Source organism: Celeribacter baekdonensis (assembly GCF_900102315.1).
In the GTDB taxonomy this organism is placed as follows: Bacteria; Pseudomonadota; Alphaproteobacteria; order Rhodobacterales; family Rhodobacteraceae; genus Celeribacter; species Celeribacter baekdonensis.
The window spans coordinates 113,996-169,695 of record NZ_FNBL01000003.1; the positions used below are offsets into that span (position 1 = coordinate 113,996).

At 58.1% G+C, this 55,700-nt stretch carries 60 protein-coding genes and 1 riboswitch (1 of these 61 cut by a window edge); of the genes, 29 read left to right on the forward strand and 31 right to left on the reverse strand.

Annotated features, from left to right (window positions below):
- The 3 genes from BLT54_RS07025 to BLT54_RS07035 all read left to right on the forward strand — a co-directional run.
- On the forward strand, window positions 1-418 hold the final stretch of the coding sequence (locus tag BLT54_RS07025; protein ID WP_074642798.1) for a TRAP transporter large permease. 857 nt of this gene lie to the left of the window's left edge; the window shows 418 of its 1,275 coding nt (coding positions 858-1,275); the start codon falls outside the window, past its left edge; it ends in the stop codon at window positions 416-418.
- A gap of 148 nt (window positions 419-566) precedes the next feature.
- Entirely contained in the window at window positions 567-1,490 is a 924-nt protein-coding gene (locus tag BLT54_RS07030) for a TRAP transporter substrate-binding protein (RefSeq protein ID WP_245707972.1), read from the forward strand.
- 57 nt (window positions 1,491-1,547) lie between these two features.
- Entirely contained in the window at window positions 1,548-2,177 is a 630-nt protein-coding gene (locus tag BLT54_RS07035) for a flavin reductase family protein (RefSeq protein ID WP_074642805.1), read from the forward strand.
- Between the two features lie 261 nt (window positions 2,178-2,438).
- Here BLT54_RS07035 and BLT54_RS07040 read toward each other — a convergent pair whose 3' ends face one another.
- Window positions 2,439-3,386 carry an alpha/beta fold hydrolase gene (locus BLT54_RS07040; protein WP_245707973.1) on the reverse strand — a complete coding sequence of 316 codons (948 nt, stop codon included), beginning with the start codon at window positions 3,384-3,386 and terminating at the stop codon, window positions 2,439-2,441.
- Between the two features lie 86 nt (window positions 3,387-3,472).
- Between BLT54_RS07040 and BLT54_RS07045 the strand changes: the two genes are divergently transcribed.
- Entirely contained in the window at window positions 3,473-4,435 is a 963-nt protein-coding gene (locus BLT54_RS07045; RefSeq protein WP_218129374.1) for a GlxA family transcriptional regulator, read from the forward strand.
- A 93-nt stretch (window positions 4,436-4,528) separates the two neighbouring features.
- Here BLT54_RS07045 and BLT54_RS07050 read toward each other — a convergent pair whose 3' ends face one another.
- Complete coding sequence (locus tag BLT54_RS07050) at window positions 4,529-5,155, reverse strand: FMN-dependent NADH-azoreductase (RefSeq protein WP_074642812.1); 627 nt, start codon at window positions 5,153-5,155, stop codon at window positions 4,529-4,531.
- Window positions 5,156-5,285: 130 nt separating this feature from the next.
- Between BLT54_RS07050 and BLT54_RS07055 the strand changes: the two genes are divergently transcribed.
- A complete protein-coding gene (locus BLT54_RS07055; RefSeq protein ID WP_074642814.1) occupies window positions 5,286-6,188 on the forward strand; it encodes a LysR family transcriptional regulator in 903 nt (300 codons plus the stop codon).
- Between the two features lie 113 nt (window positions 6,189-6,301).
- Here BLT54_RS07055 and BLT54_RS07060 read toward each other — a convergent pair whose 3' ends face one another.
- Window positions 6,302-7,210: a LysR family transcriptional regulator gene (locus tag BLT54_RS07060; RefSeq protein ID WP_074642817.1), complete on the reverse strand. Its 909-nt coding sequence runs from the start codon at window positions 7,208-7,210 to the stop codon at window positions 6,302-6,304.
- Window positions 7,211-7,305: 95 nt separating this feature from the next.
- On the opposite strand from BLT54_RS07060, the gene BLT54_RS07065 reads away from it, so the two are divergent.
- Entirely contained in the window at window positions 7,306-7,776 is a 471-nt protein-coding gene (locus BLT54_RS07065; RefSeq protein ID WP_074642820.1) for a hypothetical protein, read from the forward strand.
- Window positions 7,777-7,802: 26 nt separating this feature from the next.
- The gene (locus BLT54_RS07070; RefSeq protein WP_074642824.1) at window positions 7,803-8,132 is read left to right on the forward strand and encodes a nuclear transport factor 2 family protein; all 330 of its coding nucleotides are present in this window, start codon (window positions 7,803-7,805) and stop codon (window positions 8,130-8,132) included.
- A gap of 115 nt (window positions 8,133-8,247) precedes the next feature.
- On the opposite strand, the gene BLT54_RS07075 is transcribed toward BLT54_RS07070, so the two are convergent.
- The 9 genes from BLT54_RS07075 to BLT54_RS07115 form a co-directional block, all read right to left on the reverse strand.
- Window positions 8,248-9,618: an aspartate aminotransferase family protein gene (locus BLT54_RS07075; protein ID WP_074642826.1), complete on the reverse strand. Its 1,371-nt coding sequence runs from the start codon at window positions 9,616-9,618 to the stop codon at window positions 8,248-8,250.
- 45 nt (window positions 9,619-9,663) lie between these two features.
- The gene (locus tag BLT54_RS07080; RefSeq protein ID WP_074642829.1) at window positions 9,664-11,139 is read right to left on the reverse strand and encodes an NAD-dependent succinate-semialdehyde dehydrogenase; all 1,476 of its coding nucleotides are present in this window, start codon (window positions 11,137-11,139) and stop codon (window positions 9,664-9,666) included.
- Window positions 11,140-11,238: 99 nt separating this feature from the next.
- Window positions 11,239-11,721, reverse strand: a complete 483-nt coding sequence (locus BLT54_RS07085) for an Lrp/AsnC family transcriptional regulator (protein WP_074643513.1) — start codon at window positions 11,719-11,721, stop codon at window positions 11,239-11,241.
- A 12-nt stretch (window positions 11,722-11,733) separates the two neighbouring features.
- Window positions 11,734-12,753: a cyclodeaminase gene (locus BLT54_RS07090; RefSeq protein ID WP_074642832.1), complete on the reverse strand. Its 1,020-nt coding sequence runs from the start codon at window positions 12,751-12,753 to the stop codon at window positions 11,734-11,736.
- Window positions 12,743-13,741 (reverse strand): hydroxyectoine utilization dehydratase EutB, encoded by a 999-nt coding sequence (gene eutB / locus BLT54_RS07095; protein ID WP_074642834.1) that lies wholly within the window; start codon window positions 13,739-13,741, stop codon window positions 12,743-12,745. The genes BLT54_RS07090 and eutB overlap by 11 nt, the downstream gene beginning before the upstream one ends.
- Window positions 13,741-14,556, reverse strand: a complete 816-nt coding sequence (gene ehuA, locus BLT54_RS07100; RefSeq protein WP_074642837.1) for an ectoine/hydroxyectoine ABC transporter ATP-binding protein EhuA — start codon at window positions 14,554-14,556, stop codon at window positions 13,741-13,743. Before ehuA ends, eutB begins: the two co-directional genes overlap by 1 nt.
- A complete protein-coding gene (ehuD, locus tag BLT54_RS07105; RefSeq protein ID WP_074642839.1) occupies window positions 14,556-15,227 on the reverse strand; it encodes an ectoine/hydroxyectoine ABC transporter permease subunit EhuD in 672 nt (223 codons plus the stop codon). The genes ehuA and ehuD overlap by 1 nt, the downstream gene beginning before the upstream one ends.
- A 3-nt stretch (window positions 15,228-15,230) precedes the next feature.
- Entirely contained in the window at window positions 15,231-15,902 is a 672-nt protein-coding gene (ehuC, locus tag BLT54_RS07110) for an ectoine/hydroxyectoine ABC transporter permease subunit EhuC (RefSeq protein WP_083351732.1), read from the reverse strand.
- An 84-nt stretch (window positions 15,903-15,986) separates the two neighbouring features.
- Complete coding sequence (locus BLT54_RS07115; protein ID WP_074642842.1) at window positions 15,987-16,829, reverse strand: transporter substrate-binding domain-containing protein; 843 nt, start codon at window positions 16,827-16,829, stop codon at window positions 15,987-15,989.
- Between the two features lie 181 nt (window positions 16,830-17,010).
- Between BLT54_RS07115 and BLT54_RS07120 the strand changes: the two genes are divergently transcribed.
- From BLT54_RS07120 to BLT54_RS07130, 3 genes are read left to right on the forward strand one after another with little or no spacing between them, the layout of a single operon-like run.
- Window positions 17,011-18,195 (forward strand): M24 family metallopeptidase, encoded by a 1,185-nt coding sequence (locus tag BLT54_RS07120; protein ID WP_074642845.1) that lies wholly within the window; start codon window positions 17,011-17,013, stop codon window positions 18,193-18,195.
- 2 nt (window positions 18,196-18,197) lie between these two features.
- A complete protein-coding gene (gene argE, locus BLT54_RS07125) occupies window positions 18,198-19,370 on the forward strand; it encodes an acetylornithine deacetylase (protein ID WP_074642847.1) in 1,173 nt (390 codons plus the stop codon).
- Window positions 19,348-20,040 carry a GntR family transcriptional regulator gene (locus BLT54_RS07130; RefSeq protein WP_074642850.1) on the forward strand — a complete coding sequence of 231 codons (693 nt, stop codon included), beginning with the start codon at window positions 19,348-19,350 and terminating at the stop codon, window positions 20,038-20,040. Before argE ends, BLT54_RS07130 begins: the two co-directional genes overlap by 23 nt.
- Before the next feature lie 52 nt (window positions 20,041-20,092).
- On the opposite strand, the gene BLT54_RS07135 is transcribed toward BLT54_RS07130, so the two are convergent.
- The 9 genes from BLT54_RS07135 to BLT54_RS07175 all read right to left on the reverse strand — a co-directional run bounded on the left by BLT54_RS07135 (window position 20,093) and on the right by BLT54_RS07175 (window position 28,425).
- Window positions 20,093-21,067 (reverse strand): peptidoglycan DD-metalloendopeptidase family protein, encoded by a 975-nt coding sequence (locus BLT54_RS07135; RefSeq protein ID WP_083351734.1) that lies wholly within the window; start codon window positions 21,065-21,067, stop codon window positions 20,093-20,095.
- A gap of 42 nt (window positions 21,068-21,109) precedes the next feature.
- A complete protein-coding gene (gene scpC, locus BLT54_RS07140) occupies window positions 21,110-22,624 on the reverse strand; it encodes a succinyl-CoA:acetate CoA-transferase ScpC (protein ID WP_218129375.1) in 1,515 nt (504 codons plus the stop codon).
- Between the two features lie 267 nt (window positions 22,625-22,891).
- On the reverse strand, window positions 22,892-23,104 hold the full coding sequence (locus BLT54_RS07145; protein ID WP_074642852.1) for a hypothetical protein: 213 nt from the start codon (window positions 23,102-23,104) through the stop codon (window positions 22,892-22,894).
- A gap of 76 nt (window positions 23,105-23,180) precedes the next feature.
- Complete coding sequence (locus BLT54_RS07150; protein ID WP_074642855.1) at window positions 23,181-24,407, reverse strand: TCR/Tet family MFS transporter; 1,227 nt, start codon at window positions 24,405-24,407, stop codon at window positions 23,181-23,183.
- A gap of 52 nt (window positions 24,408-24,459) precedes the next feature.
- Complete coding sequence (locus BLT54_RS07155) at window positions 24,460-25,221, reverse strand: alpha/beta fold hydrolase (protein WP_074642857.1); 762 nt, start codon at window positions 25,219-25,221, stop codon at window positions 24,460-24,462.
- Complete coding sequence (pcaD, locus tag BLT54_RS07160) at window positions 25,214-25,999, reverse strand: 3-oxoadipate enol-lactonase (protein WP_074642860.1); 786 nt, start codon at window positions 25,997-25,999, stop codon at window positions 25,214-25,216. Before pcaD ends, BLT54_RS07155 begins: the two co-directional genes overlap by 8 nt.
- A gap of 53 nt (window positions 26,000-26,052) precedes the next feature.
- The gene (locus BLT54_RS07165) at window positions 26,053-26,892 is read right to left on the reverse strand and encodes an alpha/beta fold hydrolase (RefSeq protein WP_074642863.1); all 840 of its coding nucleotides are present in this window, start codon (window positions 26,890-26,892) and stop codon (window positions 26,053-26,055) included.
- Complete coding sequence (locus BLT54_RS07170; protein ID WP_074642865.1) at window positions 26,885-27,574, reverse strand: haloacid dehalogenase type II; 690 nt, start codon at window positions 27,572-27,574, stop codon at window positions 26,885-26,887. The genes BLT54_RS07165 and BLT54_RS07170 overlap by 8 nt, the downstream gene beginning before the upstream one ends.
- 71 nt (window positions 27,575-27,645) lie before the next feature.
- A complete protein-coding gene (locus tag BLT54_RS07175; protein ID WP_074642868.1) occupies window positions 27,646-28,425 on the reverse strand; it encodes a zinc metalloprotease in 780 nt (259 codons plus the stop codon).
- Window positions 28,426-28,679: 254 nt separating this feature from the next.
- On the opposite strand from BLT54_RS07175, the gene BLT54_RS07180 reads away from it, so the two are divergent.
- The gene (locus BLT54_RS07180; RefSeq protein ID WP_074642870.1) at window positions 28,680-29,288 is read left to right on the forward strand and encodes a hypothetical protein; all 609 of its coding nucleotides are present in this window, start codon (window positions 28,680-28,682) and stop codon (window positions 29,286-29,288) included.
- A 4-nt stretch (window positions 29,289-29,292) separates the two neighbouring features.
- On the opposite strand, the gene BLT54_RS07185 is transcribed toward BLT54_RS07180, so the two are convergent.
- Both BLT54_RS07185 and BLT54_RS07190 read right to left on the reverse strand, forming a co-directional pair.
- Window positions 29,293-30,870, reverse strand: coding sequence for a GMC family oxidoreductase (locus tag BLT54_RS07185; protein WP_074642873.1), 1,578 nt, complete (start codon window positions 30,868-30,870; stop codon window positions 29,293-29,295).
- 152 nt (window positions 30,871-31,022) lie between these two features.
- Window positions 31,023-31,811, reverse strand: a complete 789-nt coding sequence (locus BLT54_RS07190) for an enoyl-ACP reductase FabI (protein ID WP_074642876.1) — start codon at window positions 31,809-31,811, stop codon at window positions 31,023-31,025.
- 205 nt (window positions 31,812-32,016) lie between these two features.
- Between BLT54_RS07190 and BLT54_RS07195 the strand changes: the two genes are divergently transcribed.
- On the forward strand, window positions 32,017-32,349 hold the full coding sequence (locus tag BLT54_RS07195) for a hypothetical protein (RefSeq protein ID WP_074642878.1): 333 nt from the start codon (window positions 32,017-32,019) through the stop codon (window positions 32,347-32,349).
- Window positions 32,350-32,468: 119 nt separating this feature from the next.
- Here BLT54_RS07195 and fabB read toward each other — a convergent pair whose 3' ends face one another.
- Window positions 32,469-33,698, reverse strand: a complete 1,230-nt coding sequence (gene fabB / locus BLT54_RS07200) for a beta-ketoacyl-ACP synthase I (RefSeq protein WP_074642881.1) — start codon at window positions 33,696-33,698, stop codon at window positions 32,469-32,471.
- A gap of 44 nt (window positions 33,699-33,742) precedes the next feature.
- A complete protein-coding gene (fabA, locus tag BLT54_RS07205) occupies window positions 33,743-34,252 on the reverse strand; it encodes a bifunctional 3-hydroxydecanoyl-ACP dehydratase/trans-2-decenoyl-ACP isomerase (protein ID WP_074642883.1) in 510 nt (169 codons plus the stop codon).
- 240 nt (window positions 34,253-34,492) lie between these two features.
- On the opposite strand from fabA, the gene irrA reads away from it, so the two are divergent.
- The 3 genes from irrA (at window position 34,493) to BLT54_RS07220 (ending at window position 36,118) form a co-directional block, all read left to right on the forward strand.
- Window positions 34,493-34,987, forward strand: a complete 495-nt coding sequence (irrA, locus tag BLT54_RS07210) for an iron response transcriptional regulator IrrA (protein WP_245707974.1) — start codon at window positions 34,493-34,495, stop codon at window positions 34,985-34,987.
- Window positions 34,988-35,034: 47 nt separating this feature from the next.
- On the forward strand, window positions 35,035-35,385 hold the full coding sequence (locus BLT54_RS07215; RefSeq protein ID WP_074642886.1) for a hypothetical protein: 351 nt from the start codon (window positions 35,035-35,037) through the stop codon (window positions 35,383-35,385).
- A gap of 118 nt (window positions 35,386-35,503) precedes the next feature.
- Entirely contained in the window at window positions 35,504-36,118 is a 615-nt protein-coding gene (locus BLT54_RS07220; protein WP_074642888.1) for a DNA-3-methyladenine glycosylase I, read from the forward strand.
- On the opposite strand, the gene BLT54_RS07225 is transcribed toward BLT54_RS07220, so the two are convergent.
- The 3 genes from BLT54_RS07225 to BLT54_RS07235 form a co-directional block, all read right to left on the reverse strand.
- Window positions 36,096-36,599, reverse strand: a complete 504-nt coding sequence (locus tag BLT54_RS07225) for a hypothetical protein (RefSeq protein WP_074642891.1) — start codon at window positions 36,597-36,599, stop codon at window positions 36,096-36,098. The two genes, BLT54_RS07220 and BLT54_RS07225, sit on opposite strands and share 23 nt — an antisense overlap.
- Window positions 36,600-36,706: 107 nt before the next feature.
- Window positions 36,707-37,135 carry an FKBP-type peptidyl-prolyl cis-trans isomerase gene (locus BLT54_RS07230; protein WP_074642894.1) on the reverse strand — a complete coding sequence of 143 codons (429 nt, stop codon included), beginning with the start codon at window positions 37,133-37,135 and terminating at the stop codon, window positions 36,707-36,709.
- 164 nt (window positions 37,136-37,299) lie between these two features.
- Complete coding sequence (locus BLT54_RS07235; RefSeq protein WP_074642896.1) at window positions 37,300-38,163, reverse strand: hypothetical protein; 864 nt, start codon at window positions 38,161-38,163, stop codon at window positions 37,300-37,302.
- Between the two features lie 245 nt (window positions 38,164-38,408).
- On the opposite strand from BLT54_RS07235, the gene miaB reads away from it, so the two are divergent.
- The 13 genes from miaB to BLT54_RS07300 all read left to right on the forward strand — a co-directional run bounded on the left by miaB (window position 38,409) and on the right by BLT54_RS07300 (window position 50,828).
- On the forward strand, window positions 38,409-39,749 hold the full coding sequence (gene miaB, locus BLT54_RS07240; RefSeq protein ID WP_074642899.1) for a tRNA (N6-isopentenyl adenosine(37)-C2)-methylthiotransferase MiaB: 1,341 nt from the start codon (window positions 38,409-38,411) through the stop codon (window positions 39,747-39,749).
- A gap of 238 nt (window positions 39,750-39,987) precedes the next feature.
- Window positions 39,988-40,557 (forward strand): OmpA family protein, encoded by a 570-nt coding sequence (locus tag BLT54_RS07245; protein ID WP_083351735.1) that lies wholly within the window; start codon window positions 39,988-39,990, stop codon window positions 40,555-40,557.
- 11 nt (window positions 40,558-40,568) lie between these two features.
- Window positions 40,569-40,898 (forward strand): hypothetical protein, encoded by a 330-nt coding sequence (locus BLT54_RS07250; RefSeq protein ID WP_143026769.1) that lies wholly within the window; start codon window positions 40,569-40,571, stop codon window positions 40,896-40,898.
- A 200-nt stretch (window positions 40,899-41,098) separates the two neighbouring features.
- The gene (locus BLT54_RS07255; protein WP_074642901.1) at window positions 41,099-42,109 is read left to right on the forward strand and encodes a PhoH family protein; all 1,011 of its coding nucleotides are present in this window, start codon (window positions 41,099-41,101) and stop codon (window positions 42,107-42,109) included.
- A gap of 34 nt (window positions 42,110-42,143) precedes the next feature.
- Entirely contained in the window at window positions 42,144-42,635 is a 492-nt protein-coding gene (ybeY, locus tag BLT54_RS07260) for an rRNA maturation RNase YbeY (protein ID WP_074642904.1), read from the forward strand.
- Window positions 42,636-42,689: 54 nt separating this feature from the next.
- Entirely contained in the window at window positions 42,690-43,619 is a 930-nt protein-coding gene (locus BLT54_RS07265) for a transporter associated domain-containing protein (protein ID WP_074642907.1), read from the forward strand.
- Window positions 43,620-43,622: 3 nt separating this feature from the next.
- Entirely contained in the window at window positions 43,623-45,146 is a 1,524-nt protein-coding gene (lnt, locus tag BLT54_RS07270; protein ID WP_074642909.1) for an apolipoprotein N-acyltransferase, read from the forward strand.
- A 36-nt stretch (window positions 45,147-45,182) separates the two neighbouring features.
- Window positions 45,183-45,233: riboswitch (SAM-SAH riboswitch) on the forward strand.
- An 8-nt stretch (window positions 45,234-45,241) separates the two neighbouring features.
- Window positions 45,242-46,423 carry a methionine adenosyltransferase gene (gene metK, locus BLT54_RS07275; RefSeq protein WP_074642912.1) on the forward strand — a complete coding sequence of 394 codons (1,182 nt, stop codon included), beginning with the start codon at window positions 45,242-45,244 and terminating at the stop codon, window positions 46,421-46,423.
- A gap of 88 nt (window positions 46,424-46,511) precedes the next feature.
- Window positions 46,512-46,976, forward strand: a complete 465-nt coding sequence (queF, locus tag BLT54_RS07280; RefSeq protein WP_074642915.1) for a preQ(1) synthase — start codon at window positions 46,512-46,514, stop codon at window positions 46,974-46,976.
- Window positions 46,977-47,045: 69 nt separating this feature from the next.
- Window positions 47,046-47,834, forward strand: a complete 789-nt coding sequence (gene trmB / locus BLT54_RS07285) for a tRNA (guanine(46)-N(7))-methyltransferase TrmB (RefSeq protein WP_074642918.1) — start codon at window positions 47,046-47,048, stop codon at window positions 47,832-47,834.
- 122 nt (window positions 47,835-47,956) lie between these two features.
- Window positions 47,957-49,306 (forward strand): 3-phosphoshikimate 1-carboxyvinyltransferase, encoded by a 1,350-nt coding sequence (gene aroA, locus BLT54_RS07290; protein ID WP_074642921.1) that lies wholly within the window; start codon window positions 47,957-47,959, stop codon window positions 49,304-49,306.
- A gap of 59 nt (window positions 49,307-49,365) precedes the next feature.
- Window positions 49,366-49,977 carry a (d)CMP kinase gene (locus tag BLT54_RS07295; RefSeq protein WP_074642923.1) on the forward strand — a complete coding sequence of 204 codons (612 nt, stop codon included), beginning with the start codon at window positions 49,366-49,368 and terminating at the stop codon, window positions 49,975-49,977.
- A gap of 218 nt (window positions 49,978-50,195) precedes the next feature.
- Window positions 50,196-50,828, forward strand: coding sequence for an NAD(P)H-dependent oxidoreductase (locus BLT54_RS07300; protein ID WP_074642925.1), 633 nt, complete (start codon window positions 50,196-50,198; stop codon window positions 50,826-50,828).
- Between the two features lie 90 nt (window positions 50,829-50,918).
- Here the strand turns inward: BLT54_RS07300 and BLT54_RS07305 are convergent, their stop codons facing one another.
- The 3 genes from BLT54_RS07305 to BLT54_RS07315 form a co-directional block, all read right to left on the reverse strand.
- On the reverse strand, window positions 50,919-51,536 hold the full coding sequence (locus BLT54_RS07305; RefSeq protein ID WP_074642927.1) for a hypothetical protein: 618 nt from the start codon (window positions 51,534-51,536) through the stop codon (window positions 50,919-50,921).
- 37 nt (window positions 51,537-51,573) lie between these two features.
- Complete coding sequence (locus BLT54_RS22510; RefSeq protein ID WP_083351736.1) at window positions 51,574-51,879, reverse strand: hypothetical protein; 306 nt, start codon at window positions 51,877-51,879, stop codon at window positions 51,574-51,576.
- 292 nt (window positions 51,880-52,171) lie between these two features.
- Window positions 52,172-53,158, reverse strand: coding sequence for a Hint domain-containing protein (locus BLT54_RS07315; protein ID WP_074642930.1), 987 nt, complete (start codon window positions 53,156-53,158; stop codon window positions 52,172-52,174).
- Window positions 53,159-53,743: 585 nt separating this feature from the next.
- Here BLT54_RS07315 and rpsA point away from each other — a divergent pair.
- Window positions 53,744-55,423 (forward strand): 30S ribosomal protein S1, encoded by a 1,680-nt coding sequence (gene rpsA, locus BLT54_RS07320; protein WP_176832840.1) that lies wholly within the window; start codon window positions 53,744-53,746, stop codon window positions 55,421-55,423.
- Window positions 55,424-55,700: the final 277 nt, after the last annotated feature.

The following is a 55,700-nucleotide window of genomic DNA, read 5'->3' on the forward strand; positions in this document are numbered from 1 at the left end:
TGGCGTGTTTTCATGGGTTCTCACGACCAGCGGCGTTCCGCAAACGCTCGTCAATTTTGTCGAAGCCGCGTCAAGCGAGCCTTGGGTGGTGTTGCTGACCATCAACGTGTTCTTGTTGATCGTCGGCTGTCTGATGGACCCGGTCTCCGCGATCGTTCTTTTGACGCCGATGCTGGTGCCTGTGGTCACGCATCTTGACGTGAACCTTGTCCACTTTGGCGTCATCATGGCCGTGAACCTGAGTATCGGCATGTTCACACCGCCCTTCGGCCTGAACATTTTTACCTCCCACGCCCTGTTCGGCGTTCCGATTTCGCGCATCAGCGCAGGGTTGGTGCCCTTTATCATCCTGCAAACGCTGGCGCTGCTTTTGATCACCTATGTGCCAGCGATCTCCCTCCCCCAACTCTTGTTTTGAACTGACACTCTCACCTCAACCTCAACATGAATGGAGCTCCCCTATGTCAATTTTCCGCCCCAACCGACGCAGTGTGGTCAACGCCGCAGGTGCATGTCTCTTGTTCGCCACCCTCGGGGCCGCACCCGCGCTTGCACAAGAGTTCACAATGAAACTCGCAACCGCCACCGTGAATGACGTGCAAACCGAAGCCATCAAACGCTTTGCCACACGGGTCGAAGCGCGCTCCGAGGGGCGGATCAAAACCGAACTCTACCCCGCAGCACAGCTTGGGTCGAACGCCCGCATGATCGAGGGTCTGCAATTTGGGACGGTCGAGTTCTACACGGGGCCCGCCGCCTACCTCGTTGGCGTCGACTCGCGCTATCAGGTCACCGACCTTCCCGCGATTTTTGAAGACGCCCGCCACGCCCAACGGGTGTTCAGCGACCCGACATTTCGCGAGACATTTCTCAATCTCGGCACCGACAAGGGCCTCGTGGGTCTCGGCACATATATCTACGGCAACACGGCCTTTGCGACCGCCTTTGAGGGCGACACGGTTGCGGCATTTAACGGCAAAAAGCTCCGCGTTCTCGCCTCAAAGGTTGAGCGCAAAGGTGTGGAACTCATGGGTGCCACGGCTGTCCCGATTGACTTCAGCGAGGTTGCCACAGCGTTGCAACAAGGGACCGTGGATGGGATGAAAAGCTCCCCGCCTGCATTCACGTCCCTCAAACTTTACGACATCGTGAAACACATCACCGCCACCGAAGATGGCGTGATGGGCGAAGTCATGATGGTCAGCAAAATCTGGTGGGACACTTTGCCAGAAGACCTGCAAGCGATGCTGCGCGAAGAAGCCACAGCTCTGGAGCCAGAGCTTTACGACTATGTTTTGGAAGATCAGGCCAATGCTTACAAAACCTGGGAAGAAATGGGCGGCACCGTCCACTACCTCCCCAAAGAAGAGCGCGACGCCCTTCTCTCTGAGATGCGGGTGGCCGTTCTTGAGCTTTTGAACGACGACCCAAAAACCGCCGAAATGCTCGCGGTCCTGCTTGACGCTGCAGACCGTACAGCAACACAATAATGCCGCGCTGCCCTGTCATTCATATGGCGGGGCAGCCATGTTTATAAAGGGGTTTCAATGCAATACGATATGCTGTCCTTAGAGGCACGGAAGCGATATAAACTCCTGTCTTCCCTCGTGGTGCCGCGTCCGATTGCGTGGGTCTCAACCCTCTCTCCCAATGGCGTCGTCAACCTTGCTCCCTATAGTTTTTTCAATGTGATGGGCCATGACCCTGCGGTGGTTGCGCTTGGGATTTTGGAACATCCCGAAAAATCGCTCAAAGACACGGTGCGCAACATCACACAAACCGGGCGCTTTACGGTGAATTTGGTGACCGAAGAGCTTGCTTTGTTGATGAACCAAACCGCAACGGATTTGCCCTGTACCGAGAGCGAAGCAGACATGGCCGCCGTTGCGCTTTGCCCTGCCGTCGCCAATGGCGTTCCTGGGGTTGCGCATTCTCCCGTCCGGCTGGAATGTCAGTTGATGCAAGTCATATCGACGCGCACGCAACAGAAAATCGTCCTGGGAGAGATACTGTCTCTTTACATTCAAGATGAACTGATGATCGACCCAAGCGCGGCCACAATTGATCTTGACGCTTATACCCCCATTGCGCGCATGGGAGGCGCGGGCCTCTATTGCAGAACATCAGATCGTTTCAATCTCGCGCGTCCCGACAGTCAAACTCAGCCGCTTGATTGACTTTGAACAACTTGTCGCTCGAAGGCGACCGGGCTTTTGCATCCGAGTAGTGCTGTGCCTTACTGTGAGATTTCGCCGTGTCGTCTCAAAGGCCACACTTTGGCGGGTGGTTTCGGGCCATGCGGATCTATGCGTTTGCGCTTGGTCTTGGACGCGCCGTCTTTAAGCGTTTCGGATGGTCCACTTTGTCAAAGTCACTGACAAAGGCAGGGGACAGGCGAACGCCTGCCACCCCACCCGTGGTTTCGGTTTCGGTTTCGATTACGCTTTGGCAAAGGCCAGCAGATCGGCGTTGACCAGATCGGGATGCGTTGCAAAGGCGGCGTGCGACAGACCCGGGTAGGTTTTCAGCGTGCCGTTCTTCAGCATCTTCACAGCTCGGCGCGCCGTGTTGTCGATGGGCACAAGCTGGTCATCCTCGCCGTGCAGGACCAGGACCGGCACATCCAGAGATTTCAGATCTTCAGTGAAATCAGTCTCCGAAAAAGCCTTGATGCAATCGTAGTGCGCTTTCGCGCTGCCCGTCATACCTTGCTGATACCAATGGCGGATCTGTCCTTCGCTGATCTCGGCACCCTCGCGGTTGAAGCCAAAAAACGGGCCTGACGCGATGTCGAGATAGAATTGCGCCCGGTTCTTGATCAGCGAAGCGCGGAACCCGTCGAACACCTCAAGCGGAATGCCTTCAGGGTTCGATGCGGTCTGGGCCATGACTGGCGTCACCGCGCCGATCAGCACGACCTTGGCAACCCGTCCAGGTTCGGCGATGGCGGCATAGCGCGTGGCCTCGCCACCGCCAGTGGAGTGGCCGATATGGATGGCGTTCTTCAGGTCCAAGGCGCGGGCCAGTTCGACGACGTCCTGCGCATAGGTGTCCATGTCATGCCCGTGTTCGGGCTGGTCCGAGCGGCCGTGGCCGCGACGGTCATGGGCGATGACGCGAAAGCCCTGCTCAAGGAAGGCGAGCAACTGGCCGTCCCAGTCGTCGCTCGACAGGGGCCAGCCGTGGTGGAAGACGACCGGTTGCGCGTCGCGCGGGCCCCAGTCTTTGTAAAAGATGTTTGTTCCGTCGGTGGTGGTGAATGTCGACATGATGATGTCTCCTTGTGTTTGTGTTTGTGCGTTGGCGCTGTTGCGTTGCAAGATGAGTAGGGCGGCTGCGGCTGCCGCAGAGGTGATCAGTGTCCGTCTTGTGATCGTTGTGTTCATCGCGGTGCCTTTCGTTTCGGTATGGACAAACTATGCGGTGGAGACGAAGGATGGACGTGGCGTAAATGACAATGAGCGGGGCAAAAGTGACAAACGATGTGATCGTCGCAGATATTGGCCTGCTGCTTTATCCAGGCTGCCAACTGGCCGCTATCTATGGGTTGACGGATCTGTTCCGTATCGCGGGGGAATGGACAGGAGAGGTCGCACGCGAGGTGCGCGTGTCGCACTGGCAGTCAGATGACGACGGCGTCACCTGTATCTGGGACAGCCACCCTGGCAGCCCGCACCAGCTGACGCATGTGATCGCCCCGCCCAGCATCATCATGCCCGACCGCATGGCGCCCGCGCCCGTCGCCGCCGCCTGGATGTCTGATCAGCATTCAAAGGGGGCCACGCTGTGTTCGGTCTGTGCCGGGGCCTTCGTGTTGGCCGAAACCGGGCTGATCGATGGTCGAAGTGCGACGACGCACTGGGCTTTTGCCCGTCAACTGGCGGAACGGTTTCCCAAAATTCATCTGGCGGACGAACATATGGTGGTGGATGACGGCGACATCATCACTGCAGGCGGAATTCTTGCATGGGCCGATCTTGGCCTGACTCTTGTCGATCGCCTGCTTGGTCCGGCCACGATGCTGGCAACGGCACGGTTCCTCTTGATCGAACCGCCGCGGCAAAGCCAGCGGCCCTTTGCGCAGTTTGTTCCGCGGTTTGATCATGGCGATGATGCCGTGCGCGCCAGCCAGCACTATATTCATGCCCATGCCTCGACGATGCAGGGTGTGGCCGACCTGGCTGACAGGGCGGGGATGACGGGGCGAACATTCCTGCGCCGGTTCCGTGCGGCGACGGGCTTTACGCCCGTTGAGTATTTGCAACAGGTGCGGATCGCAAAAGCACGCGAGGCGCTGGAGCGTTCGCTGACTCCCGTTGAAAACATCGCTTGGGATGTCGGATATTCCGACGCGGCGGCATTTCGCAAACTTTTCCAAAAGCTGACCGGGCTGGGCCCGGCGGCCTACCGCCAACAATTCGGCATCGCCGGATGACACGAGGGCCAAGGCGATGTCAGTTGTCGTCGCACAGCGACTGAAACGGACACCGCCTTGGCGCTGCGGACTCTGTGTCAGAGAGAGCAGGGCTTATACAAGTTCGGCCAATGCGATTTGAAACGCGTCAATGATCTTGTCCTTTGCCAGGCCCATCGACGCTTTGCGTTCCTCAGGCCCCAAGGCGAGCTTCTCTGCCAGCACGAACTTCTGATCCGTGATCCCGACGAAGCCGAGAAGCGCGCGCAGATGCGGTGCCTGGGCATCCATCGCGCTGGCCGGCCCATCGCTGTAAGACCCGCCACGGGTCAATACGACGACGGCGGATTTTCCGGTCAACAGACCCTCTGGGCCGGTTTCGGAATACCGAAACGTGACGCCCGCGCGCAGTACATAGTCGAACCAGCTTTTCAGTGCCGACGGGATTCCAAAATTGTACATAGGCGCGCCAATCAAGAGGATGTCCGCCGCCTGAACCTCCTGAATCAACGCGTCAGACAAGGCACGCGCCTTGCGCTGTTCGGCGTTGAGCGGATCCTGCCGAAGGCCGTTTGCTGCGTCGCCGTCAAAATGGGGGATGGGGTTGGTCACCAGATCCCGCTCGATGATCCGTATTGTGGGCTCCTGAGTGCGCAGGCTGGCGATGGCTTCGTTGATGAGCTGGTTTGAGGCAGAAGCGTCACCGAGGATACTGCTTCGCAGGGCTAGAACATTGGTCATGGCCGGGAACTCCGTAAGGGGTGATTGTCTCGAAGGGGTGATTGTCTCGTAGCTCCTATCTAGTGTTACGAAATTTGTGTCGCTAGATTGGAATATTGCGCTATGGTGTTGCTAAATTAGGAACAGTAAAATGAGCGGATTCGAGGATATGCGGTGCTTTGTCGAAGTCGCCAACTCCGGCGGCGTCAATCGTGCGGCATCCCGGTTGGGCCTGTCCAAGTCCATTGTCAGCCGTCGAATCTCTGCGATGGAGGAGGATCTTGGGGTGCAACTCTTTACGCGATCCACGCGGGGTGTTGTGCCGACCGAGGCCGGGCAGGAATTTCGGATGCGCTGCGAACGGATACTGTCGGAAGTGGCCGAGGCACGAGAAGCGGTGATCGGCAAGGGGGGCGATCTGACCGGACAGCTTCGGTTGACGGCCCCGCAGTCAATGGACAAGGTTGTCGCCCCTTTGCTTGGCGTGATCGCAAAGCAATATCCACGCTTGCAGATTGACGCAGTCTTCACCGACCGTATTGTCGATCTGGTGGGCGAGGGGTTCGATCTTGCCATACGGATTGGCGAGCCACGCGAAGCCAGCCTGATTGGTCGCAAAATCGCACCGATCCGTGCGGTGCTGTTTGCCAGTCCCGCATATCTGGAGCGCAAAGGTGTCCCGCAGGTCCCGGCCGATCTGGAAAATCACCAATGTATCTCCTACACGGGAGGCGGCGATTGGCGGTTTCGCGTCGGGCGCCGGTGGGTTTCGATCCGTCCGCAGGGCCGGTTGCGGACAGACAGCGGCGAAACCATTTTGCAATGGGCGTCAGCCGGCCTTGGGATCGGGAACGTTCCTGCCTTTCTGGCTGCGCGCCACTTGGAACGGGGCGACCTCGTGCCGCTTCTTACGGAGTTTCCGTCGCCTGAATACGGCATCTACACGCTGCGCCCGCCAAACCCGCGCGCACCCGCCAAGGTCACGCTGCTGATCGAGGCTTTGATCGAAGAGTTGAAAAACGGTAAGGGCTTGGTTGGGCAGGTTGATACATGATCCGTCCCGTTGCGGCGCAAAACGCGCGCCGTGCAACCGAAAGCCTTTGACCTGACGGCCTCTGCACATCAAAAACCCGGCGTCTACCGGGGCTTTGCGGCAAGCCGGAGCGTTCAGCACTTTTGGGACGAGCGGGCGAGTTCGCGCGCAAGGTCGACAAAGACCTTGAAGGCCGCAGGCGGGTTGCGACGACTGGGATAGTAAAGACACAGCGGTGCGATTTTTGGCGTCCAGTCTTCAAGAAGTCGCACCACTCTTCCGGTCTCGATGTCATTGAGCACATCGGATTCCATGAAAAAGCCAATGCCCACCGAATTCAACACAGCCGTGCGCGCCAGACTGGCTTCGTCCAAAGTGACAGGGCCGCGCACATCTACCTGTAAAAGGTGATCGTGGTCTTTGAACTGCCAGCGAAACATCGCTCCATTTGGCAAACGTGTGCAGACGCAAGCGTGTGCCAGAAGATCGGACGGCACGCGGGGCTGATTGCGATTTGCAAGATACGATGGTGTTGCGACCACCGCGTATCGCCGCGCAGGACCAAGAGGGATCGCAATCATATCCGTGGGGACGCGATGTTCGCTACGCACCCCGAAGTCAAAGCCTTCGGCCACGATGTCGACGAAATTGCCTTCGGTCACCAGATCAATGTGAACTTCGGGAAACCGTCGCAGGAATTCGATGATCAAGGGTTCGATGATCTCGCGCGCGGCCGTCGCGAATGCATTGATGCGCAATGTGCCCGACGGCGTCTCTTGTTCGGAGCGCACAGCGTCGAGGGCTTGATAGATGTCCTTCAGGGCAGGTGTCATCTGATCAACAAATCTGCGCCCCGCATCGGTGAGCGAGACACTGCGCGTCGTCCGATTGAAAAGTCGCACGCCCAGCTGCCCCTCCAGCTTGGCAATCGCATTGCTCAGAGCCGTGGTCGACAGTCCGAGATCAAGCGCAGCGGCACGGAACGAGCCTCTGCGACTTATCGCAATCACTGCATCGAAATCTGTGAGATTGTAGCTGCCCATTGTCCTGAAAATCGAAATTCCTCATCCATATTTGTCCCTATTATCAGGATTCAATCAAGACCCTAAGGTGTAAGCACACAGAAACGGAGCAAGAAATGCAGTATTACCAAGCCTTCATCAGCGCCGAGCAAACGGCTCAGGCATACCGAATTCTCGATGCACTCATCGCCAAGCAACTTGTGTTTGGCGGTCCGGTGGTTGGCGGTCCCGCAAAGTTCTTGTGGAACTTCAGGGACAGCGATGTGCCGGCAAGCCTGCGAGAGTCCAAGCTCTATACCCTTGATCAGGATTACAAATACATCATCACCTACACACGTGAAGATCTTAAGGATGAGCTCATCGAGGTGGCTGAAGCAGCTTCGCTCGAAGAGGTCTGCATGATCTCCTTCCTGCCGATGGAGACCAACAGATCATTGCGTTTGTTGCTTGATGCATCCTTTGAGGGCCGCGACGCACATGCCCAGCCCGAAACCGTCGACGCGGTTGCTGCTCTGACCTTCGTGCCCAAGGCGCAAATCCCGACCCGAACCAAAAGCTCGGACGGCCCCGTTGGCGGCCGCCGCTGATCCCCCCAATTCAAAGGAGACACATCATGTCCATCGACCTCCCAACCCCGATCGCCGCATATTTCGCCACGGACAAAAAAGGCACTGCACAGGCGATTTCCGAATGCTTCACGCAGGACGCCGTCGTCATGGATGAGGGCAATACATATACGGGCCGCGATGCCATCCGGCAATGGATGGCGAATGCGTCCACGCAATACACCTATACGGTCGAGCCCTTTTCCATCCATGAGGAGGGCGGGAAAACTGTCGTCAGCAGCCATCTCGTGGGAAACTTCCCCGGCAGCCCAGTGGATTTGCGTTACTTCTTTGTCCTTGAAGGGGACAGGATCGCCGAGCTGAAGATCATCGTATAACATCCTCCCTGAATCTGGAGGGGAAATGCGCCTCCCAGCGCGTGCCGACCTCATGGGCCTTATGGGATATGAGGGTGGCCACGCTGCCGGGAGGCCGTATTTTGGCTGTGTTGCCTTAGCCCAAAACGGATGTCACCGCTTTTGTCGTGGCATCGACCACCTTGTCGGCCTCTTCTTTCGTCAGGCAGAAAGGCGGGGCAAAGCCAAGGATGTCGCCTTGCGGCATTGCACGTCCGATCACGCCTTCGGACAACAAGGCCGCGGCCAGCGCATACCCAACCTTATCCGCCGCATCAAAGAAGGTGCGCGTGTCGCGGTCTTTGACAAACTCCACCGCACAGAGCATTCCCTCGCCGCGAATGTCACCAACATGCGGGTGGTCGGCCAAAGCCGCCTTCATCGTGTCGTTGAGATATTTGCCAATGGTTCCGGCATTCTCAATCAGGTTCAAATCGTCAATCAGCTTGAGGTTGGCCACCCCTGCCGCCGCGCCAATCGGATGCGCCGAATAGGTCCAACCATGACCGATCGGGCCGTTTTCATCGGTGCCTTGCTCCAGCACCTGCCATATTTTGTCTGAGACGATGGAACCCGAGAGCGGCGCGTATGCGGAGGTCAACCCCTTGGCGATGGTGATCAGATCGGGTTTCATCCCGTAGTGGTCTGAGCCAAACATGGAACCCAAACGGCCAAAGCCCGTGACCACCTCATCCGCGACCAAAAGGATGTCGTGTTTGTTCAGAACCGCTTGGATCGCGTCCCAATAGCCCGCAGGCGGTGGAACAATCCCGCCCGTGCCCAACACCGGCTCGCCGATAAAGGCCGCAATCGTGTCCGCGCCTTCGCGGGCGATCAGTTCTTCGAGCTTGGCAACGCAATCGGCGACAAACGCCGCCTCGCTCATGGCAAGATCGGCCCGGCGGAAATAATAGGGCGCTTCTGTGTGCACGACACGGTCGAGCGGCAGGTCGAATTTCTTTTGAAACGCTTCAAGCCCGGTGAGAGAACCGGTCATCAACCCAGAGCCGTGATACCCGCGCCACCGCGAGATGATTTTCTTTTTCTCAGGGCGACCAAGGATGTTGTTGTAATACCAAATCAGCTTGATGTTGGTCTCATTGGCGTCTGAGCCGGATTGGCCGAAATAGACTTTCGACATGTGATCCGGCGCCCGGTCCAGCACCATTTTCGCCAGCGTGATAGAGGCTTCGGTGCCGTGGCCGACATAGGCGTGGTAATAGGCCAATTCGCGGGCCTGATCGGCAATCGCTTCGGCAATTTCCTGACGTCCGTAACCGACATTGACGCAGTAAAGCCCGGCAAAGGCATCCAATGTTTCCTTGCCGTCGCGGTCCACAATATGCACGCCCTTGGCGGTTTTGATCACCCGCGTCGGGGTTTCACCGCGCGCGTGTTGTGCCAAATGTGTGGAGGGGTGAAAGAAGTTTTCGCGGTCCCATTGGCCAAGTTGATCATTTGTCAGCATGTTCTTTCCTTTTCCGTTCAAGTCTTTGCATCCGTGCGCGCGGGGTCAGCCCCAATCGCGACAGACGTATTTCAGCTCCATAAACTCCTGCATCCCCATCCGCGCACCTTCGCGGCCCAGCCCAGATTGCTTGACGCCGCCAAAGGGGATCGGCGCGCCGGTGACCTTGGTGCGATTGACCGCGACCATGCCGTATTGCAGCGCCCGTGAGAGGCGATAGATGCGTTTCGGGTCTTGCGAATGGACATAGGCGACAAGGCCATATTCGCTATCATTGGCCCGTGTGATGACCTCGTCTTCGGTGTCAAACGGCGTGATCGGCGCGACGGGGCCAAAGCTTTCCTCATGCATGATTTTGGCATTGTCGGGCACGTCGGTCAGCACAGTGGCCGGATAGAACAACGGGCCAAGATCGGAAACCGCGCCACCACAGGCCAGTCGCGCGCCCTTGGCCAGCGCGTCGTCGACATGTGCCTGTTGTTTGGCCACAGCGCGGGCGTTCATCAACGGGCCGAGATCGGCGTCCTCCATGCCCGGCGCAAGGGTGAGCGCCTTGGCCGCCGCCACGAATTTCGCGCAAAACGTGGCATAGATCGGACGCTCGACATAAATCCGGTTTGCACCCAGGCAATCCTGCCCAGAGGTGGCGAATTTGGCTTTGATCACCTCCGCCACAGCCCGGTCCAAATCGGCACCTTTGAACACGATCACCGGCGCATGGCCGCCGAGTTCAAGCACCAATTTTTTCACGGTCTGCGCCGATTGGCGATACAAAAGCCGCCCCACTTCGGTAGACCCCGTGAACGACAGCGCCCGCACGCGGGGGTCTTTCGTCCATGGTTCCACCACGGTGGGCGCATCCCCGGTCACGACGTTGAACACGCCCGCGGGCATGCCCGCGCGTTCGGCCAATTCCGCCAGTGCCAGCGCCGAATAGGGTGTCTCAGCCGAAGGGTGCGCCACGATGGTACAGCCCGCCGCCAAAGCCGCCGCCGCTTTGCGTGTGAGCATGGCGGAGGGGAAATTCCACGGCGTGATCAGGGCGACAACGCCCACGGGTTCCAGCCAAAGCTCGACTTCTGCATCGGGCAAATGCGAGGTCACGCCTTCAACATTCGGACGCTTCGCCTCTTCGGCGTAATAGTCAATGAACGCCGCAGCATAGTCGATCTCGCCGCGCGCTTCCGACAGCGGCTTGCCCTGTTCGAGCACCATGATCCGCGCGAGATCCCCTTTGGCCGCGATCATCAGATCATGCCAGCGGCGCAGCACGGCGGCGCGGTCCTGTGGCAAACGTTGCGACCAGGCGGGAAAACTCGCCTGCGCCGCCTCCACGGCGGCGGTGGATTGCGCGGCGCTCAGTGCGGCGACATCGCCCAAATGCGCCCCTGTGGCCGGGTCGGTCACGGCAAAACAGGCGCCCGTCTCGCCGGAGGTCCATTTGCCATTCACATAGGAAAAGCCCCGCAAAAGACGTTTGTCGCCAATATCTGGGCGGGCAGAAATCGCAGTGTCACGCATGTTGGCCTCCTATCCCCTGTCACTGTGACGGATCACGGCAGAGGGGGAGACCAAAGTGAGGGCCAATGCGCGATATTCGGACTGCCGGGGTGGGGTGCGCTAGTCCAAATGGTCTGTGAACAGCCCAAGCGGCGGAGCGCCACCGCCTTTGACCTGTTTGGTGACGATATAGGTAAAATAGCGCGCGATGCCGATGCGCGCGTCCAACAACGTGTCAATCAGCCGTTGATAGGCGTCGATGTCGCGGGTGACGATCTGTAACAGATAGTCAAACCCGCCGCCCAAGGCCCAACAGCCCAGGATTTCCTCATGCGATTGCACCGAGGCTTCAAAGGTCTGAAACGAGGCTTGGGTGTGATCGGCAAGTTCGGCGGCGACGAACACCGTCACAGTCGAACCCAATTTGCGCAGGTTGATTTCGGCGTGATAGCCCTCGATCAGCCCGGCTTTTTCGAGCTTTTTCAACCGCTCCCATGCGGGCGTCGGCGACAGGCCAATCGCTTCGGCCAGACGTGCCTTTGACATCCGCCCCTCCCGAGACAGGGCGCGCAGAATGTCGAAATCACGGGCGTCCAGTTTGATCATGGGGCAAGGTTACGCGGAAATCACCGTGCCCGCATCCCCCAAACGGGTCGCGACATGGCTGGCGATGGCGGTGTCTTGCACGCCGGTTCCGGTCAGATCGCAGATCGTGATCTGACGTGGATCGGCGCGGCCTTGGGCGACTCCCGTGATGATCTGGCCCAACTCTGGCGGGGTTTGCCGCATCAGCCCTTGCGCGCGTGCCGCCCGCAATTCGCCCAGCACCTCGCATTGGCTGACCCGATCACAGACATAGAGACCGGCGGCGGCCAAGGCCTCTGGCGCGATCTCGTTTTTGCCCGCCTGATCCGACCCTATAGCGGTGATGTGCAACCCGTCATGGAGCATATCGGCGGTGATCAAGGGCGTGGTCGCAGGGGTCGTGGTGACCACAAGCTGGCTTTGCGCCACAAGCGGTGCGATCTCGGTCATCACCGCCACCTCGGCACCGGTCATCGCGGCAATATCGGTGGCGCAGGCTTTGGCCTTTTCCACGTCACGCCCCCAAACCAAACAGCGTTTGAACGGGCGCACCAGATGAGCCGCCTGCATTTGCAATCGCGCTTGCACGCCAGTGCCGATCACCCCCGCCGTCTCGATCTTTGGTGCCAAATGCCGTGCTGCGACCGCGCCCGCCGCCGCCGTGCGGATGTCGGTGAGGTAGCCGTTGTCCAAAAACACCGCCTGAACCAGCCCGGTTTTGGCCGAAAACAGGATCATCAAACCGTTGAGAGAGGGCAGGCCCAATTTGGGATTGTCGAAAAACCCCGGCGAGACTTTCAAGGCAAAGCCGTCCACGCCCGGCACATAGGCGGTTTTGACATCGACCTCACCGTGATGGGCCGCAATCGCCATGGACAGCACCGGCGGCATCACAACCCCACCTTCGGCCAAGGCGCGAAAGCCGTTTTCGATCACATCAATGGTTTCAAGGTCAAGCGAGACAACCCCGCGCAATTGCGCCTCTGTCACGATGCGGATGTCGGGGCGGATGTCGGGGCGGGGTGCGCTGGCCTGTGTCTCAGTCGTCATAGGGCGTTCCTTTTACAATCACATCCCCAAGCCGCACGTCTTGGCCCGTCACAACACGGGTGAATTGCGCCATATCGACATTGCGCCCGGTGATCACGGTGCCCATCTGTGGGCTTGGCACGATTTTGCCCGCCATAAGGGCGGCGATGCCGACCACACAGGCCCCTTCCGCAACCAAACGGTCCTCGTAATAAAGCGCCTGCATGGCGGTATAAATCTCGTCCTCCGTAACCAAAACCACCTCATCCAAAAGAGTGCGGCAGAGCGGGAAGGTAAACCGGTTTGACAGCCCGATCCCGCCGCCCAGACTGTCGGCCAAAGAGGCGACCTCTTCGACCTCAACCGGGTGGCCCGCTGTGATCGAGGCGGCCATCGCCGCGCCGCGATCCATGCTGACGCCGATCAGGCGGATGTCCGGTTTGATCGCGCGGGCCGCAACTGCCATGCCTGCCGCCAAACCGCCGCCGGAGAGCGGGATCATCAACGTGTCGAGATCGGGGCGGGCGCGCAGCATTTCCAGCGCAATGGTGCCTTGTCCGGCGATCACATGCGGATCGTCAAAGGGCGGAATATCGACCAACCCATCGTCACGCGCCAACCGCGTGGCATGGGTTTGGGCCTCGTCTTGCGAGCGGCCGTGGATGTGGACCTCTGCACCAAGCGCGCGGATGCCGTCGATTTTGGCCTGCGGCACAAGGTCGGACATACAGATCACGGCGCGCAGGCCCTTTTGCGCCGCCGCATAGGCCACGGCGCGACCGTGGTTGCCGGTGGAACAACAGGTCACGCCTTTGGCCCCATCCGGCACATGCGCCATCGCATTCACCGCCCCGCGCAGTTTGAACGCCCCCATCGGTTGGCAAATCTCAAGCTTGAGCCAGAGATTGCCCCCAAGTTTTTGCGACAGGTGCGAGGGCACAAGCGGCGTGCCGTCGGCCACGCCTTTGATCACCTCTTGCGCGGCCAAAACATCCGTTAAGGCCAGCATCAGCCCGCCTCTTTGACCGCGCTGAGGAATTGCTGCGTCCGCTCCCTTTGCGGATTGCCAAACAGCGCGTCAGGCGCGCCTTGTTCCTCGATTGAGCCGTCAAAAAAGAAACAAATACGGTCGGAGATGTCTTTGGCAAAGCCCATTTGGTGGGTGACCATCAACATGGTGAGGTTGTGTTTGTCCACCAGATCGCGGATCACATTGGTCACTTCACCGATCACCTCAGGGTCAAGCGCGGAAGTGACTTCGTCAAACAGCATCACCTTGGGCCGCATCGCCAAAGCGCGGGCAATGGCAACACGTTGTTGTTGCCCACCCGAAAGACGCGACGGGTGCTGATCCTTCTTTTCGATCATGCCGACAAGGTCCAACAGGTCCTCAGAGCGTTTGCGCGCCTCCTGTTTGGACATGCCCAAAACCTGAACCGGCCCCTCCATGCAATTTTCCAAGGCGGTCATATGCGGGAACAGATTGAAGTGCTGAAAACACATGCCAATCTGGCTGCGCATCATCCGCAGGTGCTTGGGGGAGGCGGGCACGAGTGCGCCGTTTTTCTCCATATGGGTCAGCGGTTTGCCATCGACATAGATCACACCTTCATTGATGGTCTCAAGCGTCATCAGCATCCGCAAAACGGTGGTCTTGCCCGAGCCAGACGGACCGATCACGGTCACCATTTCGCCCGTCGCCACGTCCAGATCAAGCCGGTCCAAAACGGTCAGTTTGCCGTAGCGTTTGGTGACGTTCATGAACCGCACCATCGGGATATTATCGCCGGTCAGTTCCAGCGGGTATTGCGACATATCTTCCATTATTTCAGTCCAAGTTTGCGGCGCACATAGGTTTCAAACACACGGATGAAACCGGCGGCAGGAAGGGAAATGGCGAGGAAAATCACGCCGACGAGGGTGTAGGGTTCGAGGAAGCGATAGCTTTCGGAGCCGATCGCATTGGCGGTGTGCATCAGTTCCGCGACACCGATCACCGAGAGCATCGGCGTGTCCTTGAAAATCCCCACAAGATAGTTGCCCATACCCGCCAAAGCGGGAGGCACAGCCTGCGGAATGATGATCCGGGTATAGGCTTGGCGCGGGCTCATGTTGAGCGCTGTACAGGCCTCCCATTGGCCTTTGCCAACGCTGTTCAACCCGCCGCGATAGACCTCCGACAGATAGGCCGAATAATGCAACCCGATGGCGATCATGCCCGATGTCCACGGGCTCATGCGCACCCCGAATTGCGGGCCAACGTAGAACACAAAAAAGATCTGAAGGATCAGCGGTGTCGAGCGGATGAACTCCACAAATTCGCGCACCACAAAAGTCAGTGCCCGGTACGGCGTGCGCTGCGCCAGCGCCAGGACCAGCCCCAACACGATGGCGATGGCATAGCCCGCCCCCGCTGCGATCAGAGTGTTGAGCGTCGCCTCAAGCAGACGCGGCAGGATTTCCCAAGTGAAATCCCATTTCCAATGAAATCCCATGGCTCAGGCCCTCCCCAACTTGCGGCGCATGACTCCTTCGAGCCACCGCATAAAGGGTGTGACGATGAAGCGCGCAAAGACGTAATAGACGATCAGCGCAAGACCAAAGGCCTGAGCCGAGAGGAAGGTCGATCCGTTGATCTGTTTGGCCACGAACATCAGGTCGGTGACGGAAATCAGCGAGACAAGTGCTGTGTTTTTCAGAAGCTCGATCAAAAGATTGCCCCAAGGTGGCAACATATTGACCAGAGCCTGCGGCAAGATGATCCGCCACATCCGTTTGGCCGGACTCATTGAGAGCGCATAGGCGGCTTCCCATTGCCCTTTTGGCACGGATTGAATGCCGCCGCGCACAAGCTCGGCGCCGTAAGCGCCTAAATTCATCCCAACGGCAACAAAACCCGCCGTGAACTTATCCAGCGTCACGCCGAACAGCGGCAGCACAAAGAAAATCCAGTAAAGCTGCACCAAAAGCGAGGTGCCGCGAAAAATTTCGATATAGGTCACCGATACGCCGCGCACGACGGCATTGCGGGACAGTTTCATCAATCCGGCCACCAGTGCGATCCCGATCGCGAGCATCGTGGCAAGGATGAATTGGGCGGCGGTGACCCCGGTTCCTTTGAGGAAGTCGGGCCAATACGTCGCGATAAATTCCCAGAGGCTCAAGGGCATCTCCCGAGGCTGAAAATGACATGCGGGCCGGAACCGTTGCCCCGGCCCGCTTCAATCACTTCGATGGATCAAAGAGAGCGTCGATCACTTCATGGCGCAGGCGTCTGCGGTTTTCATCTCACCCGGCAGGTTGCCTTTGGAGTAGCCATAGGCGGACACGGCTTCCATCATCGCATCAGAGCCAAGGTATTCGGCTTGGGCGGCGTTGAATTTTTCGACGAAATCCGCGTCCTCATCGCGAAAGCCGATGCCAACCCAGTTTTGGGTCCAGTCGGGGAGTTGGCTGACGTCGGAGACTTCGACATCGCCGCCGGATTGTTCGGCCAAATTGAGCGCGGTGAAATAGGTCACCCCACCGGCATCGGCACGGCCCGCGCGCACAGCGGCGAGAATTTCGGTTGGACCGGGTACGGTCATGACCTTGTCGTCATCGACGCCACCGCGTTCCGCCGCTTCGATTTGGTTGTAGCCCGCGCCGGTCACAAACAACGCCTCTTTTTCGGCAAGCTGTTCGTAGTTGTTGAGGTCTTTGGGATTGCCTGCGGGCACGATGAAGGCATCGCCCACTTTGGCCATCGGCTCGGAGAACATCATGTTTTCGCAGCGCGAGCCAAGGATATACATCCCGCCGGTCACAATGTCGAAACGGCCCGCGTTGAGGCCGGGGATGAGGCCGCCCCATTCGGTGACGACCGGCTCAATGTTGTCATAGCCCATCGTTTCGAGCACGCCGATGACATAGGCGTTCACAAACCCTTCGGCGGCGCCGTCTTCGCCCGGATAGGCCCAAGGCACTTCGTTGGCAAAGCCGATACGGATCGGATCACCGTTTGCGATCCGGTCACTCAACGTTCCGGCCATAAGGGCGGTCGCGCTTACGCCCAGCGTGAGACCCGCAGCGGCGACGGTTTTAAGGATAGGTTTCATAAGTCACTCCCAATTATTTTCATTGACGAGGAAACAGGGCTTCCCTCAACTGATGTATACAACATTAGGCGAATCGCCTGAGTGTCAAGGAAAACGGCCCAAAAACATCCTTATTTTTCGGCTTTACACGTGAAAACGTCCTATAGAATCGCACAAGATGTGCACAATATGCGAGAAATACATGCCTATTGAGAATGCCCCTTTCTCCCGTTTTGAATATGAACGGCGCATCCGTTTGACACGCGAGGCGATGAATGCGTCTGGAATCGACATCCTTTTCGTCACGAATCCGTCGAACCAAAACTGGCTCACCGGATATGACGGCTGGTCATTTTATGTGCATCAAGGCGTGATTTTGAGTCTCGACAGCGATCCGATCTGGTGGGGACGGATGCAAGACGCCAATGGCGCCAAGCGCACCGTCTGGATGGAAGACGAGAACATCCTCCACTACGCGGATCGCTATATTCAGGCCACCGACATCCATCCGATGGAAGACCTCGCCTCGCATCTGCGGATCATGGGATATGGCGACAAACGCATCGGGATCGAGATGGAGACCTATTACTTCACTGCCCGCGCCTTTGCCGTTTTGGCGCAGGGGTTGCCGGAGGCCGAACTGGTAGATGCCTCCAGTTTGGTGAACTGGAACCGGCTGATCAAATCCTCTGAGGAATTGGATTTCATGCGCCGGGCCGCGCGCATTTCCGAACTGGTGATTGAGCGCGCGATTGAATTGGCCGAACCGGGCATGCGTAAACACGATCTTGTTGGCGAGATGTTCAAAACGTCGGTGCAGGGCGAAGACGACAGTTGGGGCGACTACCCGGCCATCGTGCCGCTTTTGCCCTCGGGCGCGGATGCTTCTGCGCCGCATTTGACATGGAACGGCGAGGCGCTGAAAAAGGGCGAGGCGACGTTTATCGAACAATCCGGCTGTTATCGCCGCTACCATGCGCCGCTGTGTCGGACGATCTTTTTCGGCAAGCCGCCCGGCTATATGAGTGACGCGGCTCAGGCGCTGACCGAGGGGTTGAACGCCGGGATCGAGGTGGCGCGCCCGGGCAACCGGGCCTGCGACATCGCCCGCGCTTTGGATGCGGAACTGATCAAAGTGGGGATCGAGCGTCCGAACCGCTGCGGCTATGCTGTCGGTCTGTCCTATCCGCCGGATTGGGGCGAACACACGGTCTCCTTGCGCGCCTTTGATGAAACAGTTTTGGAGCCGGGCATGACCTTTCACTTCATGCCGGGACTGTGGATGGACGGTTGGGGGATGGAGACGACGGAGACAATCCTGATCCGCGAAGACGGGCCAGCGGAGCCTTTGTGCAATGTGCCGCGCAAGCTGTTTGTGAAGGACTGATCATGTCCGATCTCGACCGCTGCCAAAGCATTCTGGCCGATCTCATCGCCTTTCCCTCGGTGTCGTCCGAGAGCAACCTGTCCGTGATCCACTATATCGCGGACAGGTTGGAGCGTGCGGGCGCGCGGGTGGAGGTGCTCAAAGACCCGGGCGGTACAAAGGCCAATCTGTTTGCCACGCTCGGGCCGGAGCGTGCGGGTGGGCTGGTCCTGTCCGGGCACACCGATGTGGTGCCGGTGGCAGATCAACCGTGGAGCAGCGATCCGTTTGATATGGTGGAGCGGGACGGCCGGCTCTATGGCCGCGGCACCTGTGACATGAAAGGGTTCATCGCCACCTGTCTGACCAAACTCGACACGCTCAAAGCGGCGACACGCGAACACCCGATCCATTTCGCCTTTACCCATGACGAAGAGGTCGGCTGTCTCGGCGCGCGCGATCTTGTGCAGGTGCTCAAGGCGCGCGACATCCGGCCCGCGATGGCGCTGATTGGTGAGCCGACGCAGATGCGGGTGATCGAAGGGCACAAGGGCTGTTGCGAATATACCGTAACCTTTACCGGCGTGGAGGGGCATGGATCGGCACCGGAGAAAGGCGTCAACGCAATCGAATATGCGGTGCGCTACATCAACCGGCTGCTTGTTTTACGACAGGTCTTGATCGACCGCTGCCCGCCCCATTCACGGTTTGACCCGCCGCACACCACGATCAACATCGGCGGCCTCCACGGCGGTCATGCCCATAATGTCATCGCGGGCAAAGCCACGTTAGAATGGGAAATGCGCCCGACCTCTTTGGCGGATTATGATTTGGTGCTGCGCGATCTGGCGCAGTATGTCGGCGACGTGTTGTTGCCGGATATGCGAGCGGTCGCACCGCAGGCGGAGATCACCACCGAAGTGATTGGCGAGGTCGCGGGCCTCACACCCATGGACGAGAACGCCGCGCGCGATCTTTTGTATCGCCTCACCGGGGCCAACACCGCCGATGTTGTGCCGTTTGGAACCGAAGCCGGGCTTTTTCAAGAGATCGGTATGAGTGCGGTGATTTGTGGTCCCGGATCCATTGACCAAGCTCATAAGCCCGACGAATATGTTGAACGCGATCAGCTTTGCCAAGCCATGGCAGTGCTGGATCGACTTGGGGAGACCTATGGCAGACACGACAGAGACTGAACCGATGGACATGATGCCCGAACCGTTGCGGGCGCGTGAACGTGCAGAGCGCATCCATGCGGATATTCGCAGCCGCATCTGCATGTTGGACTACCCGCCGGGCATGAAACTTTCGGAAACGGCGCTGGCCGCCGAGCTTGGCATTTCGCGCACCCCCATTCGCCGCGTTTTGGCGCGGCTTGAGGACGAAGGGCTTGTGACCTCGGTTCATGGGGTCGGCACCATGGTCACCAATGTCGATTATAGCGAGATGTCACAGGTTTATCGGCTGCGCAAAGAATTGGTGCTGTTGCAAACCGTGCTTGATCCGGTTCACCCCGACGCCACGTTTTTGCAACGGTTCCGGGCCTTGTATGCCCGCTCCGAGGCCCTCAAAGCCGCCCCATCGGCGCGCGACTTTTCCCTTTTGGACCAAGACACGTTTCTGACCTTGTTGGACCTCACCGCCAATGCCCCGCTGCGGACAATGGCGGAACGGCTGTATTTTCGCACCGCGCGCATTTGGCTACAACAGGTGACCGGATCACAGATTGATTTGATGCAGGAAATCGACATTTACGCCCGCGAACTCCAAGACCTGTTGGGGGCGCTGGAACTCGGCGATCTGGATGCTGTCGGCCATATCCGCCGTGGCCATATTTCCATGAGCTTTGCCCGCATGCGCGTCTAAAGCCCCCGCCAACTGGGGCGCAGTGCCCAGAGGCTGGCACACACCGGAGGGGTTACCGCCCAAAGACTGCATCCGGCAGACGCAGGATCAGATTGGGGTCTGGGCTGATGTCTGACCAAACGGACCAAAGGCTATCATGGCCGACGCCAAAGAAATTGCCGCCGGTTTGGGTCAAGAGGCTGGTGATGATCTGAACATGCAAATGCGGTGCCCAACCGCCGTTTTCATGCCAATCCCCCAGCGGCGCAAGGTCTTGGCCGATGGCAATCTCTGCCCCTTCGGCGAGACCGGGGAGGGGGGCACCAAGGTGGCCATAAAGGGTCCAAAACGACAGACCCTCCGCCGTCCTATGTTCCAAAATCACAGTATGGCCGTAATCCAGAGGATCGGCGTTATAGGCCACGCGATGCATCCGTCCGGGCAAAGGCGCGCAGACCATCGTGCCAGCGGGTGCGAAAATGTCGATGCCCAAATGGCGGCTGCGCGGCTCTGGCCCGGAGGCATCGCGGTATTGATCGGCCATATAAATGCTGCGCTGTTCGCCATAAAGGCCATAGCCGTAAAGCGGCTGGTTGGCGGGCAGATCGGGGGCGCGTTGCCCGGTGAACCACGCATCAAAGGCCCGATCGGAAAAGGCGGGCATTCCGGCGCGATCCGAGGGCAGCGGCAGGGACGCCGTGCCATTGGGATCGGGGCGCATCACCGGGGCCACCGCCACGCGCGCAAGATCGGCACGAATGGCCGCCGCATGGGGGATTGGCGCATGGCCCAACCCATAGCGGATCACAGCGGTCAAAAACGCCGGGTCCAGCGCCTCAAGCCTTTGGATCAGCGCGGCATCCTGGGCCGGATCAAGAGCGGTGCGGACATGATCATAAAGCCCATCCGCCTGATCCTCTGGCACAGACACTCCTGATACGGTCACCCCGTCGAGACAGGCAACAATCGCCCGGTGCAGATCCGGCGCATCGCGCAGAGCCTCACCCAGCTTTTGCGCCAATTGGGCGGGCATTTCAATATGGCGCATCAGGGGCCTCCTTGGCAGAGCGACAAGCGGAACGGCAGAGGATTACAGCATTGAGCCAGTGTCAATGAACCTTTGATGCCAACTCAACGCCTCGCGCAGATCATGCGGCGTATGGCCGCCAAAGGAGCTCTTTTTCGCCCGCTCGAAATACTCTCGCAACGCATCGCGATACATTGGATGGGCGCATTTTTCGATGATCAAAGCGGCCTTCTTTTTCGGGTCCAAGCCGCGCACATCGGCCAGGCCGTGTTCGGTGACAATCACCTGCACGTCTTGGTTGATGTGATCGACATGGCTCGCCATCGGCACAATCGCGGAAATGGCACCGTTTTTGGCGGTAGACGGCGTCATGAAAATCGACAGATAGGCGTTGCGGGCAAAGTCGCCCGAGCCGCCGATGCCGTTTTGAATGCGCGACCCCATGACGTGGGTCGAGTTCACATTGCCGTAAATATCCGCCTCGATCAGCCCGTTCATCGCGATACAGCCAAGGCGGCGCACCAGTTCGGGGTGGTTCGAAATCTCTTGCGGTCGCAGGATCAATTTGTCGCGAAAGAGCCGGGCATGGGTGTTGAAATACTCGGCCTTTTCCGGGCTAAGCGAAAAGGCGGTGGCGGAGGCGACGCGCAAGGTGCCCGCCTCGATCATGTCGAGCATCCCGTCCTGGATCACCTCGGTGAAGGCGGTCATTTGCTCAAACGGTGCTTTGATCAACCCGGCCATCACCGCATTGGGCACGTTGCCGACGCCTGATTGCAGCGGCAACAGGCTGGGCGGCAGGCCTGCGCGTTTGGCCTCCCACATCAAAAACTCAAGGATGTGATCGGCAATCGCCTCCGCCGTGTCGCCGGGGGCGGAAAACGGTGCGTTGCGGTCGGGGGCGTCGGTTTTGACAATGGCGACGATTTTGGAGGGATCGACCTTGAAATGCGGCTGACCGATGCGATCATCGGGTTTGATCAACGGGATCGGCACGCGGTTCGGCGGCAAGGCCGTGCCGTAGTAAATATCATGCATCCCGTCGAGCATCTCGCTTTGCCAACTGTTGACCTCAAGGATGATTTTATCGGCGCGTTCCAACCATGTTTTGTTGTTGCCGATGGAGGAGGAGGGGATCAAATCGCCCTCGGCCGTGATGCCGGACACCTCGATGATCGCAGTGTCGAGCGGGCCCAAAAAGCCCTGCCATGCCATCGGCGCGACCTGTGACAGATGCATGTCGACATAGTTCATTTCGCCGGCGTTGATCTTTTGCCGCGCGATGGGGTCGGAGTTGTAGGGCAGGCGAAAATCAATGCCATCGGCCTTGGCCAAGGCACCGTCAAGCTCCGGTCCCGTCGATGCGCCAGACCAGATTTTGATCCGAAACGGATGGCCTGCGCTATGCTCGGCCTCAATGCGCGCCGCCAGAGCGAGCGGCACAGCTTTGGGATACCCCGAGCCGGTAAAGCCACTCATGCCCACCGCCGCGCCATTGTGAACAAGGCTTGCCGCGTCTTCGGCATTCATGATTTTGGAGTGAAGCGATTGTGGGGCGATGCGCGAGGGTTGGGTCACGAAGGGTCTCCATTTTAACACGGATTCCGGGCGTGAAGTGGGAGTATCACGGCAAATGGGGTCCCCTCCCGCCATCAGCGCCCGATGTTCCTCGCATCTACGCCTTCGATGGAAGGAGGGTCCAGCACATTCTCAAGGCGCAACCCCGCTATGCGGATTCGCACAGATATGTGATAATTTATTTGCAAAACCGATCAATCTGACCGGTTTTGCAAAGCCGTTTCGCAGGCCATTCCGCTGTGGGTTTGAGTGCCCTCAAACTTGGCTTTAGGCCCGGTGCCCACGCGCCACGCGCAGGAATTGAACCACACGCGACGCAGGTCGCGCGCCCTGCGTGTCTGGCCGGTCTGTGCGGCTGAGTTGGTCCCAAATCGGATGTCTGCGCGCCGTGCGATCCAGTTTTGCAAACTGCACAAGGCGGTGGTTTTTATGCGGATCGTGGTGGCGATGATGGGCGTCAAAAACAGTATGATGGGTCATCAAAATTCCTCCTCTGAGAGGGAAAGCCTAGCAGAAAATCGGCATTTTGTCAGGTGGCGCTTGCGAAGGATATTGATCAGGCGGGCTTTGGCTCAGATCCTGCCCGCCGCACCCGCCAGCGCCACAGCACGATCCCGGCCAGAATGACGATTGCCATCGACAATAAAAATGGCGCGCCGGGCAGGTAATGCGCCGTGCCGGGGCGCGAAAAGATTGCGAAGGTTTCGGTCATGATCAAGGGGCTGAGGATGGTCGCCATGGCGGCGATGGAGCCGATCACGCCCTGCAATTCGCCCTGTTGGGTGTCGGGCGTGGCGCGGCTCATCGTGCCTTGCAATGCCGGGAGGGTGACCGACGAAATCCCCGACAGCACGGTGACGATCCACACCAGCGGCACGCTACTGGTCACGCCCAAAGTGGCAAACACAACGATATCGGCCAAAATTCCGCCCATGGTGACGCGATACGCACCAAAGCGGCTCACGAGTGGTCCGATCAACACCGATTGCGCCAGGCCCATGGAAAGGCCAAAGGCAAACAGCGTCAGCCCAATCATCCGCGCGTCAAATCCAAATTTTTCAACGCCATAAAACGACCAGATCGCCGGGTAGACGAAATAGGCCATTTCATAGAGGCCAAAGACCAGCAAAAGCGGCTTAACCCCGGACAGTGATCCAATGGCGCGAAAGGCGGCAAAGGGATTGGCGCGGGTCCAGTGAAACGGCCGACGTTTGTCGCGGGTCAGGCTTTCGGGCATGACCAAAAGGCCAAAGACCATGTTCAACCCAGCGATGCCCGCCGCCGCATAAAACGGGGCGCGCGTATCAATTCCGGCCAAAAGCCCACCAATCATCGGCCCCACCGCAAAGCCAACGCCCATCGCCGCATGGACAAGACCAAAGCGTTTTTCGCGATCTTCAGGCGCGGAAATATCGGCCATATAGGCGGCGGCGGTGGCATGGGTCGCCGCAGTCAATCCGGCGATCAACCGCCCGATCAGCAACAGCCAAATCGTGTGTGCCACCGCCATCACCAGATAATCGAGCATCATCACGAACAGCGCTGAGATCAGAACAGGTTTACGGCCAAAGCGATCCGACAGATTGCCCACAATCGGCCCAAACAGAAACTGCATCACCGCATAACCGGTGGCCAAAACCCCGCCCCAAAGCGCCGCATCGGCCAAGGTCCGCCCGGTCACGTCACGGATCAGATCGGGCATGACCGGAAAGATCAGGCCAATGCCGATGCCGTCGATCAAGACGGTGAACACGATGAACAAGATCGGAAGATGACGCAACATGACGGGCCCCTGACACAGACTGCGCCTTTTTGACCGTCAAAGCCGCCGCTGTCTATCCGTCTTTGCGCACAGCCTTGATGAGCAGATCCGCCAGGCTGTCCGGGTGAGAGAAATAGGGGGAATGGCCCGCAGCGAGGCGATGCACATGGTCCTCAGGCCAGTCTTTGACCATTTTTTCCTGCTCTTCCGGCGGGATGGTGCGGTCATCCGTGCAAAGCACATAATCGCGCGGCAGGGTGGTGGAGCGCGCGGTGATCGTCAGGGGCGTTTCTTGCGGGCGGATCGCCTGCGCCCCCAGATGCGGCAGGGCATAGGCCACGGCCTGAGCCGGGCAATCATGAAACAGCGTCGCCTCGACGGTGTCAGCGCGAAAGGTGAAAGCCTTGCCGTCCGGGGTTTTTGCAATCGCGGCCAAAACCGGATGCGCGCTGGCACTGCGGCGCATGTCGCCAAGGCTTTTGCCATCCTCGGGCACATAGGCGCACACGTAGATCAACTGCGCGACATGTTCGGGCGCGGCCTCGGCGGCGGCAGTGATCGCATAGCCACCGGCGGAATGGCCGACCAAGATCACCGGCGTGCCAATCTTACCGATCTTTTGGAGGATCGCATCCCGATAGAGATCAAGCGTCACCTCGGTATAGGGCGTGGGATCATCGCCATGCGAGGGCAGATCCATCGCGTGAACCGTGGCCCCGCGCGCCGCAAGTGCCGGGATCAGATCGCGCCAACACCATGCGCCATGGGCGGAACCATGGATCAAAAGAAAGACCGGATCAGACGTGCCAAACTCAGACGTGCCCAATTCAGACATGGCCGATCTCCTGTAAGAATGTCGTCAAAAGTGCCGCAAACGCCTCTGGCGCATCCACGGGCGGCAAATGCCCGGAACGCTGAAGCAATTCGAACCGCGCACCGGGGATGATATCCAAAGTTTCGCGCATCAAATCGGCGGGGGTCGATCCGTCATAGCCGCCGCCAATGCCCAAACACGCCAGACGTAAGCCCGAGGTGGGCGTGTAAAAATCCGTGCCCGCAATTGCGGCACAGCACCCCAAATAGCCCTCAACAGAGGTGTCCAAAATCGACTGACCCCAGCGTTTGGCCGTCTCAGACTTGCGAAATCCGGGGGCGAACCACCGTTCAAGCGTCGGCGCGACGATGCTTTCAAGCCCATGTGCCTCGATCTCGGCGATGCGTTTGTTCCAGACCGAGCGGGTGCCGATTTTGGCCGCCGTGTTGGACAGGACCAGCGCGCGGATGTGATCCAGCCGCTTGACCGCCAGGCCCTGCGCGATCAACCCGCCGATGGAAATCCCAACAAACACCGCATCGCGCACCGCCAAATGATCCAACATCCGTTCTGCATCGCGCACCAAAGCGCCCATAGAATAGGGGCCTTTCGGCACGTCAGACGCCCCATGCCCGCGCAGGTCATAACGGATGATCCGAAGGCCATTGGGCAAAAGCGGCAGGACATCATCCCACAGGTGCAAATTGGTGCCCAAGGCATGACAAAACACGATGGGCGGACTCGTGCGCGGACCGTCATCTTCAACGTTGAGGGTAATGTCGCCGAGATCGACCCGCATCTGATCGCTCCTTTTAGAATGCGTGCAAATCATAGGGGGCGGAGCGGCGGGTCTCAATGGGGGAGACGCGCCACAAACCGCGCGATCACATCAAGGCTTTCAGGCTCGTCCAAAAACGGCACATGGCCGCGATCCTTTACCTCGGCGCAGATCATATCCGGGCGGCGCTTGCACATCTCGTCCATGCAGGCGCGCGGCAAAAGGGTGGAGTTTTCGCCCCGCAACAGCGCCAAAGGCAGCCCCGCAAGCGCCTCGAACAAAGGCCAAAGATCGGGCACGGCCCCGGTCACGCTTTGTGCCTCAATCGCGTCTCTGAGCTTCGGATCATAGCGCAGTTCCAGCCGCGCCTTGCCTTCGGTCCAAATCCGCCGCGCATAGGTCAGCCATTGCGCCCGGCTGAGGTTGGGGAATTGATCGCCCAAAGCGCGGGGCAATTTGTCGGCGGCGTCCTCAAACGAACGATAGGCCGAGGGGCGACCGAGATAATCCATGATATGGCTCAGACCGCGCGGGTCCATCTCTGGCCCGATGTCATTGAGCAACACGCCAGACAGCCGATGTTTGGCGCTGATCGCCAAGACCATGGCAATCAACCCGCCGCGCGAGGTGCCCAAAATGGCGGCGCGGTCCAGCCCCAGATGATCCAAAAGTGCCAGCGCATCCGCGCCCTCTTGCGGTAGGGTGTAATTGAGGAAATTCGGATCATAATCAGACGCCCCGCGCCCGCGACTATCAACGCGAATAACTGTGGCCCGGTCCGCGAAATGCGCCACCACAGGTTCGAAATCATCCATGTTGCGGGTCAGTCCAGCGAGGCACAAAAGCGCGGGGCCTTTGCCCTGAACGTCATAGGCCAACGAGAGACCATCGGCGGTTTTGAAAGTCTCAGGCATAGGCGGCGATCTCCGGGATTTGGGTCAGATCAGAGAGGATATGAGCGGGCTGTCCGGGCATACGGTCCACGGGGAGGGACGCGCGGTTCACCCAAGCGGTGACAAAGCCAAACCGTGCCGCCCCGGCGATGTCCCAGCCATTGGAGGACACAAACAACACCTCTTCGCGGGCGCATTGGAACCGGTCCGGGACCATTTGATACACCCGATCCGAGGGCTTGAAAATGCCGACCGTGTCAACCGAGAGCACATCGTCCAACAGGCGGTCTAGCCCCGCCGAAGACACCGCAGCATCGAGCATGTCATGCGAGCCGTTCGACAGGATCGCGGTGGAAAACCCTTTGTCTTTCAGGGTTTGCAACATGGCGGGCACCTCAGAGTAGGCGCTCAGCTCCTGATAAAGCTGTAACAATCGCGCCCGCAATGGTGGATCATCCTCAAGGCCCGCACGCGCCAGTGCCCAATCGAGCGCATCCATGGTGACGGTCCAAAACGGCGCGTGATCCCCCATGATTGCGCGCAGCCAACTGTATTCCAACTGTTTGGCGCGCCAATCCTGCGCCAGTTGGGGCCACAGTGGCGCAAGGCGCGAAAACTCGGGTTCATGTGCGGCGCGCTGGGCGGCAGAGGTGACATCGAACAACGTGCCATAGGCGTCGAAAATACAGGTGGTGATGGTCACATGAGCCTCCCTTGCCGTCGGCTCAGACTGTCATGGAGCGCGCCCTGAGGAAAGAGGAGATGGTGTGGGTTTCAGAGCAACCCGGACAAAAGCCAGAACCCGCCGGTGAAATGTACGGTCAGGGTAAAGGCATAGCTCGCCATCACCAAAAGCGCCTGATTTGGCGTCAGGCGGCTTTGGTCGGGACGGCGGATGTGGAACAGGCTTTGCACGCCCGCGGCGGCGAGGATCATCATCGCCACCGAGTGATCGCGCAGAGCCGCCGAGGCAAAGGCGGCGGTCATGAACAGCGTGATGACACGCCCGAGACGCGGCCAAAACGCATCCGAAACTGCCCGCACAACCCGACCGCCACCAAAGGGCAGGAAGGGCAAAAGCATGATGAAATTGAACGTGCCCAACATGATTGCGGTGCTGCGCATGACATCGGCAAAGAGAGGTGCGGCCAAGGCAAAGCAGTGAAACAGGCCAAAGGCGAGGATCATCGGCACAATCGCCAAGGCGGGCGCATAGAGCGCGGCAAAGCTTTCCTCAAGCGCGTGATCAAAGGGGCGATCCGAGCGAGGTGTTGCCACATAGGGCAGGGGGATCAGACGCACCCGCGCCACCTCATGACCCATGATCCGACAGGCCAGAGCAGAGCCAAATTCATGCAACAAAGCGGCACACACAAAGCCAATGCCAAGCAAAGGCGAGGTCAGCGCGGCGACCGCGACAGTGAGTGCAAATCCCATCACAACGCCCGTGCCATCAAACCCGCTTGTGGTCATCCGGCCCTGATGGGTTGACACCCCTTTGAGCAGAGGCAGGGAAAATATCCCCAAAAGGATGGCGAAGAAAAGGAATGTCATAGCGATTTGAGACGGGCCCTTTGGCGTTGGTCTTTGGGTTTTTGATGGGACGCAAACATGGCGACACTGTGGCAGATGGCGGATTGAGCGGCAAAACATGTGCAGTCAACACAGTGTTTCTGAAATGAAAACGTTTAAAAAGGCTTTCAAATTTGTCAAAAAATCCATGAAAATGCAAAATTTCAGAACAGGGGATGATTTGTCCGTCCCGCCTGCTACACCTATAGCTCGGACGCCCCCGTTTGGAGACAATGATGAACAGCACGGTTGAGAGACTCCGCGAAGCCCTGCGGCAAATACAAGATCAATTGGAACGGGATGCCTTGGCGGCGCGTGAAAAGTTTCAATATCGTCTGACCAACGGTCGGGTGGTGTTTGAGGAAGAGGCCCGCAAACGCGGACGGCTTTTGCGGGTGCGTTTGTCGGTGTTTATCCGCCGCGCCCGCCCCTGGGAGGTGATCACAGCGCCGATCATCTACAGTTTGATCGTGCCCTTCGTGATCCTGGATCTCTTCGTCACCGTCTATCAGGCGATCTGTTTCCCGATCTACGGCTTGCCAAAAGTTGAACGCAAAAAATACATCGCCGTGGATCGGCACAAACTGACCTATCTGAACTTTATGCAAAAGCTCAATTGCGTCTATTGCGGCTATGGCAACGGGCTTTTGGCCTATGTCCGCGAAGTCGCCGGGCGCACCGAATATTATTGGTGTCCGATCAAACACGCCAGCCATCTGTCCGGTCGTCACGAGCAATATCAGAACTTTTTGGAGTTCGGTGATGGTGAAGCGTGGGATGAAAAATTCATTGAAATGAAAGGCAAAGCCCGCGCCTGTGAGGACTGTAGCGGGGGGTGCCACTAAAGCGTCAGGGGCGAAGCATCATATCCGCCACATTCTGCGCGATCATCATGGTGGGCGCATTGGTGTTGCCCGCGATGATCTGCGGCATGATAGAGGCATCCACCACGCGCAGACCCGACACGCCGCGCACCCGTGCTTGCGCATCCACCACAGAACCCGCGTCCCTCCCCATCCGGCAGGTGCCGACCGGGTGATAAATCGTCTCTGAGCGGGCGCGAATATCCTTTATGAGCGCCTCGTCACTTTGCAAGGCCGCACCGGGCAGGACCTCGGATGCGACATGGCGTGCGAGGGCGGGCGCGGCCATCACCGAGCGGGCAATTTTAAGGCCGGATAAAAGCGTTTCCATATCCTCGGGGTGGCTCAAATAGCCCGCTTCAATCACCGGCGCGGCCCTTGGATCACTTGAGGCCAAAGTGATCCGTCCACGCGATTTTGGCAAAAGGTCACAGACATGCAACGTCATGCCGTAGCCAAAGGAGGTCTTGCGCCCATGGTCGCGCAGATAGGCCGGGATGAAATGGAATTGCAGATTGGGGCGCGGCTGATCGGGATCCGAGCGCACGAAACCACCTGCTTCAGCCACGTTGGAGGTCAGTTCCCCACGTCGTTTGCGGCCAAAGTCCCAAGCGGCGCGCAGGGCGCGGGGCAGGTAGGTGGGCGCAATGCCAATCGGCAGGCGATTGCGGGCGGCAGACATCACCGTGATGTCGAGATGATCGGCCAGATTTTCGCCCACCTCAGGCGCGTCATGCCGCACCTCGATCCCCTGCGCGCGCAACATCTCGCCCGGACCGATGCCCGAGAGCATCAACAGATGTGGCGACTTAATCGCCCCGGCACTGAGGATCACCTCGCCACCGGGATTGAGCACAATCTCACGATCCCGCAGCGCAACGCCATGGGTCTCGGTGCCCTTGAACATCACCCGCGTGACTTGTTCTCCGGTCAAAATCGTCAAATTGGCCCGACCGCGCACCGGGTCCAAAAACGCCCGCGCCGCTGAGAACCGTTTGCCGTCTTTCTGAGTGACTTGGAACAGGCCCACCCCCTCCTGATCCGCGCCATTAAAGTCGCGCCGCTCTGTCAATCCCGCCTCGACACCGGCCCGCACAAAGGCATGCGACAGCGGGTTTGGACTGCGCAGATCGGAGACGGACAGAGGGCCGTCCACGCCATGATACGCATCCGAAATCTGCGCATTGCCTTCCAATCGTTTGAACAGCTCAAAGGCGCGCGGCCAATCCCACGCCGCACCCGCTGCCCGCGCCCAGCCCCGGTAATCCTCCGGGTGCCCGCGCATATAGATCATCGCGTTGATCGAAGACGACCCACCCAAAACCCGTCCACGCGGCCAAAACAGGCGGCGGTGGGTCAGGTTTGGGTCGGGGGCGGTGTGATCATTCCAATTATAGCCTTTGAGGTGCGCCAAAACCGCCAACCCCAAAGGAATGTGAATGAAGGGCGAGCGATCCTTGCCCCCGGCTTCGATCAAACAAACCCGCTTGCTTGGATCGTCCGACAGGCGATTGGCCAAAACGCATCCCGCAGACCCCGCACCAACAATGATATAATCAAACATGCTGCTCTCCCCCTTGAGGAGAGGCTACATAAGTTGAACGACCTGTCAGGTGAGACGTCGCGTCACATCCTTGGCTTTACCGTGATACAAATACTCAAAGAAAATCCCCGCACGGGAGGCGGGGATTCGGAGATGTGTTCACGCAGATCGGATCAGAGGTTTTCAATCCGGGGCATGCCCATGATATGATAGCCGCCATCGACGCGGATGATTTCGCCCGTCGTATAGGCCCCCACATCGGAGGCGAGGTACACGGCCGTCCCCCCCACCGCCTCAAGCGTCGCATTCGACAACAGCGGCGCGTTTTGTTCGGCGTGTTTATAGGTCCGGCGCGCGCCGCCGATGGCAGAGCCTGCCAGCGTTTTCATCGGACCCGGCGAGATGCCGTTGACGCGGATGCCTTCGGGGCCGAGGTCATTGGCAAGGTAGCGGATTGAGCTTTCGAGCGCCGCTTTCGCCACACCCATCACGTTGTAATTGGGCACAACCTTGTTGGAGCCTTCAAAGGTCAGCGTCATCAATGTGCCACCATTTGGCATGATTTCAGAGGCGCGTTTGGCAACATCGATAAAGCTGTAACACGAGATATGCAGCGAGTTTTTGAAATTCTCCACAGATGTGTCGCGGAACCGGCCCGTGAGTTCGGATTTGTCCGAATAGGCGATGGCGTGCACGACAAAATCAAGGCTGCCCCATTTGGATTTGAGTGCCGTGAAAGCCTCGTCCATCTGCTCCGGGTTGGTGACATCGACGTCGACCATCGTGTCCGACCCCACGCTTTCGGCCAGCGGTTGCAACCGTTTGCCAAAGGCCTCGCCTTGGTAGGTAAACGCAAGCTCCGCGCCCTCAGCCGCACAGGCTTTGGCGATACCCCATGCGATGGAGCGCTCGTTGGCGACGCCCATGATAAGCCCGCGTTTGCCTTTAAGAAGATCTGCCATGGATGAAATGCCCTTTTTGCTTTGCGGGTATTTGACCGTTTTGCGACGCTAGGTCAAGTTTTTGAGGGTGTTTGTGGGATGTGGGCGTCTCTGCAATGAGACCCATGTGCGGTTGTGCGCACGAAGCTGTCGTTGCGATTACCCCCAACCTGATCGGATGTGCTACACTGAAGCCAAAGGCATGACCGACATGAGAGATTGATATATGATTGAACCCGGCAAGAACATCGCAATCAAAGTGCCACTCCATAAGTGGGAAGAAACGGTCGCTTACTACCGCGACCGTGTTGGTCTGAAGGTTGCTAAAGAACTCAAGAACAGCATCGGCTTTTCTTTTGGCAATATGACTTTATGGATAGATAGAGTCGAACGGCAGAGCCAGGTGGACATCTGGCTAGAGCTCTTCACGGACGATCCCGACAAGGCTATCGAAACATTAGGAAGTCCAGTCCGCGACGAGTTGGAACCGTTGGATGATGTGAAGGGTCATTGGACGTCTGACCCAGCAGGCGTGATCCTTTTGGTTCGCAACGAATAGTCCCAGTTCGGCAGGTTGGACTCAGTACCGACCTTGCCAACTCTCAGTCCAGCCTCGCCCAACACAAAACGGCCACGCTCGTATAACGTGGCCGTTCAAATCTGTAGCCTAAAACCAGATCAGTCGCGGTATTTCGACAGCAACATCGACCCGTTGGTGCCACCAAAGCCAAAGGAGTTGGTCATGACGGTATCAAGCCCTGCGTTTTCCACCAGAGTGGTGGCGATTTCACCCGCTTGGATCGCGGGATCAAGCGTTTCGACGTTGATCGACGGGATGATGAAATCGTGTTGCAGCGCCAAGAGGCAATAGACCGCTTCCTGTGCGCCGGTGGCGCCTTGGGAGTGGCCGGTCATGGATTTGGTCGAGGAAATCACCGGCGTGTTGCCTTCGCCGAACACCCGGCGCACGGCCTCGACCTCGCCAACGTCTCCGACCGGGGTCGATGTGCCGTGGGCGTTGATATAGCCGACTTTGCGATCCTCAGGCAGGGTTGAGAGGGCAAGCCGCATCGCGCGTTCGCCGCCCTCACCAGAGGGGGCCACCATGTCCGCGCCATCAGAAGTCGCGGCAAAGCCGGTCACTTCGGCATAGATTTTCGCACCGCGCGCTTTGGCGTGTTCCAACTCTTCGAGCACCAAAATTGCACCGCCGCCGGAGATCACGAACCCATCGCGGTTGGCGTCAAAGGCGCGCGAAGCTTTGGTTGGCGTGTCGTTGAACTTTGAGGACATCGCTCCCATCGCATCAAACAGACAGGACAGGGTCCAATCCAACTCTTCGCCCCCACCGGCAAACATCACGTCCTGTTTGCCCATCATGATCTGCTCAGAGGCCGCACCGATACAGTGCAGCGAGGTCGAACAGGCCGAGGTGATCGAGTAGTTGATGCCCTTGATCTGATAGGCCGTCGCCAAGTTGGCGGAAATCGTCGACCCCATGCATTTCGGCACCGCAAAAGGCCCAACGCGTTTGGTGGCTTTGGTCGCCAAAACCGATTGATGCGCGGTGAAGAGGGCGGAGGTGGACGGACCACCCGAGCCCGCAATCAATCCCGTACGCTCGTTGATCACGTCTTTTTCTTCAAGGCCGGAGTCCTTGATCGCTTGGTCCATGGCGATGGCGGCATAGGCCGCCCCTGGTCCCATAAACCGCAAAGCGCGTTTTTCAACGTGGTCTTTGATGTCGAGCTTGATGTTCCCGGCGATCTGGCTGCGGAATCCATACTCTTTCATGTCTTCATTGGCAGTGATGCCGGAGGTGCCCGCCTTGAGAGAGGCAAGCACTTCCTCAGAAGTGTTGCCGATCGAGGAGACAACCCCGAGACCTGTGACGACGACGCGACGCATGGCGTGTTCCTTCCCTGTGGTGTTCGTTTCGATCCCCTGTGGGGTCAGCTTTCGGAGAGCGCGACTTTCATGTCGGTGACTTGGTAAATCACCTCACCATCTGCCTCAACGATGCCATCGGCAACCCCCATGGTCAGGCGGCGGCTCTGAATGGCCTTTTTGAAATCAATTTTATAGGTCAGCATTTTGCGATCCGGTCGCACCATGCCGGTGAGTTTCACCTCACCCACGCCAAGCGCATATCCGCGTCCAAGCCAGCCGCGCCAGCCAAGGTTAAACCCGGTGAGCTGCCACAGACCATCAAGGCCCAAACAGCCGGGCATGATCGGGTTGCCGGGGAAATGGCATTCAAAGAACCAAAGGTCCGGCGTGATGTCGAATTCCGCCACAACATGGCCTTTGCCATGTGCGCCCCCGTCACCGGAAATCTCGGTGATCCGGTCCATCATCAACATGGGCGGGGCGGGAAGCTGCGCGTTGCCGGGGCCAAACAATTCGCCCGCCGCACATTTAAGCAGATCTTCCTTGGTGAAACTCGTGGGATACTCGGCCATATAGAACCCTTGCCTTCCTGCAATCTTTCAAAGTCGCATCCCCTCTATCACCCCGCCCCCCAACCACGCAAGGCGCAAGAGGAGCCAAAGTCGGATGAGCGGGAACGGGCGAAAGTTGCCGGACTTGAGCCCAAATATGGTCTGATCCGGGCAGGTCGCGCCCTATTGCGATCTATTTTCATTTGAATTTAACCCAACCCTCGCCTTATATTGGCACTCATACCAAAGAAGCGGACCCAAATGACCCAGTCCCCCCCCTCCGAGCCAACGGGCCAGGCATGGCAAGATCAGGCATGGCAAGACAAGACAAAGCGCGACCCGCGTCGTGGTGAGGCGTGGCTGTGTGAGGCGGGTGTGCGGCCGACCCGGCAACGGGTGGCTTTGGCGACGCTTTTGATCGGTGACGGGCATGATCGTCATGTCACCGCCGAAAGCCTGTTTGCCGCCGTGCGCGATGCCGGGGAAAAAGTGTCTTTGGCGACGGTCTACAACACGCTGCGGGCCTTTTGCCAGGCCGGGTTGATGCAGGAGGTGACGGTCGACGGATCGCGCTCCTATTTCGATACCAATATGAAAGAGCACCCGCATTTCTTTTGGGAAGATCAGGGCGCATTGACCGATGCGCCCAGCGATGAATTGAAAATCGCACGCCTGCCCAAGGCCCCCGAAGGCATGGAAATCGCCTCTGTCGATGTGGTGATCCGCCTGCGCCCCAAACCCCAGAGTTCGCACTGACCTCTGTGTCGAGATATCGGTCGATCCTATGGAATAGGCTTGGTTTTATGCGCTCCTTTGCGATCTGCGCAGGCATTTTGACGCTCTGTATGCCGGTGGTGCCCGTGGCGCTATGGGCGCAAGGTGCGGTTCCGATCCAGTTTGAAACCCTCACCACACCCGGCGAATTTACGATCTATTTCACCGATCTCCAATATTCCGCCGATCAGGTCTGGTTCGTTTCCGGCAGTTGCGAAAGCGCCGATGAAGTGGCGGTGATTTCGGTGCAAGATTACGCCTATTCCGCCGATTTGACGGTGTTTTTGGCGCGCTATGCCTTTGAAGCGGATCAGGTGGTCTGTGTCGCCAATCCGGGGCAAGCGCCACAGGCGTTTTGGGACGCCTATCCGCAAAAATAAAGCGTCTTGGCGGGCAGTTGGGACTTGAGTTTGCCCCAAAACGCGGACAGGTTTCGGCCATGCACGGCATTTCACGGTCCCCTTTATGTCTGGGGCCAACTCGTTTTAGGAGACCGATGTGGCACAGCTTTTTACCGGACCTGACGGCCAATCGCGCTGCGCATGGTGCGCCAGTGATCCCGAATATATTCGCTATCATGACGAAGAATGGGGCTATCCGGTTTCCGATGACATCCGTTTGTTTGAGAAAATTTGCCTCGAAGGGTTTCAATCCGGCCTGTCTTGGTGGACGATTTTGCGCAAACGCGAGGGGTTTCGTGCCGCTTTCGCCGGGTTTGATTTTCACAAAGTCGCGCAGTTTGGCGAGGCGGATGTGACCCGGCTTTTGGCCGATGCGGGCATCGTGCGCCATCGCGGAAAAATCAATGCTACAATCAACAACGCCGCCCGCGCCGTTGAGATGGTGGCGGACGAAGGCTCGCTTGCCGCCTATTTTTGGTCCTTTGAACCCAAGCCCGACGAGCACGGCGCGCCGCAAACGGCGTCGATCTCGGAAACGTCAAAACGGCTCTCAAAAGATCTCAAAAAACGCGGCTGGAAATTTGTCGGCCCGACCACATGTTTTGCCTTCATGCAGGCGATGGGGATGATCAACGATCACGCGACGGGCTGTGTGCATCGTGAGATTGCGGATCAAAAACGTGCGGCGTTTACACCTCCGTCACAGGGGTGATCACCTCCGCCAATCCGCGCAGCCAGCCCCGGATGGCGCGCGGGTCCACCTCTTTGAGCCGGGTCAAATCCCCGGCTGCATTGGCAAGCAGGTCCAAAAGATCAAGCCGCGCGTCATCTACCGCGTCTGAGAGGGGCAGGGTGGCTGCCGCCACCAAAAGCTGACGCAACTCCTGGACCTCGCGCATCATCCGAAACGCCTCGATCATCGGCCCGGTCAGGGACGGGTCACTGCGCCAATCGCGTTCAAACAGCTCCGTGACTCTCTGCCCGGCACCCAAGCAATCAAAGGCGATACAGCCGGAATAGCCGCGCTCCGCCAGATCGCCGTGAATGCCACAGGTAAACCCCGCAAGGTTGTGACAGCCGACGCCCGCCGCTTTGTCATGGTCAAAATGATCGCCGCGATCAAAGGCCAAGGCCATACAGCACAGTGCGGCGCAGCGGCTACAATCCGCAGAAAAGAGATCCGGTTTTTCCATGCCGCCATTTGACGCTAAACCCGGGCCAGTTCAACGACAAAGGCGGCACCCGGGTGCCGCCTTGTCCATTCTTTGATCTTCATTGCTGCGAAAATACTCAGCCGGCTTTAGACGATTTCGACCAATTCAATATCAAAGGTCAGGTCTTCGCCGGCCAAACGGTGGTTGGCGTCCAGGATGACGTCTTCATCGGTGACAGCAACCACGGTGACCGGGATGACCTGACCTTGCGGGCTTTGCATCTGAAGTTGCAGACCGACTTCGAGCGGGATGTCCGCCGGGATTTGGGCGCGCGGCACCGGTTGTTGCGCGTCGTCATGGCGTGGGCCATAGGCCTCGTCCGCCACGGCGACGATGGTCTTTTTCTCGCCCACGGTCATGCCCGGAAGGTGCTTGTCCATGCCGGGGATGATTTGACCGGACCCAACCTCGAACTCAAGCGGATCACGACCCGCCGAGCTGTCGAATACGGTGCCGTCTTTGAGGGTGCCAGTGTAGTGAATGCGAACTTTGTCGCCGGATTTGACTTCGGACATCAGAAAACTCTTTCGATTTCGGGTGGATTTTGAGGCCGCTTTGGTCCTGTTGGGCGCGGGTGCTCGTCGATTGCGGCTCAAGATAAGGGCTTTGAAGCAGATGTAAAGGGTGGGTTCTGTCGCAAAAGTGGCTAAGAAGCCGTTAAAACCCTATTAAAACCCCATTAAAACCACTGTCCCGGCTCCATCAGGCCCAGATCGAGCAACTGTTGGCTGTGCCATTCGAATTCGGTCGAATTGTGCCACCGGAAACTGTCGATGTCATAGGTGGATCCGGCGTTCGACTTGAGCGCCTTGGCGGTGCGAAAGGACACGATGGTCGCGGTGAGGTTGTGGTGCCATGGGCAGGCGTAGGTGTTGTATTCTTCCTCGTTGAACAGGTGGTTTTCCGACAGGGTGAGGCCCTTTTTCGCCTTGAAAAGTGCGATTCTGTCGATGTGGCGGCGGTTGGCGGGAATATGTTCCTCAAACCGCCAGCGCAGCCCGCCGAAAAAGTCGAGTTGGCGTTCTTTTTGGTGACCTGCGGCGTCCATGCGGCCCAAAGCGTAATAGCCGGACTTGTCGAGACAGGCATCTTCAAGCGAGACCGCATTGGGCGCGTCGTGTAAATCGCCAGCATAAAGATCCACCACATAGGTCAACATCCCGCCGCGCCGTTCCTCGGTGTGAAAGGTCAGCATGTCGGTGATGGTGCGGGTCTCGCAAAACGGGAAAAACAGGTATTCGGCGTTGTAGCAATAATACATCCAAAGGCCCGGCGCGGCGGCGATGAGGCGATTAACCGCATGGCTCAGCATATTGGGCGCGCGGGTGGCGTAGCGGATGCGATGGATTTGCAGCTCTAACCCCTCGGGCAGCGTCAGCTCATCGGGCGCGAACAGCAGCACGGCTTTAAACCCAAGCGAAATATGATGGCGCAGGGTCGTGTCCACCTCGACCAGATCTTCGGCAAAAATCATCGCAACCGGCCCTTTGATCAGGGCCTCTTTGCCGTCGGAAAGAAAAGTGTCGAGGCTATCGTAACGCATAAACTGTCCCTATTCGGGGTGGCGATATGTGTAACTGTCCCCGATGGCAGTAAAAAAGCCATGAAGAAGAGGGGATTGCAAGGATTGAGGAAACAGTTTGGGCAGTTGTCGCGGCGGGGCGGCAGATCGGTCGCACCTGTGATGCGCGTGAGCCTGCGCCCACAACACACAAACCCGTTTGCTCCCGCACCCCTCTTGGGCTAGACAGACGTCTTAATTTCCCCAATGCTCACGGACCCAAGGTCATGTCTGACACAAAATCCAACACCAAAAAGCTCTATATCAAGACCTATGGTTGTCAGATGAACGTCTATGACAGCGAACGCATGGCCGAAAGCCTTGGCGGCTCGGGTTATGTCGAAGTGTCGAGCCCAGAAGAGGCCGATATGATCCTGTTGAACACCTGCCACATTCGCGAGAAGGCGGCGGAAAAGGTCTATTCCGAATTGGGGCGTTACAAAGACCTCAAAATCGCCAATCCCGATTTGAAAATCGGCGTGGCCGGGTGTGTGGCACAGGCCGAGGGCGCGGAAATCATGCGCCGTCAGCCGATGGTCGATCTGGTGGTGGGGCCGCAGTCCTATCACCGTCTGCCAGAGATGGAGGCAAAGGCCGGGAACGGCCAAACCGCGCTCGACACCGATTTCCCCGAAGAGGACAAGTTTGAACATCTCAAAGCCCGGCCCAAAGCCAAGCGCGCGCCTGCGGCGTTTTTGACGGTGCAAGAGGGCTGTGACAAATTCTGTGCCTTCTGCGTTGTGCCCTATACGCGCGGGGCCGAAGTGTCGCGCCCGGCGGAGCGGGTGATGAGCGAGGCCCGCGATCTGGTCGAACGGGGCGTGCGCGAGATCACACTTTTGGGTCAGAATGTGAACGCCTATCATGGCGCCTTCGAGGGCGGGACATGGGGGCTGGCCAAGCTCATCCGCGAGCTGGCCAAGGTCGATGGGCTGGAGCGCATCCGCTTTACCACGAGCCACCCCAATGACATGGAAGACGACCTGATCGCCGCCCATGGCGAGTGTGAAAAACTGATGCCTTACCTGCATTTGCCGGTGCAATCGGGGTCTGACAAAATCCTCAAGGCGATGAATCGCAAGCACACGTCGGAGTCTTATTTGCGCCTGATCGAACGCATCCGTGGGGCGCGACCGGACATCGCGCTGTCGGGCGATTTTATCGTTGGGTTCCCCGGCGAGACGGACGCGGATTTTGAGGCGACGATGGATTTGGTGCGCGAGGTCAATTACGCCTCCGCCTATTCGTTCAAATACTCGCCGCGTCCCGGCACGCCCGCGGCCGAAAAGGGCGATAAGATGGTCGATTTCGATGTCGCCTCAGAGCGGCTTCAGCGCCTGCAAGAGCTGATCACACAGCAGCAACGCGCGTTCCAAGACGCGATGATTGGCCGCGATGTGTCGGTTTTGTTTGAGAAAACCGGGCGGCTGGCCGATCAGATGGGTGGCAAATCGGAGTATCTTCACGCGGTTCATGTCACCGATCCAACGGTGCAAATCGGTGAAATGCGTCGGGTGAGAATCATCGAGAGCCGGACCAATTCTTTGTCCGGTGTTGTTCTTGGTTAAGCCAAGCCGTTGACGTTACGATAGTTTTTTTGGCAGGTGGCGCGCCGTGCGCGCAACAATCGCCGAAAAATGCCCGCTTCGTTGCGGGTGAGGATACAATATGTGGTATTTTTCCTTCACAAACCAACGAAGTTTGCTATCATTTAGACATATTTATGGTGAATAACGCGCGGCAGCCAAAGTGCCGCTCGGGTGGGGTAAATTGGCCCGAAAACGGGACCATTGGGGGACGAAAGACGTGATCAACGCATTTCTTGAAAAAGGGCGGGCGGTGATGGCCTGTGCTGCCATCGCCGGGCTCTCGCTCAGCACTGCCGCTCAGGCGCAAATGATTTCAGGCGTGGTCAATGGCGAACGCTATGCGCCGACAATCTGGATTGACCCGGATGGCTGTGAGCATTGGGTCATGGATGATGGCGTTGAGGGCTATATGGACCTTAAAGTCGATCGTCAGGGCATCCCCACCTGTCACCCGGTTCAGGCCTGTGCGGTGATGAATTCGGATCAGTTGTTCGCCACCGACCGTTACACTATTTCAGCATCGGGCCGCAAACGCCTGGCTGATTTCTTCGCTCAGGCGGGGGCCACCGCCTATATCATCATCGGTCACACCGACAGCCGCGCCTCGGATGAGTATAATATGAAACTCTCCTACAACCGCGCCAATGCTGTGGCAAAAATCGCCCAAAGCACCGGCGCGCGTATCGCGGATGTGCGTGGCTACGGCGAGCGTATGCCTGCGGCTTCGAATACGACGGCTGCCGGGATGCAGAAAAACCGCCGCGTCGAAATCATCTGTATCAAGTGAGGAGTGGACCGATGAAAGCACTGAAAGCAATCGCCCTTCTCGGCCTGTTGGGCGCGACGTCCGCCTGTACGGAATCTACCCTTGGCAACATGGGGTACGAATCCCATAAGAAAGACAAAACCGTCGACCGCGGCTTTGACAGCAAACATCTGTCGCAGCTTCAGGCCGGGATTTGGATCGACCCGCAGGGCTGTGATCACTGGATCATCGACGATGGTGTCGAAGGGTATTTGAGCGCACGCGTCGACAAATACGGTAAACCCGTCTGTTCCGGCATTGCGTCGCCTAACACAGCCGTTGGCCCGTATAAAGATGGCTCCAAGTTTGGCGACCCGATCTAAAGCCTCCCAAAAATTTAAAATCTATCGCGGCCATCCTATACGGGGTGGCCGCTTTTCTTTTGCATGTTTTTTGGGCGCAGGCATGTTTTTTGGGCGCGGTTCCGCCGGGCCTTATGCGAAGATTTTGTGTCCCCGCTTGCCAGAACCGCAATCGCTTGGCACCATGAGGGTATAGAGACCTCTAGAGTCGGAGATATTATTTGGGCCTAAGCGCGCTGACACCCCCGAAATCGCAGGACGCAGTCCACGAAACGCTTCTCGAATTTCACGACAACAGGTTGTTGATTGACCTGTGTGGGGAGTTCGACCGAAACCTCGCTCAGATCGAGCATAAGTTGGAAGTGCAGATCGTGCGACGCGGCAACATGTTGTCGGTGATGGGAACGGGGTCTGCGCGCGGTCGCGCGGCGGCGGTGCTTCAGGAACTTTATAGCAAATTGGAAGCCGGACGGGACGTGGAGCCGGGCGACATCGACGGTATGATCACCTTGGGCAATGCCGAGGTTGAAAAGGGCCTTCCCGGTGATCAGATCGAAATGTTCCGGGGCAGCGACGTTGAGATCAAGACCCGTAAAAAACTGGTCGAGCCGCGCACACCGGGTCAGAAAGCCTATGTGCAAAACCTGTTCAACCATGAGTTGGCCTTTGGCATCGGGCCTGCGGGCACGGGCAAAACCTATTTGGCAGTCGCGGTCGGCGTGAACATGTTGATCAACGGTCATGTCGACAAAATGATCCTGTCGCGACCTGCCGTTGAGGCAGGAGAACGGCTTGGATTTTTGCCGGGCACGCAGGACGAAAAGGTCGATCCCTACATGCAACCGCTGTTCGATGCGCTCAACGATTTCCTGCCCGCCAAGCAAGTGGCGAAAATGCGCGAAGAAAAGACCATCGAGATTGCGCCTTTGGCGTTTATGCGTGGGCGCACGCTGAGCCGTGCCTTTGTGGTCTTGGATGAGGCGCAAAACGCCACCACGATGCAGATGAAAATGTTCCTCACCCGTCTGGGCGAAGGCTCGCGCATGGTGATCACCGGCGACCGTTCGCAAGTCGACCTGCCGCGCGGCGTGCCCTCGGGGCTGCGGGATGCCGAGCGGATTTTGGCGGGCATTCAAAAAGTGTCGTTCAATTATTTCACCTCCAAGGATGTGGTGCGACATCCGCTTGTCGCCGCGATCATTGAGGCCTATGAGGCAGATGAAGCGCAGTAATGCGCACCTCGTTTGGGCAAGATGACCGCAAAAGATGACCATAGACGTCGTATATGAAGACCCGCGCTGGCAAGAGGCGGGGCTGGATGATTTGGCCGAGGCCGCTGAGCATGCGACCTTGGCCTTTCTCGGGTTGGACCCGGATCTCTGCGAGGTTGCGGTTTTGGCCTGTGATGACGCGCGCATTGCCGAATTGAACGCCGAATTTCGCGAAAAACCGACGCCCACCAATGTTTTGTCATGGCCCTCTGAGGAACGCGCCACCCCCGGCGCGCGTCCCGATGTGCCCGAACCTGACATGCCGGGCATGGAAATCGAACTGGGAGATATTGCCATCGCCTATGAGACCTGCGCAGGTGAGGCCAAGGCGGGTGGCACGCCTTTTAACGATCATGTGACCCATTTGCTTGTTCATGGACTGTTACATCTGTTGGGTTATGATCACATAACGGACGAAGATGCCGCGATTATGGAAGGCATTGAGACCGAGATACTTGCAACCATGGGTATCAAAGACCCATATTAGGCGAACGGTCGATTTGGACCGCAAACCGATAGATTTGATTTCTGGAAAGGACGCATGGGCGACACCGAGCCTGGGTCTTCTACGGCAGCGCAGAGCGCGCCGACGGACCCCATAAGTAGAACGCAGACCACCCCCCGAGCCACGGCGCGCAAACGCTCAAAATGGCTGGGCCGGATGGCAAAGGCGTTTTCTTCCAAACCCACCACACAAACGGATGCGACCGGGGCAAAATCTGTGCCCCAAACGGCATTGATCCCGCGCCCCGGCATGATGAACCTGCGCCGGATGCGCGTCGATGACGTGGCCATTCCAAAGGCCGAAATCGTTGCTGTGCCATCCGACATCAAAAAAGACGATCTGGTCGAGGTGTTCCGTGAAAGCGGAATGACGCGTTTGCCGGTCTATAAGGGCACGTTGGACACGCCGGTGGGCTTGGTTCATCTCAAAGATTTTGCCCTCAATCACGGCTTCAATGGCAAGGGCGAGCGTTTCAACCTTAAAAAGATGCTGCGCCCGCTGCTTTACGCGCCGCCCTCCATGCCGATCGGGGTGCTGTTGCAGAAAATGCAAAGCGACCGGATGCATATGGCCTTGGTGATTGACGAATATGGCGGGGTGGACGGGTTGGTCACGCTCGAAGATCTGGTCGAACAGGTCATCGGTGAGATCGAGGACGAACATGACATCGACGAGGATGTGTTTTGGACCCAATCCGCGCCGGGCGTGTTTGTCGTCCAAGCCAAAGCACCGCTTGATGAATTCGAAGCCGCGATTGACATGCGCCTGACGACGGAAGAGGACGAAGAAGAGATCGACACTTTGGGCGGTTTGGTCTTTTTGCTCTGCGGACGTGTGCCCGCGCGTGGCGAGGTGATCCCGCATCCGTCTGGTGCGGAGTTTGAAATCATTGACGCCGATCCGCGACGGATCAAACGCATTCGCGTGCGCTTGCCCTCGGCGGTCAAACCGAAAGCAGAGGCTTAATCCATGCGTGTGATCCCTGTGCTGCGGCGCGGGTTCGCTCCGCCGCGGCTGTTTGCCTTGGCGGCGGGGCTCTTGGTGGCTTTGGGTCAGGCACCGTTAAGCGCCTGGCCGCTCGCGTTGATCGGTTTGGTCATGGCGGTGCTGTCATGGTCCAAGGCGCGCACTGCGGGGGAGGCGGCGTGGCGCGGCTGGATGGTCGGCTTTGGCGCCTTTTTGGTGTCGCTGACATGGTTGGTGAATCCCTTTCTCGTCGATCCCGCGCGCGATGCATGGATGATCCCCTTCGCGCTGTTTTTCATGTGCGGCGGCTTGGCGCTGTTTTGGGCGCTGGCCTTTTATGGTGCCAAACGGCTGAGGGTGGGCTTGCCCGGCTTGGTGGCGCTTTGGGGGCTGGCCGAATTGGCACGCGGACATGTGTTCACCGGATTTCCATGGGCGATGCCCGGCTATATCTGGCTTGACCAAGCCCCGGCGCAGCTCGCAAGCCTCATCGGTCCATATGCTCTGACCACATTGACCTTTGCTTGGGCGGCACTGGTGGCGCGGGCCGTGCTGAACCGCTCATTCTTCACAGCCGGGGCGGCGCTGATCCTGATGATCTCGGCCTATGGATACGGGTGGGCACGTCTGTCGCAGCCGTTGCCACAGGATCGGCCACAGTCGATCCGCGTCGTGCAACCGAATGCGCCACAACGGGAGAAATGGGACCCCGAGCTGGTCTGGACCTTTTATGAACGCGCCCTGAAATTAAGTGCACCAGAGGGGGCCGATCTGGTGATTTGGCCGGAAACCTCCGTTTCTGTGCCGCTTTGGGCCGCCGATCCGTATCTTACTGAAATCGCTCAGAATGTTTCCCCCGCACGCGCCATTGTGGGGCTGAACCGGGTCGAGGGCTATCAGGGCTATAATTCTGCCGTTCTGGTCGGCCATGATGGCCAGCCGCAAGAGATTTACGACAAACATCACCTTGTGCCCTTCGGGGAATATATGCCCATGCCTGCGCTGTTGGAGCGGATCGGCCTGCGCGCCTTTACCGCGCAGGAGGGCTATGGCTATTCAGCGGGGCCGGGGCCGCGACTGATTGACACGGGCGGCACGGGGCTGGCGCTGCCTTTGATCTGTTACGAGGCGATTTTTCCGCGCGATCTGCGTACGGATATGCGCCCGGATTGGCTTTTGCAAATGACCAATGACGCGTGGTTCGGAACGTTTTCCGGCCCGCAACAGGCCTTGGCCCAGGCCCGGTTTCGCGCGATTGAGACCGGCCTGCCGATGGTGCGTGCCGCCAACACAGGGATTTCTGCGGTGATTGATGCGCGCGGCGACATCCGTGTTGCGATTCCATTGGGCACATCCGGGGCGGTGACCTCCACATTGCCGGGTGCTTTGCCCAAAACGCTCTATATGCGCTATGGTGAGACGGCCCTTTGGGGTTTGTTAACTCTTTTGATGGTATCAGGTCTGAGCGTCTCAAGACTGGGCACAAGACAGGGGCAACGTGATCGCAGGACCCGAAAAACCGATTGACCCTTGCGTAGGGCAACTATATCGCATTTTAAGTATCGACCCGCACAACGGCTTCCTGGCGTGCGGGACACATGAACCAATGGAGCACCACCCTCATGTCCCGTAAAGACTTCGTTTTCACTTCGGAATCTGTGTCCGAAGGTCACCCTGATAAGGTCTGTGACCGTATTTCCGACGCTGTGCTTGATGCGTTTATCGCCGAGGAACCCGAAGCACGGGTCGCCTGTGAAACCTTTGCCACCACCAACCGTGTGATCATTGGCGGCGAAGTGGGCCTGTCCGATCAGGACAAACTTCACGATTATATGGAAAAGGTCGATGGCATCGTGCGCGAATGCGTGCGCGACATCGGCTATGAACAGGATAAATTCCATTGGCAAACGCTGGAGGTGCAAAATTACCTCCACGAACAATCCGCGCATATCGCGCAGGGCGTCAATGCCTCTGGCAACAAGGATGAGGGCGCGGGCGATCAGGGCATCATGTTTGGTTTCGCGACCAATGAAACAGAGGCGCTCATGCCCGCGCCGATCCAATATTCCCACGCGATGCTGCGCCGTTTGGCCGAAGTGCGCAAAAACGGCACCGAACCCGCGCTTGGCCCCGACGCCAAAGCCCAGCTTTCGGTGCGGTATCGCGATGGTCTCCCGGTGGAAATCGTCTCCCTCGTGCTCTCGACCCAGCATCTGGACGAGACCATGACCTCGGAGGATGTGCGCGCGCTTGTGGCCCCTTATATCGAAGAGGTGCTGCCCGACGGCTGGCTCACCGCCAACACGATCTGGCACGTCAACCCGACCGGGAAATTCGTCATCGGCGGCCCCGATGGCGATGCGGGCCTGACTGGACGTAAGATCATTGTCGACACGTATGGCGGCGCGGCACCGCATGGTGGCGGCGCGTTTTCGGGCAAAGATCCAACCAAAGTGGACCGCTCCGCCGCCTATGCCGCGCGCTATCTGGCGAAAAACGTGGTGGCCGCGGGCTTTGCCGACAAATGCACCATTCAGCTCTCCTACGCGATTGGCGTGGCCGCGCCCTTGTCAATCTACGCCGATTTGCATGGCACGGGTAAGGTCGAACCATCTCAGATCGAAGCGGCAATCCCAAAGGTGATGGACCTCACCCCGCGTGGCATCCGCACCCATCTCGATCTGAACAAGCCGATCTATCAACGCACGGCGGCCTATGGCCATTTCGGCCGTGCGCCGGACGCGGATGGGGGTTTTTCATGGGAACGCACCGATTTGGCAGAGGCCTTGGCCGGGGCCGTTTGAGCGCAAACCTGTTTTGACATATAAGATCAACGGGGCGGGATTTTCCGCCCCTTTGGCATTTCTGCCCCTTTGTCATTGGAGACACCCCATGGTCACAACCGATACATCGCATTTGACTCAACTTGGCGGCGCCACCGCATTGCCCGCCTCCCCGGAAGAGGCGGTGTTGGAACGTGTGCCGCACACCCACGCGGGTGAGCGTTATGTGGTGCGCTTCACCGCGCCGGAATTCACCTCGCTCTGCCCGATGACGGGACAGCCGGATTTCGGCCATCTGATGATCGACTACATCCCCGGCAACTGGTTGGTTGAGAGCAAATCCTTGAAACTTTTCCTTGGTTCATTCCGCAATCACGGCGCGTTTCATGAGGATTGTTCGGTCTATATCGGCAAACGTTTGGCCGATCTTTTAGACCCGGAATGGTTGCGCATCGGCGCCTATTGGTATCCGCGTGGCGGCATCCCGATTGATGTGTTTTGGGCCACCGGGCCGGAGCCAAAAGACGTCTGGATTCCTGAACAGGGTGTCCCACCTTATCGTGGACGCGGCTAATCCCCGTGTCCCGGCTTGCTCTCAGGGCGAAAACTTGGCAAAAGCCCGGCTGAAAGAGACGGGGTTTTCATGTCTGACACAAGCAAGCACACATCCGAGACGCAGTCTGACGGCCAGTTTGAGGACACACATGCCTCCGGTGCCCAGGATAGTTGTCACACCTCCGGTGCTCCGTGGCGCAATTTCTATGGCCGTATTCATGGCAAGACGCTCAATCAGGCGCAAAAGGATTATCTTGTCGAGGACCTCGATGGCCTGTCGCCCGGTCCGGTGACATGGGAAGACAACCCCGACCGTACCCCGCTTGATCTGGTCGCGCGCTATGGCGGCAAACCGATCTGGCTTGAAATCGGTTTTGGCGGCGGCGAGCATTTGGTGCATATGGCCAAGACCTATCCCGAGGTCGAAATCATTGGTTGCGAGCCCTATGTGAACGGGGTGGCGGCGCTTTTGGGACGGCTGCGGCGCGCGCCCGAAGTCAAAAATGCCTCGGTCCATGCCGGAGATGTCCGCGATCTGTTTGATGTGCTGCCCGAGGGCTGTATTGAAAAAGCTTTTTTGAATTACCCTGACCCTTGGCCGAAAAAACGCCACCATCGTCGCCGTTTCGTCACCGGCGAACATCTTGAACCGTTGCACCGGGTTCTCAAACCCGGCGCCGAATTCCGGGTCGCGACCGACATCCCGGACTATGTACGTCAAACCATGGAAGAGGTGCCGCAAGCCGGGTTTGAATGGCTGGCCGAGGGGCCGGAGGAGTGGCGTAAACCATGGGCTGATTGGCCCTCAACGCGCTATGAACAAAAGGCCATTCGCGAAGGCCGTACGCCACACTACATGACATTTCGCAAGGTCTGAGGCGCAGTCATTTCGCGCCGGTTTCGCTTGGGTGTGCGCAAGCGGCCTGTCCTGACGAAGACGCGGTAGACCGGGCCGCAGGGTTGCGCTATCAGGTCTGCGAAGAATGTGAGGAGAGACACATGTCGAGCCATGGCACCCCGATCCCGATGACCGCGCGCAAATCCGGCCCCCTCAAGGGCACGGCGGCGGTGCCGGGGGATAAATCCATTTCCCACCGGGCGCTGATTTTTGGCGCGATGGCCGTGGGCGAGACCAAGATCACCGGGCTTTTGGAAGGTGAGGATGTGTTGGACACCGCCAAGGCGATGCAGGCGCTGGGTGCGGATGTGGTCCGCGAGGGTGCAGGCGAATGGACCGTGCATGGGGTCGGCGTTGGCGGCTTTACCGAGCCAGCCGATGTGATTGATTGCGGCAATTCCGGCACCGGCGTGCGGCTGATCATGGGGGCGGTCGCGACCCATGATTTTTGCACCACCTTCACCGGCGATGGTTCATTGCGCAAACGTCCGATGGGGCGGGTGACCGATCCTTTGGCGCTGTTTGGCGCGCGCTCCGTTGGCCGTTCGCAGGGGCGGTTGCCGTTGACGTTGATCGGTGCGGCGGAGCCTGTGCCGGTCGAATATGAGACCCCGGTGCCAAGCGCGCAGGTGAAATCGGCGGTGTTGCTGGCCGGGTTGAACGCGCCGGGACAGACCGTGGTGATCGAAAAGGAAATGACCCGCGATCACACCGAACGGATGTTGGTGGGATTTGGCGCAGAACTCAGCACCGAGACCACGCCGGAGGGTTATCACAAGATCACTCTGACGGGTCGGCCGGAATTGACCCCGCAAGAGGTCGCGGTGCCGCGTGATCCAAGCTCCGCCGCCTTCCCGGTCTGTGCGGCGCTGATCGTCGAGGGGTCCGAAGTGTTTGTGCCGGGTGTCAGCCAGAACACGACACGCAACGGGCTTTACACGACACTGGTCGAAATGGGCGCGGATATCACCTTTGAAAACCCACGGACTGAGGGCGGCGAACCCGTCGCCGATCTGCGGGTGAAATATTCCAAACTCAAAGGCGTCGAAGTCCCGCCCGACCGCGCCGCCTCGATGATTGACGAATTCCCGGTCCTCTCCGTCGTCGCGGCCTTTGCCGAGGGCACGACCGTGATGCGCGGCGTCAAGGAGTTGCGGGTGAAGGAAAGCGACCGGATTGATGCCATGGCGCGCGGGCTTGAGGCCTGCGGTGTGGAAATCGAAGAGGATCACGACACGCTGATCGTGCATGGGCGCGGGGCCAGGGGTGTCAAAGGCGGCGCGACCTGTGCCACCCATATTGACCACCGGATCGCGATGTCGTTTCTGGTCATGGGGCTGGCCTCTGCGCAGGCTGTCACCGTGGATGACGGCAGCCCGATTGCCACCTCTTTCCCGGTGTTTGAAAAACTGATGGCGGGACTAGGTGCTGCGATCACACGGAACAACTGAGGCCCTTGACCTTGCCCGCGTGAGCGGGCAGCGTGAACCTCCCTTAGAAGGAAAACGCCATGAGTTTTTGCGTCGCAATTGATGGACCCGCCGCCGCTGGAAAAGGCACGATCGCCAGGGCGGTCGCAGATCATTTTGGCTTTGCTCATATGGACACCGGCTTGCTCTATCGCGCGACAGGGGTGAAGACCTTTCAAGGCCTCTCACCGCTTGAGGCGGCGCAAAACCTGCGCGCCGAGGATCTCAAACGCGATGATTTGCGCACAGGCGACGCGGGGCAGGCGGCAAGCCGCGTGGCGGCGGAACCCGAGGTGCGCGCGGCATTGGTTGATTTTCAACAGGCGTTTGCGCGGCGTGAAGGGGGGGCGGTTTTGGACGGGCGCGACATTGGCACGGTGATTTGCCCGGACGCGGAAGTGAAACTGTTCGTCACGGCCACCGATGAGGTGCGTGCGCAAAGACGCCATGCGGAATTGCGGGGGAAGGGCGAAGGGGTCACTCTGGAACAGGTGCTTGAGGACCTGCGCGAACGTGATGCGCGTGACAGCGCGCGGGCCACGGCCCCACTGACAGCGGCCAAAGATGCGGTGCTGATCGACACTTCTGAGATGAGCATTGACGAGGCGGTGGCACAGGTCGTGGCGCTGATTGAGGCCCGCCGTAGGGGATAAGGTGGGGAGAGGGGTGTTTGCGGCCTGCGCATTGGCGCGCAGCGATTGAGCGCGCTTGCACCATTACAATTTTTTCTTTTGGTATCAATTCATTAAGGGATGTCCGCATGCGGCGCTCTGTGAGGGATGTGCGCTTGTATGATGGGACGTTTGGCCCATATTTGAGCGTAAGACATGCAGAGCACGCGTGCCATCCACCCACCCAAAGGACTGAATTGATGTTTCTTGATAAGCTCGACTGGCGCTACGCCACCAAAAAAATGGACCCGTCCAAACCCGTCTCTGAGGACAAGGTTGCCCAGATCGTCGAAGCGATCCGCAAAGCGCCGACCTCTTCCGGGCTTCAGCCGTTCCACCTCTTTGTGATCCGCAATCCGGAGCTGCGCGCAAAACTCAAAGCCGCAGCCTATGGCCAGGAACAGCTGACCGATGGTTCGCATCTTTTGGTCTTTGCGGCGTTTGATGGCTATAACGACGCACGCATCGACGCCATTGTGGACCAACATGCGGATGAGCGCCCCGGCACCCGCGAGATGTTGGAAGGTTATTACAACAACCTCAAATCCATGTATTTGCCGCGTGAAGATCATGTGAACTTCGAACATGCCGCGCGTCAGACCTATATCGCATTTGGCTTTGCCTTGGCCGCTGCCGCCGAACTGGGCGTCGATAGCACACCGATGGAAGGCTTTGATCCGGCGCAATTCGACGAGATCCTCGGGCTGAAAGACAAGGGTCTGAAAACCGTTGTGATCCTGCCGCTGGGCACCCGTGCTGAGGAGGGCGACTGGTTGGCCCCGATGAAAAAAGTACGCAAACTGACGGAAGATTTGATCACCGAGATCAATTGAGTCCAAAATGCGAAAAGGTCGGGGCTGACTGTATCAGTCCCGGCCTTTTTATGCGCGGCCCCTCTTATGCGGTTCTCTTATTAAGAGGGGTTATCTTGGTTTTGCGCGATGCAGCACGAAATTCAAGACTGGGGGCAGAAGCACCAGAACGGTAATAAGCCCAAGCATGTCACCCAACGCGAACTTGATGGCATTGATCCGAATGTCGACTGACTGCGTGTTGGGATAGACGTAGAAAATATGGATGAGGAGGCTGATCATTATGGAGGACAAAAAACCCACAGCGATCAGTTTGCGCCAGCTCAGTTCCGGGCTTGGGGCGGGATGATGCGCGCAGTGTGAGGCCCAGTTTACGGCCGAAAAGATGAGGGGGGCGGTTCCATAGCTGATGCATAAGGAAATATAAGTGCGGCTTGAAGTCCACGATAAATCCATGAACAAGACCGATGCGAGAACGGCACCGGGGAGCAAGTATAAAACCGAACGCCACCCCTCAAAAAAGGCTGAGATGATTTTGATGCCGAAGGGGAGGTAGATCAAGGTGGCGCTGATGCCTTGCACCTTTGTTTGCGGCAGGATCAGTTTTTGGAGCGGCGAGATCACAAGCCAAGTGAGAACCATGGCCAAAAATAACGCGCCGCTATGAACCGCGACCGGTCGCAAGATGGACAGAATGGCAAAGTAGGTGACGCGGGTCGAACTCAACATACGCATCCCCTGAAGATTGGATTTTTTACAAAAGCCGTTACGTGTTTTGCACGTTTTGACCTTTGATCCGATAAGAGCCATGTGGGAGATCGTCGGGCTTTTCGATGAAGCCTTTTTCGATCAGCCGTTTGAGAGCGCGGTGAAATGTGGGCTGAGACACATCGCGTAGGGTGGGTTGAGCCCGCACGCGTTCGGTCGTACATGTTCCGGCATCTGACACCGCACAGAACGCAAGAAAAATATCTTTTTCGTTCCGTGACAGGGTGCTGAGACCCAAATCGGTTTCCATATTGTGCAGCAGAATTCGCAATTGTGCGATTTGTGCAAAAATAGTTTGATCCATTCCCATCAAGCCTTAATAACCATCTGACATATACTGGCCTCGAATTTAGGCCTACAAAAACATAGTCAAGATGCGTATCACGACTTTGATTTGGATCAAAATACATTTGATCACTTTTCCTAGCTGGGCAGATCTCTCTGTGCGAATTTGATATAGCTGTACTATAATATTCTACAGCTAATAAACCTATAGTTGTTTTTTGCTCGACTGGGTAGAGTAAAGCTTGAAATTTGCTATAGGCTGGCGACGTATCGGCGACATCTTGCGAGCGTGGGCAAGATGCCGCTTGTTTCTAAATGACTGTACAGCTGAGCAAACGGGCTTCGCGATTCGTTGCGAGAGCGTAGGCTGGGAGCACATATTTGGCTTCAAGGCCTCTGATTTCCGGGAAGATGGCAATGATTTCTGCAATGTCTTCGGCGGTGAGGCTACGAAGGCCAACTTGACCCAAGAGAAGGGTCTCGGTCGCGAGGCCGTTTGAGTGGATCACGCTGTGGGTGTCGCAGAGGATGTGGTAATACGTCACTTCCTTGGCGTCGAGATGTTGCGATGCCTGATGCCCGATAAAGGACTTCGCCGGGCACAGGGTTTCCTCCATCCCAAGAAGCAATTCGACCGCGTGGCCCTCGACCAAGACACGGTGTTGGGGCGAGACGTAGAGGTCCGTGTGGGGCCGGCCCGGTCCAAACGCATTTGCGTGGATGCAAATGGGAGCCAGACGCTTGCGCGTTTCATGGCATGTGATCTCACGCAGGGGGATCGTTTTCTTGCCGATCCATTTGATTTCTTGTGGAGACCCCTCAATATCGAGCACGAAATCGCCGGGTTGAAGGGTCTCCACAGCCCGCTCTCCACTGGGGGTGAGGATGAGCGTGCCAGCGCCAAAGCATACCGGGGTGAAGTCCGAGTATGGCGCAGGAGAAAGGTCAATGACGACTGCCACTGCAGAAAGCAGGTTGGGAGGGCCATCCGGGTAGCTGAAATAGATTTGACCGCCAGCTTCAAAAACGACAACGTCCACGGATGTTCCAAGCGGGATGACCACGCCCAGCACTTCAACGCCTGGGGTGGCTGTACCAGACCCGATATATGTCACGGTCTCACCGTCGAACGTGGCCACGCCATCATCATTGGAATCGAAGGTCGCGTCGTCGTTTGTGAAGGTTCCGGTTGAGGAGCTACCAAAGCTAGAAAGCACGAGAGTTTGAGATCCCGAGAGCAAATCCAAGGAGAGGAGGGAGCCGTTATATGCGACTGCGTCGATCGTGGAACTGGGCATGGGCACTCCATGGTAAATTCATTGTGAATATAATCACTGTGACTACACGTATTTGGCGAGTCAAATGTATTTGAGCATCGGCTTCTGGGTTTAGATGTGATTTTTTGTTAAATAATATTATAAAACAATGGGTTAAAATGTAGTTATTGGGTTGTTTCCATTTGGGAAATTATAGTGTGCGACTGTTGATTGGCCGTAAATCTAAGCAATTTGTTGTTTTTGAGATAAATTTTCAACATTATTATAGTCATTTTGGTAGGTGTGAGCCCGCACAGTGAATCCCCAATGTGTTTATCTGAGCGTTCATCTGACATTGATTCTCAGCACTTGGATCATGAGGATTGAATGTGCTATCAGGCTGCAGATCGTGAGGCGGGGCATCATTTCTTGCAAAACCGCAGAAACTCTCCTATACGCGCGACTGCTAACGAGGCAATCAGGTGGCATAAAGCGAATGAAGCGGGGTTGGGGCGACACCCACCCTGATCGTTTTGTGTTCGAAGAATGAGCAGCAAATCGAAATTGAAGACCGGCGGAGACAACCGCATGGCCCGTATAAACGTTTGAAAAGGAAATTGAGACCACATGGCTCAGAACGTATCTATGGAGGACTTCGAAGCCCTCTTGAATGAAAGCTTCGAAATTGACACCCCGGCAGAAGGCTCGGTTGTCCGCGGCAAGGTTCTTGCGATTGAAGCAGGCCAAGCCATCATCGACGTCGGCTACAAAATGGAAGGCCGCATCGATCTTAAAGAATTCGCAAATCCTGGTGAAGCTCCCTCCGTTGCCGTTGGTGACGAGGTCGAAGTGTTCCTCGACCGTGTCGAGAACGCCCGTGGCGAAGCTGTCATTTCGCGTGACAAGGCCCGCCGCGAAGAGGCCTGGGATCGTTTGGAAAAAGCCTATGCATCCGAAGAGCGCGTCGATGGCGTTATCTTTGGTCGCGTCAAAGGCGGCTTTACGGTTGATCTCGGCGGCGCTGTTGCGTTCCTTCCGGGTTCACAAGTTGACGTGCGCCCCGTGCGCGACGCTGGCCCGCTCATGGGTCTCAAGCAGCCGTTCCAGGTTCTCAAAATGGACCGTCGTCGTGGCAACATCGTTGTGTCGCGTCGCGCCATCCTTGAAGAATCCCGTGCAGAACAGCGTGCAGAAGTCATCGGCGGTCTGACCGAAGGTCAGGAAGTGGACGGCGTGGTCAAAAACATCACTGAATACGGTGCGTTTGTGGACCTCGGCGGCGTTGACGGCCTGTTGCACGTCACCGACATGGCATGGCGTCGCGTGAACCACCCGTCCGAGATCCTCGCCATCGGCGAAACGATCAAGGTTCAGGTGATCAAGATCAACAAAGAAACCCACCGTATCTCCCTCGGCATGAAACAGCTGCAGGACGATCCGTGGGATGCTGTTGAGACCAAATATGCGCTCGAAACCGTTCACATGGGTCGCGTGACCAACATCACCGATTACGGCGCATTTGTGGAACTTGAGCCGGGCGTCGAAGGCCTTGTTCACGTCTCCGAAATGTCCTGGACCAAGAAAAACGTCCATCCGGGCAAAATCGTGTCCACAAGCCAAGAAGTGGAAGTCATGGTTCTTGAAATCGACACCGCGAAACGTCGCGTGTCCCTCGGTCTCAAACAAACCATGCGCAACCCGTGGGAACTCTTTGCTGAGACCCACCCGGAAGGCACCGTTGTCGAAGGCGAAGTCAAGAACATCACCGAATTCGGTCTGTTCGTGGGTCTGCCGGGCGACATCGACGGCATGGTTCACCTGTCCGATCTCTCGTGGGACGAGCGTGGCGAAGACGCCATCCAGAACTACCACAAGAACGACATGGTCAAAGCCGTTGTCACCGAGGTCGATGTTGAGAAAGAGCGCATCTCTCTTTCTATCAAAGGTCTCGACGACAGCTTCTCCGGTGCGGTTGAGGGCGTGAAACGCGGCTCGATCATCACCGTGGCTGTGACCGCGATCGAAGAAGGCGGGATCGAAGTGGAATATGAAGGCGCGAAATCCTTCATCCGTCGCTCTGACCTGTCCCGTGATCGTGCCGATCAGCGTCCTGAGCGCTTCCAGATCGGGGATCACCTCGATGTGCGCGTGACCAACGTGGATCAGAAAACCCGTCGTTTGGGTCTGTCGATCAAAGCCCGCGAAATCGCCGAAGAAAAAGAAGCCGTCGAACAGTATGGCTCCTCCGCTTCTGGCGCGTCCTTGGGCGATATCCTTGGCGCGGCTCTGAAGTCCGGCGACGAATAATCATATCGCCTAAGTGCGACCAAGACTTTGAAAAGGCCCTGCTTTATCGCGGGGCCTTTTTGCATGAGCGCGATGGGCACCTTCCCCTGCGGCAGCTCTCCCGAATCGCTTAGGTCACGCCGCAGCGCAGCGTTCCGCCGGATGTGCCCTTGGCGGACAAAATTCAGAGATTTTTGGATTTTTGGGCTAAATCTCAGCACATTAGAGCCAAAAAAAACTCATTCCGTGCCTCGGAGCCTATTCCCCGCAAAACGATCCCATCCTATAGTCGTCGAAC

Coding starts and splice junctions, on each gene's coding strand:
- argE (WP_074642847.1), top strand. CDS start 18,198: ATGTCCGATCTCGACCGCTGCCAAAGCATTCTGGCCGATCTCATCGCC.
- BLT54_RS07065 (WP_074642820.1), top strand. CDS start 7,306: ATGCAGTATTACCAAGCCTTCATCAGCGCCGAGCAAACGGCTCAGGCA.
- BLT54_RS07190 (WP_074642876.1), bottom strand. CDS start 31,811: ATGGCAGATCTTCTTAAAGGCAAACGCGGGCTTATCATGGGCGTCGCC.
- BLT54_RS07295 (WP_074642923.1), top strand. CDS start 49,366: ATGAGTTTTTGCGTCGCAATTGATGGACCCGCCGCCGCTGGAAAAGGC.
- trmB (WP_074642918.1), top strand. CDS start 47,046: ATGTCTGACACAAGCAAGCACACATCCGAGACGCAGTCTGACGGCCAG.
- BLT54_RS07070 (WP_074642824.1), top strand. CDS start 7,803: ATGTCCATCGACCTCCCAACCCCGATCGCCGCATATTTCGCCACGGAC.
- pcaD (WP_074642860.1), bottom strand. CDS start 25,999: ATGCGGGTCGATCTCGGCGACATTACCCTCAACGTTGAAGATGACGGT.
- BLT54_RS07120 (WP_074642845.1), top strand. CDS start 17,011: ATGCCTATTGAGAATGCCCCTTTCTCCCGTTTTGAATATGAACGGCGC.
- BLT54_RS07035 (WP_074642805.1), top strand. CDS start 1,548: ATGCAATACGATATGCTGTCCTTAGAGGCACGGAAGCGATATAAACTC.
- BLT54_RS07155 (WP_074642857.1), bottom strand. CDS start 25,221: ATGTCTGAATTGGGCACGTCTGAGTTTGGCACGTCTGATCCGGTCTTT.
- BLT54_RS22510 (WP_083351736.1), bottom strand. CDS start 51,879: ATGGATCAAACTATTTTTGCACAAATCGCACAATTGCGAATTCTGCTG.
- BLT54_RS07145 (WP_074642852.1), bottom strand. CDS start 23,104: ATGACCCATCATACTGTTTTTGACGCCCATCATCGCCACCACGATCCG.
- fabA (WP_074642883.1), bottom strand. CDS start 34,252: ATGGCCGAGTATCCCACGAGTTTCACCAAGGAAGATCTGCTTAAATGT.
- BLT54_RS07225 (WP_074642891.1), bottom strand. CDS start 36,599: ATGGAAAAACCGGATCTCTTTTCTGCGGATTGTAGCCGCTGCGCCGCA.
- BLT54_RS07150 (WP_074642855.1), bottom strand. CDS start 24,407: ATGTTGCGTCATCTTCCGATCTTGTTCATCGTGTTCACCGTCTTGATC.
- BLT54_RS07055 (WP_074642814.1), top strand. CDS start 5,286: ATGAGCGGATTCGAGGATATGCGGTGCTTTGTCGAAGTCGCCAACTCC.
- BLT54_RS07215 (WP_074642886.1), top strand. CDS start 35,035: ATGCGCTCCTTTGCGATCTGCGCAGGCATTTTGACGCTCTGTATGCCG.
- BLT54_RS07300 (WP_074642925.1), top strand. CDS start 50,196: ATGTTTCTTGATAAGCTCGACTGGCGCTACGCCACCAAAAAAATGGAC.
- metK (WP_074642912.1), top strand. CDS start 45,242: ATGTCCCGTAAAGACTTCGTTTTCACTTCGGAATCTGTGTCCGAAGGT.
- BLT54_RS07075 (WP_074642826.1), bottom strand. CDS start 9,618: ATGCTGACAAATGATCAACTTGGCCAATGGGACCGCGAAAACTTCTTT.
- BLT54_RS07090 (WP_074642832.1), bottom strand. CDS start 12,753: ATGACGACTGAGACACAGGCCAGCGCACCCCGCCCCGACATCCGCCCC.
- miaB (WP_074642899.1), top strand. CDS start 38,409: ATGTCTGACACAAAATCCAACACCAAAAAGCTCTATATCAAGACCTAT.
- BLT54_RS07250 (WP_143026769.1), top strand. CDS start 40,569: ATGAAAGCACTGAAAGCAATCGCCCTTCTCGGCCTGTTGGGCGCGACG.
- ehuA (WP_074642837.1), bottom strand. CDS start 14,556: ATGGAAGATATGTCGCAATACCCGCTGGAACTGACCGGCGATAATATC.
- BLT54_RS07180 (WP_074642870.1), top strand. CDS start 28,680: ATGAACAGCACGGTTGAGAGACTCCGCGAAGCCCTGCGGCAAATACAA.
- BLT54_RS07080 (WP_074642829.1), bottom strand. CDS start 11,139: ATGCGTGACACTGCGATTTCTGCCCGCCCAGATATTGGCGACAAACGT.
- BLT54_RS07130 (WP_074642850.1), top strand. CDS start 19,348: ATGGCAGACACGACAGAGACTGAACCGATGGACATGATGCCCGAACCG.
- BLT54_RS07305 (WP_074642927.1), bottom strand. CDS start 51,536: ATGTTGAGTTCGACCCGCGTCACCTACTTTGCCATTCTGTCCATCTTG.
- BLT54_RS07040 (WP_245707973.1), bottom strand. CDS start 3,386: ATGAACACAACGATCACAAGACGGACACTGATCACCTCTGCGGCAGCC.
- ybeY (WP_074642904.1), top strand. CDS start 42,144: ATGACCATAGACGTCGTATATGAAGACCCGCGCTGGCAAGAGGCGGGG.
- eutB (WP_074642834.1), bottom strand. CDS start 13,741: ATGCTGGCCTTAACGGATGTTTTGGCCGCGCAAGAGGTGATCAAAGGC.
- BLT54_RS07230 (WP_074642894.1), bottom strand. CDS start 37,135: ATGTCCGAAGTCAAATCCGGCGACAAAGTTCGCATTCACTACACTGGC.
- BLT54_RS07265 (WP_074642907.1), top strand. CDS start 42,690: ATGGGCGACACCGAGCCTGGGTCTTCTACGGCAGCGCAGAGCGCGCCG.
- rpsA (WP_176832840.1), top strand. CDS start 53,744: ATGGCTCAGAACGTATCTATGGAGGACTTCGAAGCCCTCTTGAATGAA.
- lnt (WP_074642909.1), top strand. CDS start 43,623: ATGCGTGTGATCCCTGTGCTGCGGCGCGGGTTCGCTCCGCCGCGGCTG.
- ehuC (WP_083351732.1), bottom strand. CDS start 15,902: ATGCCCTTGAGCCTCTGGGAATTTATCGCGACGTATTGGCCCGACTTC.
- fabB (WP_074642881.1), bottom strand. CDS start 33,698: ATGCGTCGCGTCGTCGTCACAGGTCTCGGGGTTGTCTCCTCGATCGGC.
- BLT54_RS07135 (WP_083351734.1), bottom strand. CDS start 21,067: ATGCGCCATATTGAAATGCCCGCCCAATTGGCGCAAAAGCTGGGTGAG.
- BLT54_RS07050 (WP_074642812.1), bottom strand. CDS start 5,155: ATGACCAATGTTCTAGCCCTGCGAAGCAGTATCCTCGGTGACGCTTCT.
- BLT54_RS07195 (WP_074642878.1), top strand. CDS start 32,017: ATGATTGAACCCGGCAAGAACATCGCAATCAAAGTGCCACTCCATAAG.
- BLT54_RS07185 (WP_074642873.1), bottom strand. CDS start 30,870: ATGTTTGATTATATCATTGTTGGTGCGGGGTCTGCGGGATGCGTTTTG.
- BLT54_RS07030 (WP_245707972.1), top strand. CDS start 567: ATGAAACTCGCAACCGCCACCGTGAATGACGTGCAAACCGAAGCCATC.
- BLT54_RS07175 (WP_074642868.1), bottom strand. CDS start 28,425: ATGACATTCCTTTTCTTCGCCATCCTTTTGGGGATATTTTCCCTGCCT.
- BLT54_RS07235 (WP_074642896.1), bottom strand. CDS start 38,163: ATGCGTTACGATAGCCTCGACACTTTTCTTTCCGACGGCAAAGAGGCC.
- aroA (WP_074642921.1), top strand. CDS start 47,957: ATGTCGAGCCATGGCACCCCGATCCCGATGACCGCGCGCAAATCCGGC.
- BLT54_RS07060 (WP_074642817.1), bottom strand. CDS start 7,210: ATGGGCAGCTACAATCTCACAGATTTCGATGCAGTGATTGCGATAAGT.
- ehuD (WP_074642839.1), bottom strand. CDS start 15,227: ATGGGATTTCATTGGAAATGGGATTTCACTTGGGAAATCCTGCCGCGT.
- irrA (WP_245707974.1), top strand. CDS start 34,493: ATGACCCAGTCCCCCCCCTCCGAGCCAACGGGCCAGGCATGGCAAGAT.
- BLT54_RS07165 (WP_074642863.1), bottom strand. CDS start 26,892: ATGCCTGAGACTTTCAAAACCGCCGATGGTCTCTCGTTGGCCTATGAC.
- queF (WP_074642915.1), top strand. CDS start 46,512: ATGGTCACAACCGATACATCGCATTTGACTCAACTTGGCGGCGCCACC.
- BLT54_RS07115 (WP_074642842.1), bottom strand. CDS start 16,829: ATGAAACCTATCCTTAAAACCGTCGCCGCTGCGGGTCTCACGCTGGGC.
- BLT54_RS07315 (WP_074642930.1), bottom strand. CDS start 53,158: ATGCCCAGTTCCACGATCGACGCAGTCGCATATAACGGCTCCCTCCTC.